Origin of the sequence: Streptomyces sp. UW30, assembly GCF_008042075.1 — a bacterium.
GTDB lineage: Bacteria > Actinomycetota > Actinomycetes > Streptomycetales > Streptomycetaceae > Streptomyces.
On the sequence record NZ_RDBN01000037.1, the window covers coordinates 1,561,398 to 1,609,113 of the forward strand.

At 71.5% G+C, this 47,716-nt stretch carries 40 protein-coding genes; 16 read left to right on the forward strand and 24 right to left on the reverse strand.

What is annotated here, in order from left to right:
• The first annotated feature begins 177 nt into the window (after positions 1-177).
• Positions 178-855, forward strand: coding sequence for an urease accessory protein UreG (gene ureG, locus EAO75_RS25885; RefSeq protein WP_147998075.1), 678 nt, complete (start codon positions 178-180; stop codon positions 853-855).
• Positions 852-1,616, forward strand: coding sequence for an urease accessory protein UreD (locus EAO75_RS25890; RefSeq protein WP_147997416.1), 765 nt, complete (start codon positions 852-854; stop codon positions 1,614-1,616). Before ureG ends, EAO75_RS25890 begins: the two co-directional genes overlap by 4 nt.
• Before the next feature lie 25 nt (positions 1,617-1,641).
• On the opposite strand, the gene EAO75_RS25895 is transcribed toward EAO75_RS25890, so the two are convergent.
• From EAO75_RS25895 to EAO75_RS25920, 6 genes are all read right to left on the reverse strand, one after another.
• Positions 1,642-2,379 (reverse strand): lysophospholipid acyltransferase family protein, encoded by a 738-nt coding sequence (locus EAO75_RS25895; RefSeq protein ID WP_147997417.1) that lies wholly within the window; start codon positions 2,377-2,379, stop codon positions 1,642-1,644.
• 320 nt (positions 2,380-2,699) lie between these two features.
• A complete protein-coding gene (locus tag EAO75_RS25900) occupies positions 2,700-3,932 on the reverse strand; it encodes a PP2C family protein-serine/threonine phosphatase (RefSeq protein ID WP_147997418.1) in 1,233 nt (410 codons plus the stop codon).
• A 70-nt stretch (positions 3,933-4,002) separates the two neighbouring features.
• On the reverse strand, positions 4,003-6,483 hold the full coding sequence (locus EAO75_RS25905; protein ID WP_147997419.1) for a SpoIIE family protein phosphatase: 2,481 nt from the start codon (positions 6,481-6,483) through the stop codon (positions 4,003-4,005).
• Positions 6,484-6,754: 271 nt separating this feature from the next.
• Positions 6,755-7,972: an ornithine--oxo-acid transaminase gene (rocD, locus tag EAO75_RS25910; RefSeq protein ID WP_147997420.1), complete on the reverse strand. Its 1,218-nt coding sequence runs from the start codon at positions 7,970-7,972 to the stop codon at positions 6,755-6,757.
• Entirely contained in the window at positions 7,969-8,781 is an 813-nt protein-coding gene (gene ddaH, locus EAO75_RS25915; RefSeq protein WP_147997421.1) for a dimethylargininase, read from the reverse strand. Before ddaH ends, rocD begins: the two co-directional genes overlap by 4 nt.
• 142 nt (positions 8,782-8,923) lie before the next feature.
• Positions 8,924-9,433 carry an Lrp/AsnC family transcriptional regulator gene (locus EAO75_RS25920; protein WP_147997422.1) on the reverse strand — a complete coding sequence of 170 codons (510 nt, stop codon included), beginning with the start codon at positions 9,431-9,433 and terminating at the stop codon, positions 8,924-8,926.
• 88 nt (positions 9,434-9,521) lie between these two features.
• Between EAO75_RS25920 and EAO75_RS25925 the strand changes: the two genes are divergently transcribed.
• The 4 genes from EAO75_RS25925 to EAO75_RS25940 are packed head-to-tail and all read left to right on the forward strand — an operon-like array spanning position 9,522 to position 13,612.
• Positions 9,522-10,271, forward strand: a complete 750-nt coding sequence (locus EAO75_RS25925) for a LytR/AlgR family response regulator transcription factor (protein ID WP_147997423.1) — start codon at positions 9,522-9,524, stop codon at positions 10,269-10,271.
• A 2-nt stretch (positions 10,272-10,273) separates the two neighbouring features.
• Positions 10,274-10,636 (forward strand): hypothetical protein, encoded by a 363-nt coding sequence (locus EAO75_RS25930; RefSeq protein WP_147997424.1) that lies wholly within the window; start codon positions 10,274-10,276, stop codon positions 10,634-10,636.
• 20 nt (positions 10,637-10,656) lie between these two features.
• Positions 10,657-12,369, forward strand: coding sequence for a cation acetate symporter (locus tag EAO75_RS25935; RefSeq protein ID WP_147997425.1), 1,713 nt, complete (start codon positions 10,657-10,659; stop codon positions 12,367-12,369).
• Between the two features lie 37 nt (positions 12,370-12,406).
• Positions 12,407-13,612, forward strand: a complete 1,206-nt coding sequence (locus EAO75_RS25940) for a sensor histidine kinase (RefSeq protein ID WP_147997426.1) — start codon at positions 12,407-12,409, stop codon at positions 13,610-13,612.
• Positions 13,613-13,615: 3 nt separating this feature from the next.
• Here EAO75_RS25940 and EAO75_RS25945 read toward each other — a convergent pair whose 3' ends face one another.
• The 7 genes from EAO75_RS25945 to EAO75_RS25975 all read right to left on the reverse strand — a co-directional run bounded on the left by EAO75_RS25945 (position 13,616) and on the right by EAO75_RS25975 (position 21,660).
• The gene (locus EAO75_RS25945; RefSeq protein WP_187284623.1) at positions 13,616-13,753 is read right to left on the reverse strand and encodes a hypothetical protein; all 138 of its coding nucleotides are present in this window, start codon (positions 13,751-13,753) and stop codon (positions 13,616-13,618) included.
• A gap of 45 nt (positions 13,754-13,798) precedes the next feature.
• The gene (locus EAO75_RS25950) at positions 13,799-15,757 is read right to left on the reverse strand and encodes a serine/threonine-protein kinase (RefSeq protein ID WP_147997428.1); all 1,959 of its coding nucleotides are present in this window, start codon (positions 15,755-15,757) and stop codon (positions 13,799-13,801) included.
• Positions 15,758-15,960: 203 nt separating this feature from the next.
• Entirely contained in the window at positions 15,961-17,247 is a 1,287-nt protein-coding gene (locus EAO75_RS25955) for a PASTA domain-containing protein (protein WP_261989404.1), read from the reverse strand.
• 130 nt (positions 17,248-17,377) lie between these two features.
• A complete protein-coding gene (locus EAO75_RS25960) occupies positions 17,378-18,328 on the reverse strand; it encodes a cytochrome c oxidase assembly protein (protein ID WP_147997430.1) in 951 nt (316 codons plus the stop codon).
• A gap of 116 nt (positions 18,329-18,444) precedes the next feature.
• Entirely contained in the window at positions 18,445-19,470 is a 1,026-nt protein-coding gene (locus tag EAO75_RS25965; protein WP_147997431.1) for a 6-phosphofructokinase, read from the reverse strand.
• A 188-nt stretch (positions 19,471-19,658) separates the two neighbouring features.
• Complete coding sequence (locus EAO75_RS25970; RefSeq protein WP_147997432.1) at positions 19,659-20,387, reverse strand: type 1 glutamine amidotransferase; 729 nt, start codon at positions 20,385-20,387, stop codon at positions 19,659-19,661.
• 34 nt (positions 20,388-20,421) lie between these two features.
• Complete coding sequence (locus tag EAO75_RS25975; RefSeq protein WP_147997433.1) at positions 20,422-21,660, reverse strand: MurT ligase domain-containing protein; 1,239 nt, start codon at positions 21,658-21,660, stop codon at positions 20,422-20,424.
• 112 nt (positions 21,661-21,772) lie between these two features.
• Here EAO75_RS25975 and def point away from each other — a divergent pair, with 112 nt between their 5' ends.
• Positions 21,773-22,318: a peptide deformylase gene (def, locus tag EAO75_RS25980; RefSeq protein ID WP_147997434.1), complete on the forward strand. Its 546-nt coding sequence runs from the start codon at positions 21,773-21,775 to the stop codon at positions 22,316-22,318.
• A 12-nt stretch (positions 22,319-22,330) separates the two neighbouring features.
• On the opposite strand, the gene EAO75_RS25985 is transcribed toward def, so the two are convergent.
• The gene (locus tag EAO75_RS25985; protein ID WP_147997435.1) at positions 22,331-22,975 is read right to left on the reverse strand and encodes a TetR family transcriptional regulator; all 645 of its coding nucleotides are present in this window, start codon (positions 22,973-22,975) and stop codon (positions 22,331-22,333) included.
• A 170-nt stretch (positions 22,976-23,145) separates the two neighbouring features.
• Here EAO75_RS25985 and EAO75_RS25990 point away from each other — a divergent pair, with 170 nt between their 5' ends.
• Positions 23,146-24,375 carry an acyl-CoA dehydrogenase family protein gene (locus tag EAO75_RS25990; RefSeq protein ID WP_147997436.1) on the forward strand — a complete coding sequence of 410 codons (1,230 nt, stop codon included), beginning with the start codon at positions 23,146-23,148 and terminating at the stop codon, positions 24,373-24,375.
• Between the two features lie 35 nt (positions 24,376-24,410).
• The gene (locus EAO75_RS25995; RefSeq protein ID WP_147997437.1) at positions 24,411-25,025 is read left to right on the forward strand and encodes a transcriptional regulator; all 615 of its coding nucleotides are present in this window, start codon (positions 24,411-24,413) and stop codon (positions 25,023-25,025) included.
• A gap of 6 nt (positions 25,026-25,031) precedes the next feature.
• Here the strand turns inward: EAO75_RS25995 and EAO75_RS26000 are convergent, their stop codons facing one another.
• The 5 genes from EAO75_RS26000 to EAO75_RS26020 all read right to left on the reverse strand — a co-directional run bounded on the left by EAO75_RS26000 (position 25,032) and on the right by EAO75_RS26020 (position 29,818).
• Positions 25,032-25,268: a DUF6213 family protein gene (locus EAO75_RS26000; protein ID WP_126389501.1), complete on the reverse strand. Its 237-nt coding sequence runs from the start codon at positions 25,266-25,268 to the stop codon at positions 25,032-25,034.
• A gap of 25 nt (positions 25,269-25,293) precedes the next feature.
• Entirely contained in the window at positions 25,294-26,688 is a 1,395-nt protein-coding gene (locus tag EAO75_RS26005) for an NADP-dependent succinic semialdehyde dehydrogenase (protein WP_147997438.1), read from the reverse strand.
• Positions 26,689-26,764: 76 nt separating this feature from the next.
• Positions 26,765-27,247 (reverse strand): NUDIX domain-containing protein, encoded by a 483-nt coding sequence (locus EAO75_RS26010; protein WP_147997439.1) that lies wholly within the window; start codon positions 27,245-27,247, stop codon positions 26,765-26,767.
• Positions 27,244-28,782 (reverse strand): ATP-dependent DNA ligase, encoded by a 1,539-nt coding sequence (locus EAO75_RS26015; RefSeq protein ID WP_147997440.1) that lies wholly within the window; start codon positions 28,780-28,782, stop codon positions 27,244-27,246. Before EAO75_RS26015 ends, EAO75_RS26010 begins: the two co-directional genes overlap by 4 nt.
• A 100-nt stretch (positions 28,783-28,882) precedes the next feature.
• The gene (locus EAO75_RS26020; RefSeq protein ID WP_147997441.1) at positions 28,883-29,818 is read right to left on the reverse strand and encodes an NAD(P)/FAD-dependent oxidoreductase; all 936 of its coding nucleotides are present in this window, start codon (positions 29,816-29,818) and stop codon (positions 28,883-28,885) included.
• 78 nt (positions 29,819-29,896) lie between these two features.
• On the opposite strand from EAO75_RS26020, the gene EAO75_RS26025 reads away from it, so the two are divergent.
• The 6 genes from EAO75_RS26025 to EAO75_RS26050 all read left to right on the forward strand — a co-directional run bounded on the left by EAO75_RS26025 (position 29,897) and on the right by EAO75_RS26050 (position 35,170).
• The gene (locus tag EAO75_RS26025; protein ID WP_147997442.1) at positions 29,897-30,478 is read left to right on the forward strand and encodes a helix-turn-helix domain-containing protein; all 582 of its coding nucleotides are present in this window, start codon (positions 29,897-29,899) and stop codon (positions 30,476-30,478) included.
• Between the two features lie 89 nt (positions 30,479-30,567).
• The gene (locus tag EAO75_RS26030) at positions 30,568-31,545 is read left to right on the forward strand and encodes an NADPH:quinone oxidoreductase family protein (protein ID WP_147997443.1); all 978 of its coding nucleotides are present in this window, start codon (positions 30,568-30,570) and stop codon (positions 31,543-31,545) included.
• Positions 31,542-32,726 carry an acyl-CoA dehydrogenase family protein gene (locus tag EAO75_RS26035; RefSeq protein WP_147997444.1) on the forward strand — a complete coding sequence of 395 codons (1,185 nt, stop codon included), beginning with the start codon at positions 31,542-31,544 and terminating at the stop codon, positions 32,724-32,726. Before EAO75_RS26030 ends, EAO75_RS26035 begins: the two co-directional genes overlap by 4 nt.
• The gene (locus EAO75_RS26040; RefSeq protein ID WP_147997445.1) at positions 32,723-33,799 is read left to right on the forward strand and encodes an acyl-CoA dehydrogenase family protein; all 1,077 of its coding nucleotides are present in this window, start codon (positions 32,723-32,725) and stop codon (positions 33,797-33,799) included. Before EAO75_RS26035 ends, EAO75_RS26040 begins: the two co-directional genes overlap by 4 nt.
• A gap of 186 nt (positions 33,800-33,985) precedes the next feature.
• Entirely contained in the window at positions 33,986-34,849 is an 864-nt protein-coding gene (locus EAO75_RS26045) for a phosphatidylinositol-specific phospholipase C/glycerophosphodiester phosphodiesterase family protein (protein WP_147997446.1), read from the forward strand.
• Positions 34,850-34,975: 126 nt separating this feature from the next.
• The gene (locus tag EAO75_RS26050) at positions 34,976-35,170 is read left to right on the forward strand and encodes a hypothetical protein (RefSeq protein WP_147997447.1); all 195 of its coding nucleotides are present in this window, start codon (positions 34,976-34,978) and stop codon (positions 35,168-35,170) included.
• Positions 35,171-35,173: 3 nt separating this feature from the next.
• Here EAO75_RS26050 and EAO75_RS26055 read toward each other — a convergent pair whose 3' ends face one another.
• Together EAO75_RS26055 and EAO75_RS26060 are read right to left on the reverse strand one after the other, a co-directional pair.
• On the reverse strand, positions 35,174-36,409 hold the full coding sequence (locus tag EAO75_RS26055; protein WP_147997448.1) for a phosphodiester glycosidase family protein: 1,236 nt from the start codon (positions 36,407-36,409) through the stop codon (positions 35,174-35,176).
• A 75-nt stretch (positions 36,410-36,484) separates the two neighbouring features.
• Entirely contained in the window at positions 36,485-36,844 is a 360-nt protein-coding gene (locus tag EAO75_RS26060) for a DUF779 domain-containing protein (RefSeq protein WP_147997449.1), read from the reverse strand.
• Between the two features lie 88 nt (positions 36,845-36,932).
• Between EAO75_RS26060 and EAO75_RS26065 the strand changes: the two genes are divergently transcribed.
• Complete coding sequence (locus EAO75_RS26065) at positions 36,933-40,127, forward strand: ATP-binding protein (RefSeq protein ID WP_147997450.1); 3,195 nt, start codon at positions 36,933-36,935, stop codon at positions 40,125-40,127.
• Positions 40,128-40,155: 28 nt separating this feature from the next.
• On the opposite strand, the gene EAO75_RS26070 is transcribed toward EAO75_RS26065, so the two are convergent.
• The 3 genes from EAO75_RS26070 to EAO75_RS26080 form a co-directional block, all read right to left on the reverse strand.
• Positions 40,156-41,382: a cytochrome P450 gene (locus EAO75_RS26070; RefSeq protein WP_147997451.1), complete on the reverse strand. Its 1,227-nt coding sequence runs from the start codon at positions 41,380-41,382 to the stop codon at positions 40,156-40,158.
• Positions 41,383-41,503: 121 nt separating this feature from the next.
• Entirely contained in the window at positions 41,504-46,723 is a 5,220-nt protein-coding gene (locus tag EAO75_RS26075; RefSeq protein WP_147997452.1) for a family 43 glycosylhydrolase, read from the reverse strand.
• 255 nt (positions 46,724-46,978) lie between these two features.
• Positions 46,979-47,620 carry a DedA family protein gene (locus tag EAO75_RS26080; RefSeq protein ID WP_147998076.1) on the reverse strand — a complete coding sequence of 214 codons (642 nt, stop codon included), beginning with the start codon at positions 47,618-47,620 and terminating at the stop codon, positions 46,979-46,981.
• Positions 47,621-47,716: the final 96 nt, after the last annotated feature.

A 47,716-nucleotide genomic window follows, 5' to 3' on the forward strand; every position in this document is an offset into this window, starting at 1 on the left:
ACCCGTCCCTCCCCCAAGCTCTCGGCTTCGCTCGAGCAGGGGGGACCCCCATCCAGGGGCTCCGCCCCTTCGACCCCGCTGGGGCTGCCGCCCCAGACCCCGCTTCGGCCTGGACGGCCTCGTCCTCAAACGCCGGACGGGCTGACTTCACACCCCCCGCACCAAAAGGAGCCGACCATGCACCTCGACCACTCCCACGACGGCCCCTCCGCCATCAGTGCCGACGCTCGCCGTGCCGATGGGTCCCGTCGGGCGCTGCGGATCGGGCTCGGGGGGCCCGTCGGGTCCGGGAAGACCGCCACCGTTGCCGCGCTGTGCCGGGCGCTGCGTGAGGAGTTGTCTCTCGCCGTCGTCACCAACGACATCTACACGCGTGAGGACGCCGAGTTCCTGCTGCGGGAGGCCGTGTTGCCGCCCGAGCGGATCACCGCCGTGGAGACGGGGGCGTGTCCGCACACCGCGATCCGGGACGACATCTCCGCGAACCTGGAAGCCGTCGAGGACCTGGAGGACGAGGTCGGGCCGCTCGACCTCATCCTCGTCGAGTCCGGCGGGGACAACCTCACTGCCACCTTCTCCAAGGGGCTCGTCGACGCGCAGATCTTCGTGATCGACGTGGCCGGGGGTGACGACATTCCACGTAAGGGCGGTCCGGGGGTGACCACCGCCGACCTGCTCGTCGTCAACAAGACCGACCTCGCGCCGTACGTCGGCTCCGACCTGGCGCGCATGGCGGCCGACGCCAAGGCACAGCGGGCCGAACTGCCGGTTGTCTTCCAGTCGTTGAGGAGCGAGCCCGGGGTTGCGGACGTCGCCGCGTGGGTGCGGGCGCGGCTCGTGGCGTGGACGGCATGACGACCGTGGTCGGTGGGGTGCGGGCGCATGCGCGGATCGGCGCCCGGGACGACGGGCGGGGCGGTACGTCGCTGCCCGTGCTCGACGGCGACGGGCCGCTGGCGCTGCGCCGGACGCGGGGCAGCGGAGCCGAGGCGCGGGTCGTGCTCGTCGGTGCGATGAGCGGGCCGCTCGGCGGTGACCACTTCACCGTCGAGGCGGACGTGGCCGACGGCGCCCGGCTGCGTGTCGGATCTGCGGCCGCCACGATCGCGCTGCCGGGACAGAGCAAGGGCGAGGCTCGCTACGACGTACGGTTGTCCGTGGCGGACGGGGGTGAACTGCACTGGCTGCCCGAGCAGTTGATCTCGGCGCGAGGAAGCGATCTGCAGGTCACGACCCACGTCGACGTCGGTGCGGCGGGGCGGCTCGTGCTGCGTGAGGAGCAGGTGCTCGGGCGGGTGGGGGAGGAGCCCGGGCGACTCGCGAGCCGGATCCGCTTGCGGGTCGCGGGGCGCGTGGTGCTGGACCAGGAGCTGGCCTGCGGGCCCGGTGCGCCGGGTGGCTGGGACGGACCCGCCGGGCTCAGCGGGTTTCGGGCCGTCGGGCAACTAGTCGTCGTGCGGCCCGAGTTCGGTGAGGCTCCGGTGGCGGCCCGGGTGCTGGGGGAGAACTCCGCTGTGCTGCCCCTCGCCGGGCCCGCCGTCCTGGTGAGCGCGGTGGCGGCGGACGCGCTGCGCCTGCGTCGGCTGCTCGACGAGGCGCTCGACCTCCTCGGCTGAGCGCCGGCGCCGCGGTCGGCCGACGTCAACTGATGGGCAGCCTGGGGAACTTGCGCTGCTTGTCCACCTTGGCCGCCTTGGCTGCCTCGGCCTCCTCGGCCTTGACGACAGCGGCGTACTGGTCGACGTACTCCTGCTCGGACAGCGTCAGGATCGCGTACATGATCTCGTCGGTGATGGCGCGCAGGATCGCTTTCTCGTTCTCCATGCCGGCGTAGCGGGAGAAGTCGAGGGGCTTGCCGAAGCGGATCTTCACCGGGTGGAGGTTGGGGATGACCTTGCCGGGCGGCTGGGCCTCGAACGTGCCGATCATCGCGCAGGGGATGACCGGGACCTCGGCCTTGAGGGCCATCACGGCGACACCGACCTTGCCCTTGTAGAGGCGGCCGTCGTGCGAGCGGGTGCCCTCGGGGTAGATGCCGAGGAGTTCGTCCTTGCTCAGCACCCCGAGCCCCTCGCGGATCGCGGCCTGGCCCGCCTCCTTGCCGGTGCGGTCGACCGGGATCTGGCCGGCGCTGCGGAAGAACGCCGCGGTGAGGCGGCCCCTGATGCCCGGGCCGGTGAAGTACTCCTTCTTGGCCAGGAAGGTGATGCGCCGCTTGAGGATGGCCGGCATCAGGAAGTGGTCGGAGAACGAGAGGTGGTTGCCGGCGACGATGGCCGCGCCCGTGGCCGGTACGTGCTCAAGACCTTCGATCCGGGGCCGGAAGACCAGTCTCAGCAGCGGTCCCAACAACACGTATTTGAGGACGTAGTAGAACAAAGGGGCGCTCCTCACTCGGGGGGATCAGCTCGGGCCGCCGCGTTCTGGCAGGTCAACCAGCGTGCCGTGGGGGTGCCAGTGTAGGCGCAGGGGTGAGCCGCCGGAACCGGGCAGGGCCGGACCGGTGCCGGCTCATGCCGGCCTCCTGACTGGGTGTCAGGCACATGGTGGGCGGCGTCGTTTGCGGGTGGGGAGGACCGCCTGACCAGCCTGGTCTCCGGGACGGGTGCCCGGCAAGCCGATGGCCGGGTTTGGCGTGATCACGATCGCGGGTGGCAGGTGACCCGTCCTTGCCGGGCGCCGTCGGCTCTGCTGGTCCGTCACAGACGGACGATGATCAGCGCCGTGTCGTCGGTCGCGCCGCCCGGCGGCAGCAGCTCCAGCAGGACGGCGTCGGCGAGGGTCTCCGGGTCGTCGGTGCGATGGCGGACGAGGGAGTCGGCGAGGCGGGCCAGTCCGGTGTCGATGTCCTCGCGACGGCGTTCGACCAGGCCGTCCGTATACAGAGCGAGGGTGGCGCCGTCGGTGTAGGTGGTGCCCGCCTGCGGTCTCGGGACCGGGTCGGGGCGTGCGTCCAGCGGCGGGTCCGTGGCCTGGTCGAGGAACTCCACCCGGCCGTCGGGATGGACCAGTGCGGGCGGCGGATGGCCCGCGCTGCTGTAGGTGACGGTGCGGGCGTCGAAGTCGATGAACGTCGTGACCGCGGTGGCCGATTCGGCGCCGTCGACGACATGGGCGTAGCGGCCCAGGATGTCCAGCGCCTGGGCGGGGCCGTCGGCGACTCGGGAGGCGGCGCTGAGCGCGCTGCGCAGCTGGCCCATCACGCCGGCCGCTTCCAGGCCGTGCCCGACCACGTCGCCCACGGAGACGCCGATGCGGTTGCCGCCGACCAGGTCGACGAGGTCGTACCAGTCACCGCACACGTTCAGCGCGCCGAGCGCGGGCCGGTAGCGCACGGCGGCCCGGCGGGTGCGCACCTGGCGGCGCGGCGGCAGCATCGCCTCCTGCAGGGCGAGGGCCACCTGGCGCTCGCGCGCGTGGGACTGCCGCAGCCGTTCGTTGACCTCCTGGAGCTCCCGCGCCCGCGTGTACAGCTCGGCCTCCAGAACGCGTGCCTGGCTGTTGCCGGCCGTGGCGCCGCGCAGGCGGATGAGTTCGGTGACCTCCTCCACCCGGTGCACCAAGAGCGCCACCTTTCCGTCGGGGCCGAGGACCGGCGCGTTGACCGGGCTCCAGTAGCGCTCCTCCCACTCGCCGGGGCGCATCGGATCCTCGACGTCGTAGCGCTGCAGCGCCATGGCGTCGCGCTCGCCGGTGGCCACCACGCGCAGCAGCGACGCCTCGAGGTTGCGCATGCCGGTGGCGGTGTCGTCGTTGGGGTTGTCGGGGAAGACGTCGAAGAGGTACCGGCCCACCAGCTCCGCGCGGGTGCGTCCCGACAGGCGCTGGAAGTCCGCGTTGGCATCGACGTAGACCAGCTCCGGGGTCAGCAGCGCCACCATCCCGGGAAGGCCCTGGAAGATCGCCTCGTAGTCGACCGCCGTCTCTTTCATGGCTCCCGCCTCACCACCGGGATCTGACCCGTTTTCCACGCCATACGGCGTATCTATCGATGTACTACATCTATGCCGATTCGTCAGGTTGGAGTGAGGGATCCGTGAGGGGCTGCTCGGCCCAGATGATCTTCCCCTCGGGGACGAAGCGGGTGCCCCAGCGCTGGGTGAACTGGGACACCAGGAGCAGCCCGCGGCCGCCCTCGTCCGTGGTGCGCGGATGGCGCAGGTGCGGGGCGGTCGCGCCGCCGTCGAAGACCTCGCAGACCAGCGCGCGCTCCCTGATCAGGCGCACCCGGATGGGGCCGATGGCGTACCGGATCGCGTTGGTGACCAGCTCGCTGACCACCAGTTCCGTCGTGAACGCCAGCTCGTCCAGGCCCCACTCCGCCAGCATCCGGGCGGCCGTCTTACGGGCGTCGGCGACGGCCGCCGGGTCCGCGGGCAGGTCCCAGTCGGCGACCTGCTCGGTGCCGAGCACCCGGGTGCGGGCCATCAGCAGGGCCACGTCGTCGTGCGGGCGGGCCGGCACCAGGGCGTCCACCACGGCCCGGCACTGCACGTCGAGCGTGTCCGTAGGCCGCTCCAGGGCCCGCCGCAAACGGTCCCGGTCGGTGTCCACGGACCAGTCGTCCTCGCCCCGAGCCAGCAGCCCGTCGGTGTGCAGGGCGAGCGTGCTGCCGGGCGCCAGGGCCAGCTCGACCGCCTCGAACGGGGGGCCGCCCACCCCGAGCGGCGCTCCCTGCGGAAGATCCACGAACGAGACCTCGCCGTCGGGCATCACGACAGCGGGCGCCGGATGCCCCGCGGCCGCCATGGTGCACTGCCCGTCGACCGGGTCGTAGACGACGTACAGGCAACCCGACCCCACCGACTGGGCGATCGCATCCTCCTCCGTGCCCGACTCGACGCCCTCCTCGCGGGCCGACCGCGCGACCAGGTCGTCGAGGTGGGCGAGCACCTCCTCGGGCGGCAGATCCAGCGCGGCGAGGGTCCGTACGGCGGTCCGCAGCCGTCCCATCGCCGCGGCGGCGTCGATGCCGTGCCCGGGCACCTCGCCCACCACCAGCGCGACGCGCCCGCCGGACAGCGTGATCAGGTCGTACCAGTCGCCGCCGAGGCCGGTCAGCTCGTCGGCCGGGCGGTAGCAGGCGGCGACCTCCACCGCGTCCTGCTCGGGCAGCCGGTGCGGGAGCAGGCTGCGCTGCAGGACCAGCGCGGCGTCGCGCTCGCGGGTGTAGCGGCGCGCGTTGTCGACGCAGACGGCCGCGCGTGAGACCAGGTCCTCGGCCAGGGTCAGGTCGTCCTCGTCGAAGGCGTCCTGGCGGCGGTGCCGGAAGAACGTGGTGACGCCGAGAATGACACCCCGCGCGCGGATCGGCACGATCATCACGCTGTGCAGGCCCAGCTCCAGGAAGGTCGCCGCCCGGCCGCCGGATATCTCGGTGGCCCAGTCCTTGGCGAGCGGGTCGAGACGCGCCTCACGCCAGGGCAGGCCCGTCGTCAGCACCCGGATCGGCGGGGATCCGGCGACATAGGTGGCCACGTCACCGACGGCGAAGGTCGCCTCCGGCGCGTTCTCGTGCACCGACTGCTGCCCGGCGCGGCGCAGCGGCACGTCGGTCGGGTCGACCGGCGGCCCGGCGCTGAGCTCGGCGCCCGCCAGCACCGGTTCCAGCAGGTCCACGGAGACGAAGTCGGCGAACGTCGGGACCACCACGTCGGACAGCTCCTGCGCGGTCTGCATGATGTCCAGGCTGCGGCCGATGTGCTCGCCGGCCCGGTCGAGCAGGTCGAGGCGCTGCCGGGCGCGATGCCGCTCGCTGACGTCGACGACGGTGTAGTAGACGCCCATCGGGTGGCCGTGCTCGTCCTCGAGCCGGGTGAACGACATCATGTGCGCCGTCTCCCGGTGCGGTGCGGACCGCACCAGACCCACGTGCTCGTAGCCCACCACCGGCTCACCGGTCTCCAGTACGCGACGCATCTGCGCCTCGATCGACCGGGAGTTCAGACCCGGCTGCACGTCCGCCAGCCGCCTCCCCAGCCGCGTCATCGCCGCGCCGCCGCCGAACTGCTCCAAGGCGGCGTTCGACCACACGTACCGCAGATCCGTGTCCACGATCGCTATCCCGACGGGGGACCCGCTGACCATCTGCTCCAGCACGGGCCGGCTCATAGCCCAGCCCGGGGCGTCGGCCATCTCTGACAGCAGCACCAGCCAGCGTGACGGCCCGGGCGCCTCCTCGGCCGAGGTGACCCGCACCATGACCCTGACCTGCTCACCGCCCCTGCGCGCCGCCGTCAGCAGTCCCGACCAGCCGCCGTCCCTGCGGCACCGCTGCCCGAGATCGGGCACCCGCAGGGCGTCCTCGGGCGCCAACAGGTTCCCGGCCTTCCCGCCCACCACCTCGGCGGCGGAGTACTTCAGCAGCCGCTGCGCGTCCCTGGTCCAGCCGGTCACCCGCCCCTGCGCGTCGAGCAGCAGAGCCGCGGCGTCCGCCACGTCGAACCACTGCCGGGCAACGCCCTGCTCCTCGTATGTGCCCACGGCCGACCTCTCTGTCGCTGAGAGCGGTCTACCACCTCTTGTCCCCATCTTCACCCTTCCGCTCACGCCTGCCTCTTTGTGGAGGGCCGCGCGTGTGCGGGGCCCTCCACAAAGAGGCAGGCGTGAGCGGAAGGGTGAAGATGGGGACAAGAGGTGGTAGACCGCTCTCAGCGACAGAGAGGTCGGGCAGGGGGTGAGCGGGGGCGGTCGCACGGGACGCCGACAGCCCGGACCCCACGCTCGGGGAACCGGGCTGCCGGGCGTCGGGCCCTTACCCCAGAACCTTCTCCAGTGCCCCCAGCGCCTCCGTCAGCTCCTCCGCGGTGATCGTCAGCGGGGGAGCGAGCCGGATCGTGGAGCCGTGGGTGTCCTTCACCAGGACTCCCTCGCGCATCAGGCGCTCGCTGATCTCGCGGCCCGTGCCGACCGCCGGGTCGATGTCGACGCCCGCCCACAGCCCCCGCGCGCGGAAGCCGAGGACGCCCTTGCCGAGCAGCGCCGACAGACCGCCGCGCAGGACCACGCCCAGCTCGGCGGCCCGGCGCTGGAACTCGCCCGTCTCCAGCAGCTCGACCACCGCCATGCCGACCGCGGCGGCCAGCGGATTGCCGCCGAACGTCGAGCCGTGCTCGCCCGGCCGCAGCACACCGAGCACCTCCCGGCGGGCCACCACCGCCGACACCGGGACGATGCCGCCGCCCAGCGCCTTGCCCAGCAGCAGCAGGTCCGGCACCACTGACTCGTGCTCGACGGCGAGCGTACGGCCCGTGCGGCCGAGGCCCGACTGGATCTCGTCCGCGATGAACAGGCAGCCCTTGCGGCTGGTCAGCTCGCGCACCCCGGCCAGATATCCCTGGTCCGGGATGAGCACGCCCGCCTCGCCCTGGATGGGCTCAAGCAGCACCGCCGCCGTCGTCTCGTCGATCGCGGCCTCCAGCGCCGCCAGGTCGTTGTACGGCACGATCCGGAAGCCCGGCGTGAAGGGGCCGAAGCCCTGCCGCGCGGTCTCGTCCGTGGAGAAGGACACGATCGTCGTCGTACGGCCGTGGAAGTTGTCCGCCGCGACCACGATCGTCGCCTGATCGGCCGGGACGCCCTTCACCTCGTACGCCCACTTGCGGGCCACCTTGATGCCGCTCTCCACGGCCTCGGCGCCCGTGTTCATCGGCAGCACCATGTCCAGGCCGGTCAACGCGGCGAGCCGCTCGGCGAACCCGGCCAGCTTGTCGTTGTGGAAGGCGCGGGACGTCAGCGTCAGCCGGTCGAGCTGGGCGTGCGCCGCCTCGATCAGCGCCGGGTGGCGGTGCCCGAAGTTCAGGGCCGAGTAGCCGGCCAGCATGTCGAGGTAGCGGCGGCCCTCCACGTCCTCCACCCAGGCGCCCTCGGCACGGGAGACGACCACGGGCAGCGGGTGGTAGTTGTGCGCCAGGACGGGTTCCTCGGCGCGGATCAGATCGGCGGACGAACGGGTCTGCGCGGGCGCTGTCATGAGCGGATCTCCTGGGTGCAGCACTTGATGCCGCCGCCGGCCTTGCGGAACTCCGACAGGTCGACGGGGACGGGGACATAGCCGCGCTCGTCCAGCCGGGCGGCGAGGGCCTCGGCCTGGGGCGCGATGAAGACATGACGGCCGTCGGAGACGGAGTTCAGGCCGAAGGCCGCCGCGTCGTCGCGGGTCGCGTGCACCGCGTCCGGATACAGCCGCGCGAGCACCTCACGGCTGCCCGGCGAGAACGCCTCCGGGTAGTAGGCGATGTTGTCGTCGTCGAGCACGAACAGCGCCGTGTCCAGGTGGTAGAAGTACGGGTCCACCAGCGTCAGGCTGATCACCGGGTGACCGAAGAACTCCTGCACCTCCCGGTGCGCCTCACGCGTGGTGCGAAAGCCGGTGCCGGCGAGCACATAGCGGCCCGTCCACACCAGGTCGCCCTCGCCCTCGCACACGGACTCGGGCCGGTACACGTCGAAGCCCGCCGTCTTGAACCACGTCTCGTAGTGCGTGGACTCGGGGCGGCGCTCGGGCGCGTGGAAGAGGGAGCCGAAGACACGGCCGCCGACGACGACCGCGGAGTTGGCGGCGAACACCATGTCGGGGAGACCGGCGACCGGCTCCATCGTGTCGACCGCGTGGCCATGGGTGCGGTAGGCGCGGATCAGCGACTGCCACTGGTCCCGGGCCAGGTCGACGTCGACCTGGACGTCGGGCTGCATCCAGGGGTTGATCGCGTACTGCACGGCGAAGTGTCTGGGTTCGCAGACCAGGAAGCGCCGCCGGCGCGGCACACGGGTTTCGGGCACAGAGGGGTTCCTCCGCTTCCTACGGTGTCGATGAGGATTGATTCAAAGGTAGGAAGCGACGCCCACGAGCGACAAGAAACAAGAATTGCGTGTCCACGCAGGAACGCTGCGTCTTCGGCCGCGCAGGCGCACGACTGCTGCGTCACCACCCCCAGGACCCGGAGTCCTCCTCCTGAATGGCCTGGGTGGCACCCGCTTCCGGACTCTCCGGGATCAGATGGGACAGCACCATCACGCTGATCGTCTTGCGGATGAACGGCTCGACGCGAATGCGCTCCAGCACCTCCTCGAAGTGCTCCACGTCCCGCGCCCGCACATGCAGCAGCGCGTCCGCGCCCCCGGTCACCGTCATCGCCGCGGTGATCTCCGGATGGTTGCGGACCACCTCCGCCAGCCGCCTCGGCGGTGCCGCGCCCTCGCAGTACACCTCGACGTACGCCTCCGTACGCCAGCCCAGCGCGTACGGCTTGACCGTGGCCGTGAACCCGGTGATCACGCCCGTGTCGCGCAGCCGGTCCACGCGCCGCTTCACCGCAGTGGCCGACAGTCCGACGCTCGTGCCGATCTCGGCGAAACTCGTCCTGGCGTTCGCCATCAGAGCCGTGATGATCTTCCGGTCGAGGTCGTCGAAGGGGGCCGCGCCGCTGTTCATGAGGGCACTGTAAGCGGCACGGCACCCAGCGGAGACGTCCACGACGAGCACATGTCCAGGCGTGCCCATTGCTCTTACACTCCCGTTCATGCTGCGCGCCCTGGCTGTCGACGACGAACGCCCCTCGCTGGAGGAACTGCTCTACCTCCTGAACGCCGACCCGCGCGTCGGCAGCGCGGAGGGCGCCGGCGACGCGACCGAGGCGCTGCGCCGCATCAACCGCGCCCTGGAGTCGGGACCCCACGGCCCGGAGTCGATCGACGTCGTCTTCCTCGACATCAACATGCCCGGTCTGGACGGCCTCGACCTGGCCCGCCTGCTCACCGGCCTCGCCAAGCCGCCGCTCGTCGTGTTCGTCACCGCCCACGAGGACTTCGCCGTCCAGGCCTTCGACCTCAAGGCCGTCGACTACGTCCTCAAGCCCGTGCGCAAGGAGCGCCTCGCGGAAGCCGTCCGCCGCGCCGCCGAGCTCCGCGACGCCGCCCCCCGAATACCCGTGAGCGAACCCGACCCCGACCACATCCCGGTCGAGCTGGGCGGCGTGACCCGCTTCGTCTCCGTCGAGGACATCACCCACGTCGAGGCCCAGGGCGACTACGCCCGCCTGCACACCGACAAGGGCAGCCACCTCGTCCGCATCCCCCTGTCGACCCTGGAGGAGCGCTGGCGCTCCCGCGGCTTCGTCCGCATCCACCGCCGCCATCTCGTCGCCCTGCGCCACATCGGCGAACTCCGCCTGGACGCGGGCACCGTCAGCGTCATGGTCGGCGCCGAGGAACTCCAGGTCAGCCGCCGCCACGCACGCGAGCTGCGCGATCTGCTGATGAGGAGGCCGTAGCCGTGCCGCACCAGGACCCCACCGAGCGCCGTGTCGTCGTCACCGGCCCGCCGCGCCGCAGCCGCCCCGCCTCCGGCTACTACCGCCCCCGCACCGAGATCGACGAGCAGACGACCCTCGGCCACACCTACGTACGGTCGCTGATGCGCACCCAACTGCGGGCCGCACTCGCCGTGTTCGCGGTCCTCGGCCTSCTCATCGGCCCGCTGCCGCTGCTGTTCGCGGCCATGCCGGACGCCCGCGGCCTGGAGTGGCTGGTCCTCGGCTTCTGCCTCTACGCCCCCCTGGTCCTCCTCGCCCGCTGGTACGTGCGGCGCGCCGAACGCAACGAGCGGGACTTCGTCCGTCTCGTCGAAGACCGCTGAGCCGAGGAACCGATGCGCACGTGAACTACAGCTACGCCGTCCCCGCCGTCGCCCTAGTCGTCCTCGCGACCGTCCTAGTCGGCGCCTTCGGCCTGCGCATATCCCGCACCACCTCCGACTTCTACGTCGCCTCCCGCACCGTCGGCCCCCGCCTCAACGCGGCCGCGATCAGCGGCGAGTACCTCTCCGCCGCCTCTTTCCTCGGCATCGCCGGCCTGGTCCTCGTGCAGGGCCCCGACATGCTCTGGTACCCGGTCGGCTACACCGCCGGATATCTCGTCCTGCTGCTGTTCGTCGCGGCCCCGCTGCGCCGCTCCGGCGCCTACACCCTCCCCGACTTCGCCGAGGCCCGCCTGTCCTCCCAGGCCGTGCGACGCCTGGCGGGCGCGTTCGTCGTCGGCACCGGCTGGCTGTACCTGCTGCCCCAACTCCAGGGCGCCGGACTGACACTCACCGTCCTGACGGGCGCCCCCGACTCGCTCGGCGGACTGATCGTGGCGGTCGTCGTGGTCGCCATCGTCGCCGCGGGCGGCATGCGCTCCATCACCTTCGTGCAGGCCTTCCAGTACTGGCTCAAGCTGACCGCCCTGCTCGTGCCCGCCCTCTTCCTGATCCTCGCCTGGCAGGGCGACGGCGCCCCCCGCCGGGCCTTCGACGAACCGGCGACCTTCCGCGAACAGAGCGTCGTCCGCGTCGACGACAGCATCAAGCTGAAGCTCGACCGGCCCCTCGCCGTCACCGCGACCGGCACCATCGACGGCCGCAGCCACGAGGACGACAAGCTCGAACTCCCCGCCGGCACCCATCACATCGAGGCCGGCACCCGTCTGACCTTCGCCAAGGGCGCCGAGGTCCCCGAACGAGACCGCAGCGCGAGCGGCGGCCTGTCCCCCTCGCAGGCCGAGAGCCGCGGCGAACGCCCGCTGTACGCCACGTACGGACTGATCCTCGCCACCTTCCTCGGCACCATGGGCCTGCCGCACGTCGTCGTCCGCTTCTACACCAGCCCGCACGGCGTCGCCGCCCGCCGCACCACCGTCGCCGTGCTCGGCCTGATCGGCGCCTTCTACCTCCTGCCCCCGGTCTACGGCGCCCTCGGCCGCCTCTACGCCCCCGAACTCACCCTCACCGGCGACGCCGACGCGGCCGCACTCCTGCTGCCCGACCGCATGATCGGCGGCCTCGGCGGCGACCTGCTCGGCGCGCTGGTCGCCGGCGGCGCCTTCGCCGCGTTCCTGTCCACGGCATCGGGCCTGACCATGGCCGTCGCGGGCGTGCTCACCCAGGACGTCCTCCCGTCCCGCGGCGTACGGCACTTCCGGCTCGGTACCGTCCTCGCCATGGCCGTCCCGCTCGCCGCGAGCGTCCTGGTCGGCGGACTGCCGGTGGCCGACGCGGTCGGCCTCGCCTTCGCCGTGTCGGCGTCGTCCTTCTGCCCGCTGCTCGTCCTCGGCATCTGGTGGCGCCGGCTCACCCCGCCCGGCGCCGCCGCCGGGATGCTGGTGGGCGGCGGCTCCGCGCTGCTCGCCGTCGCGGCGACGATGGCCGGCTTCCCGGGCTCCGGCGCCCTGCACGCGCTGCTCGCCTGGCCCGCGCTCTGGTCGGTGCCGCTGGCCTTCCTCACCATGATCGTGGTGTCCCTGGCCACCCCGAGCCGGGTGCCGCCCGGAACGGCGGCGATCCTGGCCCGGTTCCATCTCCCGGAGGAACTGCGGACGGAGGCGAAGGCATGAGGCGTCACATCGCCGGACGGCGTGCGGCGGTGACGGCATGAGCGGATTCCTCGCCGGCCTGTGCGTGGCGATCCTGCCGCTGCTCGCCGCCGGCTTCTGGCTCGGCCGACGCACCGCCCGCCCCCAGAACCTCGGCGACCTCGGCACCCCCGTCGAGCACGCCACCTTCGAGACCCTGCACACCGCCTCCCTCGCCGCGCCCCCGCTGCGCGCCGGACTCACCGAGGAGACCGCCCGCAAGTCGGCCCGCCGGCTGCGCTCGCTCCTCGGCACCGACGCGCTGTGCCTGACGGACGAGAAGGACGTCCTCGTCTGGGACGGGGTGGGCGGCCATCACCGCACGGAGATCATGCAACTCCTCGCAGGCCCCCTGGAGTCGGGCCGCGGCGAGGCCTTCCCGCTCACGTGCAGCGCCCCCGACTGCCCGGTGCGCTGGGCCGTCGTCGCCCCGCTCACCGTCGACGACCGTGTCCACGGCGCCCTCGTCGCCTGCGCGCCCCGCGAGTCGGCGGTACTGGTACGGGCGGCCGGCGAGGTGGCCCGCTGGGTTTCCGTGCAGCTGGAGCTGGCCGACCTCGACCGGTCCCGCACCCGTCTGATCGAGGCCGAGATCAAGGCACTGCGGGCCCAGATCTCCCCGCACTTCATCTTCAACTCGCTCGCGGTGATAGCCAGCTTCGTCCGCACCGACCCCGAGCGGGCCCGCGAACTGCTCCTGGAGTTCGCCGACTTCACCCGCTACTCCTTCCGCAGGCACGGCGACTTCACCACCCTCGCCGACGAACTCCACGCCATCGACCACTACTTGGCGCTGGTGCGGGCCCGCTTCGGCGACCGTCTCTCGGTGACCCTCCAGATCGCCCCCGAGGTGCTGCCGGTCGCCCTGCCCTTCCTGTGCCTGCAGCCACTCGTCGAGAACGCGGTCAAGCACGGCCTGGAGGGCAAGGCCGACAAGTGCCAGATCCAGATCACCGCACAGGACGCGGGCGCCGAGGCCCTCGTCGTCATCGAGGACGACGGCGCCGGCATGGACCCCGTCCTGCTGCGCCGCATCCTCGCGGGCGAGGACAGCCCGTCGGGCGGTATCGGACTGTCGAACGTCGACGACCGGCTCCGCCAGGTCTACGGCGACAACTACGGCCTCGTCATCGAGACCGCCCTGGGCGCGGGCATGAAGGTGACCGCCCGGCTGCCGAAGTACCAGCCGGGCGTGCACTCCGCCGGGCGGCTCACCCGGGAGTGAGGCTCAGCTGCCGCGACTGGCCACCATCCCCAGCGTGATCAGACCCAGCACCACCCACCCGAACCACAGCCAGCCATTGCTCCCGAGCGCCACCGTGTAGGCCGTCACCACGACGAGGCCGCCCAGGGTGAGCACTCCCATCGCCTTCGTAGAACCGTCCGTAGAACCGGGCATCGCAACACCCTCCTAGGGTTCGTCCCCCTCCATGGTGCCCCCGTTCTGCTTCCGGACGGTGCACACGACGAAATGGGTGCCGTTCTTCCAGGCCCCCTCGCTCGTCCAGGAGCCCGCCGTGTACACGGAAGGATCGAATCCGTAGTCGCGCGGCGGCACCTGACGGGCACACGCGGCGTCGGACTCGGTGCGCGCCTCGCTCATCGTGACGTCGGCGCCCAACCGGGTGAACCCGAGCACCTGCTCGTCGTGCCGCCCCGCACAGGACACCAGACGGGCGTCCCGGTGGGAGCGCACGTCCAGACAGTCCCGCCGCTGCATGGTCGCCGTGTCCGCGAAGGCCACCCCCGGCTTGCGATGCCCGCCCAAGGGCCCGTATACCGGCCCGTGCGCGCCCAGCACCAGACAGGCCGTACGCCGCCCGGCCGCCTCGAACCCCTCCTCGGTCGGTACGACGGCGAAGCTGCGGACGTCCGCGAGCCGCCCGCGAAGCTCCTCGGTCCGCTCCTCGCACGCCGCAGGCCCGTCCTGCCGCGCCTCGGCGGCGGACGCGGACGCGACGAACGCGACCACCTGCCCGTCGGGTGCCTTCTGTCCGCAACTGGCGTCCAGACCCAGCCGCGGCGTGCCCTTGAAGGCGGCCGTGCCGGACCAGTCGGCGAGCACACAGTCCCCGTCCTCCAGCGGATCACCGAGTCCTACGGCGTTGCCGTACGGCCGCTCCGTCCCGCCGGTGTCCGACTGCCGGGACATGGCGTACCAGACGCCGGTGCCCGCGAGTGCCAGCCCGAGCAGCCCGGCGAGAACCGCGTGGAGGACGCGGGGGCGGGTCCGCTGCCCTTCACCCGGCCCGGATCCGAAGCCCACCGGTCCACCGGGAGGCGGCGGCAGCGAACCGTAGGGCGGTCCGCTCGCCGGGCCCGGGCCCGGCGGCGGTACGTCCGGGCGTCCGGACGGGGGACTGAAGCCTTGGGCGCCGCCCGGCCGACCGGACACGGGCAGCGAGCCGAACCCCGCCACGTCGGGCACGGGTCCCGGAGGCGGCGCACCACCCCAGTGCGGCTGCGAACCGACGTCGGTCTGCGTCCGTGCGTACGCGTCGGCCTCCGGAGTCACGATCCGTGACAGTGCCGCCTCCGCCTGCGCGGCCGGCATCCGCCGCGCCGGGTCCTTCTCCAGCAGCGCCCACAGGACGGGACCCAGCGCACCGGCCCGCCCGGCCGCCCGGGGCTCCTCCATGACCACCGCGGTCAGCTCCGCCAGATGCGACTCGCGGTCGAAGGGCCCCCGGCCCTCGACGCCGTGGTACAGCGTGCAGCCCAGCGAGAACAGATCGGTGGCCGGCGTGGGAGTCCCGCCCGTGACCCGCTCCGGCGCCAGATAGCCCGACGTGCCCACGAGCACCGACGCCAGCGTGTACCGCGTCTCACCGGTGTCCGGCTGCACGGAGATGCCGTAGTCGGTGAGCAGCACCCGTCCGTACGGCGCCCCGGTGCGGTCCGGCGCCAGCAGGATGTTCGCCGGTTTCACGTCCCGGTGCATGACGCCCCGGTCGTGCCCCGCGGTCAGCGCGTCCAGCACGGCGAGCCCGATGCGGGCGCACTCGGCGGGCGCCAGCGGGCCGCGCCGGTCGACCAGATCGCGCAGGTTGACGGCGCCCTCCACGTACTCCATGACGATCCACGGCAGCCCGTCGTGCTCCAGCACGTCGTGCACGGTCACCACATGCGGATGCCCGCGCAGCCCCGCCGCGTGCCGGGCCTCGGCCCGGGCACGGGCCACCCGCGCCTCGCGCTCGTCGGCCTCGGCCGGGTCCCGGAACACGATCTCCTTGAGCGCGACCTCGCAGGCGAGTCTCTGGTCGTGGGCGAGCCAGACATGGCCCATACCGCCGCTGCCGAGCCGGTTCAGCAGCAGATAACGGCCGGCGATGACCCGGCCCACTCCCGACGTCGGTGATCCTGAAGGCATCCGGTGACTCCCGGTTCTGCGGGTGCGCGGTTGCTAGGCGGGGGCGGTTGCGGTGGAGGGGCCGTCGGTCTCCGGCGTGCCGGTGGCGGGCCCGCTGCTCGCGGGCGGCGGCGCGCTGCTGGTGACCGGGGCGCTCGTCGGGGGCGAGCTGGTGGTCTGCGGTGCTGAGCTGGACGCGCTGACCGCGGGGCACGACCGGGGCGTCATGCACCGGGACGTGAAACCGGCGAACATCGGCGCATGGCGATCGATGAGCGCGGTGCGCAGAGCCCGATACCCCGTTTCCCGGCCGGTTTCCTGTGGGACGTCGTCGACGGGGGCGGCGGTGAGCTGGGCGGCTTGGCGCTGGTGGGACCGGCGCTGCTTGGGCCGGAACTGGTGGGACCGGAGCTGCTTGGGCCAGGGCTGCTGGGGCCGGAGCTGCCCGGCCCGGGGCCCCCGGATCCGGAGGACGAGGTCGGCGCAGTCGGGCCGGACGGCGACGAGGCCGAGGGCGACGTCGGCGTCGTGGCCGACGGATCCGTCGGCGGGGAAGACCCCGAGCCCGGGGGAGCGGGCGTCGTCCCGTCGGACGGCGACCCGCCGGAGCTCCCCCCGGCCACGCTCAACGTCACGTACTCCCCGAACCGCAGCTCGCTCCCGGCCGGCGGATCCGACGCCGTCACCCGGGCGTCGTCCGGCGGCAGCCCCCCGCCGGCGAAGGCGACCGCCAGCCCGTTGTCGGCCAGCCGTCGGCTCGCCTGCCCGAACGTCGCCCCGGCGAGGTTCGGCACCGCATGCCGCTCGCGTGTGTCGAAGGCGGTGTCGTCCTCGCCGGTGGTGCCGACGGGACGGGTGATGCCCCGGTCCGGTTCATGGACGTCGACGAGGGCGAGCCGCTCCACTTTCCGCGTCGCGGGCCGCACGGCCACCACGGAGGACTTCTCGTAGCCCTTCCACTCGTCGTTGCGGTCGTCGAACTCGACCTTTATCCGGGTCGTGTCACCCTCGAAGGGCCGCAGTGGATTTCCGCACGAACACTTCACCGCGGGAAGACCCTGCTGGTCGACGAGAATCGCGATTCCCGTCTGGAGCAGCGCGTTGAAGGGGGCCGCTTTTCCCTTTTTGTAGTCGTGGTTCTTCACGAGAGTGTCGTGACGCAGGAGAACCGGTGTGAGGCGATCGAGATATCCCGGAATCTCGTCCGTGGTAATGGAGAGCGCGGCTGCCCACGCCTGTGCCTTGCGGTCATTGGCGGGATCGGTGAGGAACTCCTTGAGCCGTGCGACATCACAGACCGTCGGCTGCTTGGACCCCCCGTACAGCCCCGGAGTGTCCCCCTGTTGAAGACCGCCGTGCGCCGTCTGCGCCGTGACCTGCGCGTCGTCCCGTCCGAGCCCCTGGTTCTCGTCGAAGAAGGGCGCCAGCGAGGGAACTCCCGCGGCGACGGCCTTCACCAGGAACAACGGTGTGTCCCGATTGCACGCACTGAGCGCCAGAACGAGGACCAACAGGACGGCGATCCTCCGAATCACCGATTTCCCGGACCTGTGTACGAAAACACGAAACGCCATTACCGCTCCCCCCGGCGGTTCCCCCGACGCGCTTCATGCTACTGAAAGGCGAAGCCTTTCGGTGTCCTCAGTTCCCGCGTGCGTTCAATGAGGCCAAATAGGCGTTGTACGCCTCGAGTTCCTTGTCACCGTCGCGGTCCGCGGCCCGGTCCTTGCGCTTGGCCTGCCGCTGCTCGGAGCCGTACCACTGGAACAGCAGCGCGATCAGCACCAGCACGGACGGAATCTCACTGAACGCCCAGGCGATACCGCCGGCCGCGTTCTGGTCGGAGAGGGCGTCGATACCGAGTGAGGCGGGCGGGTTCTTGAACGTCTCGACCATGGGCTCCGACGCCATCATCAACGCGATGCCGAAGAAGGCGTGGAACGGCATACCGGCGAACAGTTCCAGCATCCGCATCAGATACCCCGGCCGATGCGGACCGGGATCCACGCCGATGATCGGCCAGAAGAACACCACGCCCACGGCGAGGAAGTGCACCATCATCGCGATGTGCCCCGTCTTGGAGCCCATCAGGAAGTCGAAGGCAGGCGTGAAGTACAGCGCGTAAAGGCTGGCGATGAACAGCGGAATGGTGAACGCCGGATGCGTGATGATCCGCATGTACCGGCTGTGCAGCAGAGCCAGCAGCAATTCCCGCGGTCCCTTGCGCCCCCGCCCGGCCGGCGGCAGCGCGCGCAGCGCCAGCGTGGCGGGCGCCCCCAGCAGAATCAGGATCGGCGACAGCATGCTGATCACCATGTGCTGCACCATGTGCACGCTGAACATGACCATTCCGTAGTCATTCAGCCCGGTGCACATGACGAGCATCACGCTCAGCACACCCACGACATAAGAGACCGTGCGCCCCACAGGCCACTTGTCCCCACGCCGCCGCAGCCGAACGACGCCCCACGCATAAAGCGCGAGTCCCGCAAGACAGGCGACGAGAAAGAACGGGTCAGCGGACCAGGAAAGCCCCCGCCCCAGCGTGAACGGCGGCAGATCCATCATCATGCCGTGCCCGCTGTGCTCCATCCGTCGGCTCCTGTTTCGTGGGGGTTGTGCGCTGTCTGTCCCCCACAGACTAGAACCGCCCCCGGCCGAGCCTTCGACCGGGGGCAACTACCGCGCGGACCTCCTGCAGCGAGGCCCTAGAGCACGCACTCCGCCTCGTCGTAGCGATCCGCCGGAACCGTCTTCAACGTCTCCACGGCCTCCGCCAGCGGCACCATCACGATGTCCGTCCCCTGGAGAGCCGTCATATGACCGAACTCCCCACGGTGCACGGCCTCCACCGCATGCCACCCGAACCGCGTGGCCAGCACCCGGTCGTACGCGGTAGGCGTCCCACCGCGCTGCACGTGTCCGAGAATCACCGGCCGCGCTTCCTTGCCGAGCCGCTCCTCCAGCTCGATCGACAGCTGACGGGCGATCCCGGCGAACCGCTCGTGCCCGTAGATGTCCTTGCCGCCCTCGTCGAACGCCATGGAACCGGGCCGCGGCTTGGCCCCCTCGGCGGCGACGACGATCGCGAAGCGCTTGCCCGCCTCGAACCGCTGCCCGACGACCCGGGTCAACTCCTCGATGTCGAAGGGCCGTTCCGGTACGACGACGGCGTGCGCGCCGGCCGCCATGCCCGAGTGCAGCGCGATCCAGCCGGTGTGCCGGCCCATGACCTCGACCACCAGGACACGCTGGTGGGACTCGGCGGTGGTCTTGAGCCGGTCCAGAGCCTCGGTCGCCACGGTCACCGCCGTGTCGAAGCCGAAGGTGACGTCGGTGACCGCGATGTCGTTGTCGATGGTCTTCGGCACACCCACCACGGGCAGGCCACTGTCCGACATCAGCCGGGCCGCCTTCAGCGTGCCTTCGCCGCCGATCGGGATGATCGCGTCGAGGCCGAGCTCCTCGACATGGCCCTTGGCCCGTTCCACACCGTCCCGCAGATGGGAGGGCTGGACCCGGGAGGAGCCGAGGATCGTGCCGCCGCGGGCGAGGATGCCGCCCACCGCGTCGAGGTCGAGCTTGAGGTAGTCGCACTCCAGGAGGCCCTTCCAGCCGTCCCGGAAGCCGATGACCTCGTCGCCGTGGTCGACGACGGCGCGGTGCACGACGGACCGGATGACGGCGTTCAGGCCGGGGCAGTCGCCGCCGGACGTGAGGACACCAATGCGCATAGCCCGAAAAACCTTCTCCACGTGGGCCGGGACCGGACCACGCTGTCCGGCTCGAATCCCCGCCACCCTAGCGGCACAGGGGGGCGGGGCCGAACCATGCGTCCGCCTGCTGGACGACCCCGCTCACCTGTGCGGACGCGCCGTCAGACGGGCTGGTGACGGCAGACTGGAAACCAGGTGTACGGGCGTCAGGCGGGCTGCTGCGCGGACGTGATGCGCTCGTTGCGCAGCGCCTCGTACCAGCGGTCGTCGGTCGGCGGCAGGGCGTTCACGTCCAGCGCCAGCTTCAGCAGCAGGTCCGCGATCAGGGGGTTGCGGGCAAGCACCGGGCCGTGCATGTACGTACCGAAGACGGTGTCGTTGTACGCGCCCTCCGTGCCGTCACCCGTGCCGTTGCCGTTGCCGAGGCGGACCTGGGCGAGGGGGCGGGCGGTCGGGCCGAGGTGGGTGACGCCCTGGTGGTTCTCGAAGCCGGTCAGCGGCGGCAGCCCGAGGCGCGGGTCGATGTCGGCGAGCACGTCACCGACGCACCGCTCGCCCTCGCCGCGCACGGACACCACGTCGATCAGCCCGAGACCGGGCTCGCGCTGACCGAGGTCGTTGATGAACTCGTGCCCGAGGATCTGGTACCCGGCACAGACCGAGAACACGATGGCGCCGTTCTCCACGGCCCGCTGCAGACCGCCGTCCCGCCGCAGCCGCTCGGCCGCGAGCCGCTGCGGGCGGTCCTCGCCGCCGCCGATCAGGTAGATGTCGCCGGAGGTCGGGATCGGCTGGTCGCTGCGGACGTCGAGACGGGCCACGTCGAGGCCGCGCTGCCGGGCCCGGCGCTCCACGACGAGAACGTTGCCCTGGTCGCCGTAGGTGCTGAGCAGGTCGGGGTAGATCCAGACGACCCGCAGACTGTTGTCGCTCATGAAGTCACTGTCCTTGTGAGTACGTCGGGGCACGTCAGTTGCCGACGCGGCGGCGCAGGTCCTGGAACGCGGTGTAGTTGGCGATGACCTCGATCCGGCCCGGCGGGCACGCCTGCACGGCCTGGTCGAGGTTGTCGCAGACCTGGAACTGCTGGTTCGCGACCTCCAGCCGCACCGCGAGGTCGAGCTTGCGGTCACCGATGACACAGATCGGGTGCCCGGACAGCCGCGTGTAGTCGACGTCCCACAGCCACGAGGTGTCGGTGCCGTCGGCGCCACGGGCGTTGACGGAGAGGATCACCGGGGTCGGCGGCGGGTCGATCAGGGAGAACGTCTCCAGCCAGCCGGCCGGGTTCTTGGCCAGCAGCAGCCGCAGATCCCGCCCCTCGAACTGCACGATGTCGTAGCGCCCGGCGACGGCCTGCACCTGGTACATGCGCTCCAGGGCGACCTGCGGCGGCACCCCGAACACGGCCGCGACGGCCGCCGAGGACGTGGCGTTGGCCTTGTTGGCGCGGCCCGGCAGCTGAAGATGAATCGGCCAGGCGGAGCCGTGCGGGTCGAGGACATGGTCCCCGGACAGCGCCCAGCTCGGCGTCGGCCGCCGGAACCCGCACTCACCGCAGAACCAGTCGTCGCCCGGCCGCTGCATCACGCCACCGCACGACGGGCACGACCAGGCGTCGTCCTTCCACATCTGCCCGGCGGCGACCCAGATCACGTTGGGCGACGACGAGGCGGCCCACACGACCAGCGGGTCGTCCGCGTTGGCCACGATCACGGCCTTCGAACCCGTCAGCCCCTCGCGCCAGTTCTCGGCGAGCATGCGGGTCTCGGCGGCCCGGTCCAGCTGGTCGCGCGAGAGGTTGAGCAGCGCGATGCACTTCGGGTCGGTGTCCCGGGCGACCCCGGCGAGGTACTTCTCGTCGACCTCGATGACGCCGTAGCGCGCTTCCGAGCCGCCGGCCAGCGCCGAGGTGATGCCCGCGGGCATGTTGGCGCCGAGGGCGTTGGAGACGACCGGCCCGGCGGCCCGCAGGGCCTCCGCGATCAGCCGGGTCGTCGTGGTCTTGCCGTTCGTCGCCGAGACCAGTACGACATCCAGGTTCTGGGCGAGTCGGGCGAGGAGGTCGGGGTCGAGTTTCAGCGCCACCCGGCCACCGATCACCGAACCGCTGCCGCGCCCTGCGGCGCGCGATGCCGCCGCGACCGCCTTGCCCGCGGTCACGGCGATCTTGGCCCGCGGCGTGAGCGGGTCCGAGTTGCCTGCCATCAGTTCTCGATCCTCCTTGCGTACGCGCCGTGCCTGAAGCCCTACGGCAACGTGGTGGTGGTCAGCCTATCGAGATCCATTCGCACTCCCGAATCGCCGTACCCTTGCCGCCATGCGCAATGTCTCCATTCCGGGCACTCATGGACGTGTTCGGCCCCTCACCCTGCTCGGAAACCCGGTACTCCACGCCCCCTGCGAGCAGGTCACCGACTTCGGTCCGGAACTGGCGACGCTCGTGGACGACTTGTTCGCGACGATGTACGCCGCGCAGGGCGTTGGCCTCGCCGCCAACCAGGTGGGGGAGTCGCTGCGGGTCTTCGTGTACGACTGCCCCGACGACGAGGAGGTCCGACACCTCGGCCATGTGGTGAACCCTCGCTTGGTGGAGGCGGACGGGATCGTGCTCCGCGGCCCGGAGGGCTGCCTGTCCCTGCCGGGCCTGGAGGCGGGGACGGAGCGCTACGACCACGCGGTGGTCGAGGGCTTCACGATGACGGGGGAGCCGGTCACGATCCACGGCACGGGTTTCTTCGCCCGCTGCCTCCAGCACGAGTGCGACCACTTGGACGGCGGCGTGTACGCGGACCGCGTGTCGGGCTGGCGCCACAGACGCCTGATGCGCCAGGTGACCCGAGCCTCTTGGCACCGGCCGGGGTGACCCGCCCAGGGGTCAGAACCCCGGACCCCCGATCTTGTCGCCCGCTGCCGCAAGGCGACCCCACAACAGGTCGGCCAGACTCCGCACCAACTCGGCCCGCGAACAAGGCCGTTCCCCCAGCCACCAGTCCCCGGCCGCGTGCATCATCCCGACGATCCCATGCCCCCACACCCGAGCCAGCTGCTGACCACCGGGCCCGAGATCCAACCGCTCCTCGATGACCGTGGCCAGCTCTTCGCCCATCCTGCGGAGCAGCGGCACGGAATGCTTGCCGACGTCGAACCCCTGGTCCGCCGTCTGCCCGCCCTCCGCCGGATGCATCAGGAACCGGTACACCTGAGGCCGTGCCTCGATCGCCGCGAGATACGTGTCCAACGTGGCCTCGACCCGCTCACGCCGGTCCGCAGGGGCATCCAACGCCGCCCTGAGCGAGTCCAGCAGAGCGTCGGTGTGCCGCTTGGCCAACGCCGCGTAAAGTCCGCCCTTGTCGCCGAAGTGCCGGTACAGGATCGGCTTCGTAATGCCCGCTTCCGCCGCGATGGCGTTCATCGAGGCCTGTGGTCCGTCGCGCAGCACCACCCGGTCGGCGGCCTCCAGCAGCTCGCGCCGACGGCGGTCGGCGGATCGTTGCTGATCGGTCCGCTGTGTGGTGTCCATTCGCTCTCCCCACCCGTGCTCTCTCGATGACGCCTGCGCAAAGTAACACTCACCATGCTCCCTCCATCGAATGGGCTGTCGATGAGTCATCGGGAGTTGACTTTATCTACTAGCGAGTAACAAACTAAGGTTACCGCTAGTAACACGCACGTACCGCCGCTGGAGGGGACATGGCCGAGTTCACCATGGAGCTCAACGACGAACAGAAGGAGGTCCGGGACTGGCTGCACGGCTTCGCCGCCGATGTGATCCGCCCCGCGGCCGCCGAATGGGACGAGCGTGAGGAGACTCCCTGGCCGGTCATCCAGGAGGCCGCCAAGGTCGGCATCTACTCACTCGACTTCTACGCCCAGCAGTACTTCGACCAGACCGGCCTCGGCATCCCCATGGCGATGGAGGAGCTGTTCTGGGGCGACGCGGGCATCGCCCTGTCGATCGTCGGCACCGGTCTCGCCGCCGTCGGCGTCCTCGCCAACGGCACCGAGGAGCAGATCGGCACCTGGGTGCCGCAGATGTACGGCGACGCCAATGACGTCAAGCTCGCCGCGTTCTGTTCGTCCGAGCCCGACGCCGGGTCCGACGTGGCCTCGATGCGCACGCGTGCCGTGTACGACGAGGCCAAGGACGAGTGGGTGATCAACGGCACGAAGACCTGGGCGACCAATGGCGGCATTGCCAACGTCCACGTGGTCGTCGCGGTCGTGGACCCGGATCTCGGCTCCAAGGGCCACGCGTCCTTCATCATCCCGCCGAGCACGCCGGGCCTGTCCCAGGGCCAGAAGTTCAAGAAGCACGGCATCCGCGCCTCGCACACCGCCGAGGTCGTCCTGGACAACGTGCGCGTGCCGGGCTCCTGCCTGCTGGGCGGCAAGGAGAAGCTGGACGAGCGGCTGGCGCGGGCCCGCGAGCGGGCCAGGGCGGKCGGCGGCGAGCGCGTGAAGAACGCGGCGATGGCCACGTTCGAGGCTTCGCGGCCGGCCGTCGGTGCGATGGCCGTCGGTACGGCCCGTGCCGCGTACGAAGTCGCTCTGGACTACGCCATGACGCGTGAGCAGTTCGGGCGGCCGATCATCGACAACCAGGGCGTGGCGTTCCAGCTGGCCGAGATGGCGACGCAGGTCGACGCGGCACGGCTGCTGGTGTGGCGGGCCTCCTGGATGGCGGTCAACGGCAAGCCGTTCAAGGCCGCCGAGGGGTCGATGTCGAAGCTGTTCGCGAGCGAGACGGCGAAGAAGGTCACGGCTCAGGCGATACAGATCCTGGGCGGCAACGGCTACACGCGGGAGTACCCCGTGGAACGGATGCACCGGGACAGCGCGATCTACACGATCTTCGAGGGGACGAGCGAGATCCAGCGGCTGGTGATCGCCCGTACGTTGTCGGGTATGCCCATTCGGTAGCGCCGTGGGGCTTGCCGAGGTGATGGAGGACGTCGATGACGGACAACCCACTTGTACCGCTGATCGCTCGCGGCGAGGCCAACCGCACCACCACGCTGGCCGCCCTCGCCCTCGAACAGAGCTGGGTGATCCCCGCCGACCGCCGTGCCTTCCTCCATCTGGCCCAACGCGCGGCATCGGACGCCCCCGAATCCGCCGCCTTCTTCACCCTGCTGGCCGAGGGTGAGGTGCTGGCGGGGGAGCGGCTGGGTGCCTTCGCGAAGGCATGCGATGTGGACGAGGCCCGCATCCGGGCGTACGAACCCCTGCCCGGCTGCCAGGCCTACCCCGCGTACGTGGCCTGGCTGGCCCTGAACGCGACACCGGCCGAGGCCGTACTCGCCCTCACGGCCAACTTCGCGGCCTGGGGCGGCTATTGCGCCACGATCGCCGAGGCCCTGCGCCGCCACTACGGCTTCACGGACGAGGCCTGCGCCTTCTTCGACTTCTTCGCGGAACCTTCCGCGGAGCTGGACGAGAAGGCGACGGCCGCGGTCCGGGCGGGACGGGATGCCGGCCGGCTGGATGAGGAACGCGCACGCCGGTACGCCCGATTGCTCCAGTCCTACGAGGACCAGTTCTGGTCAACGCTCCGCAGGTCAACCCCGTAGGGGCCCCTACGGCGCGGTCCCGCTGCTGTGCGCGATGCAGGCCACATCAATACGATCCGCAAGCTTCGCCAGCTCGATGGTCAACGCGGCCACCGTGTCCTCATCAAGCCCGTCCTCCCCGGCCTCGACAAGGTGCAGCCACCGACCACCCACCGTACGCAGCAGCTTGCTCACATCGGCGGCAGCCACCTGCAGGGTCCCGCGGTCATCGACGATCAGCGGCAGAGTAACTTCGCGGTTCACACCCGGGATCGTAACCGCGCAGCGCTCACGCACCCTGCCAAACCGTAGTGATGTTGCAGAACTCGCGGATTCCGTGCCCCGACAGCTCACGGCCGAATCCGGACCGCTTCACTCCGCCGAACGGGAACGCCGGATGCGACGCCGTCATCCCGTTGACATACACGCTTCCGGCCTCCAGGTCGTGTACGAACCGGTCGACCTCGGCCTCGTCGCGCGTCCATACGTTCGAACTCAGTCCGAAGGGTGAGTCGTTGGCGATCAGTACCGCCTCGTCCAGATCCGCCGCCCGGTACAGCGTGGCGACCGGGCCGAACGCCTCCTCCCGGTGGATCCGCATTTCGCGGGTGATGCCGGCGAGGACCGTGGGCGGGTAGTACCAGCCGGGCAGCTCGGGCCGGCGCAGCCGGTGGCCGCCGCACAGCGCCGTCGCGCCGCTGCGGGTGGCGTCGTCGACCAGTTCCTCCAGGTCCGCCCGGCCCTGCTCGCTCGACAGCGGGCCGACCTCCGTCTCCTCCTGCATCGGGTCGCCGACCACCAGCGCCTTCATGCCCTCGACGAAGCGTTCGGCGAAGGCGTCGTAGACGTCCGTGTGCACGATGAACCGTTTGGCGGCGATGCAGGACTGCCCGTTGTTCTGCACCCGCGCGGTCACCGCGATCCGCGCGGCGCGGTCGATGTCGGCCGACGGCATGACGACGTACGGGTCGCTGCCGCCCAGCTCCAGCACCGTCTTCTTGATCATCTCCCCGGAGGTGGAGGCGACCGCGCGGCCCGCGGGTTCGCTGCCGGTCAGGGTCGCCGCCCTGACACGTTCGTCGCGCAGGACCTCGTCGACCTGCCCGGCGCCGATCAGCAGCGTCTGGAAGCAGCCCTCGGTGTAGCCCGCGCGGTGGAACAGGTCCTCGATGTAGAGGGCGGTCTGGGGGACGTTCGAGGCGTGCTTCAGCAGGCCGACATTGCCCGCCATCAGCGCCGGCGCCGCGAAGCGCATCACCTGCCAGAGCGGGAAGTTCCACGGCATCACCGCGAGGACCGGGCCGAGCGGGCGATAGCGCACCCGTACGCGCGAGGCCCCCGAGTCCTTCACGTCGGAGTCTGCGGGCTCCTCGTCGGCGAGCAGCCCCTCGGCGCGTTCGGCGTACCAGCGCATGGCCTTGGCGCACTTGGCGGCCTCCGCCCGGGCCTGCTTGATGGGCTTGCCCATCTCGGTGGTCATCACCCGTGCGATGTCCTCCTGATCGGCGTCCAGGAGGTTCGCGGCCTGGATCAGCAGGCGCCCGCGGTCGACGAAGCTCGTCGTCCGGTAGGTGCGGAAGGTGGCCTCGGCGAGCTGGAGCCTGCGCTCGATCTCCTCGGCGCCCATGGCCTCGTACGTCTTGAGCGTCTCGCCGTTCGCAGGGTTGACCGTCGCGATGGGCATGACCGACCTCCTGGAAGCGGACTGATGCTTCGAGATTCCCGCGCGGCGGTGGGTACCGCAACGCGTGCACGGCTGCTCAGGCCGAGTGCTCCGCCAGCCGGTCGAGAAACGCGGCCTGGGCCTTGACGATGACCTGGCGCGCCCGGTCGACGGCCAGCCAGCGCACCCGGTCCAGTTCCGGGAACTCCTGGGTGCGGCCCGAGCGCGGCGGCCACTCCATCCGGAAGGTGCCGGGGACGACCGTCGCCGGGTCGAGGTCGGCCTCGATCGCCCACACCGTGACGATCTTGCCGCCGCTCTGCTTGACCTCGCCGAGCGGTACGGCCTCCCCGTCGGGCGGAGGCAGCCCCAGCTCCTCCTGGAACTCGCGGCGAGCGGCGTCCCAGGCGGTCTCGTCGGGGTCGTACTCGCCCTTGGGGACCGTCCACGCCCCGGCGTCGCGCTTGGCGAAGAACGGTCCGCCCATATGGCCGAGCAACACTTCCAGGCCGTCGTCGGTGTGGCGGAAGAGCAGCAGGCCCGCGCTGCGCTTCTCGCGCTTGTCGGCGGCCGGGGTCACGGCTTCACCTCCGGGTGGGCGGCGAGCAGGGTCTCGACCGTGTCGGCCTCCTCCGGCTGCTTGTCCTCGCGGTAGCGGACCACGCGGGCGAAGCGCAGGGTTACGCCGGCCGGGTAACGGGTGGAGCGCTGCAGGCCGTCGTAGGCGACCTCGACGACCAGCTCGGGGCGTACGGTCACCACCCAGTCGTCGCTCTGAACGGCGAGCTCCTGGAGGCGCTCGGTCTGCCAGGTCAGCATCGCGTCCGTCATGCCCTTGAACGTCTTGCCGAGCATCGCGAAACCGCCGTCCGCCGTGCGCGCCCCGAGGTGCAGGTTGGACAGCTTGCCGGTCCGGCGGCCGTGGCCCCATTCGGCGGCCAGCACCACCAGGTCGAGGGTGTGGACGGGCTTGACCTTCAGCCAGGAGGCGCCGCGCCGGCCCGCGCTGTAGGGGGCGTCGAGGGCCTTGACGACCACGCCCTCGTGGCCGCGCTCCAGGGTCTCGGCGAGGAAGGCCTCCGCCCGCGGGAGGTCCCCGGGGCCGGACACCAGCGCGCGGCGCACCCGCATCGGCTCGGGGACCAGCCGGGCCAGCTCCGCGTGGCGTTCGGTGAACGGCAGGTCGAGCAGGTCCCGGCCGTCGACGGACAGGGCGTCGAAGAAGACCGGCGAGACGGGGACCTCCTTGGCCGCGGTCGCCACGTCCGCGCGGGAGCCGACGCGGCCCGCCGTCTCCTGGAACGAGCGGGGGCGGCCCGCGGCGTCGAAGGCGATGACCTCGCCGTCCAGGATGAAGCGCTCCCCTCTCAGTTCCAGGGCGGCGGCGGTCAGTTCGGGCAGTCGGTCGGTGATGTCGTCGAGGGTGCGGGTGTACAGCCGTACCGTGTCGCCCTCGCGGTGGACCTGGACGCGGATGCCGTCAAGCTTCTCCTCGACCGCGCACGCGCCCAGCTTGTCGACCGCCTCGGACACCGAGGTGGCGGTGTGCGCCAGCATCGGCAGGACCGGGCGGCCCACGGTGAGCCGGAAGCGGGCCAGCGACTCCGGTCCGTCCGCGAGGAGCGCCCGGGCGACGTCCTGGAGGGAGCCCGCGAGCATCACCGCCCGCCGTACGTCCGCCGGCGGCGCCCCGGTCGCCTGGGCCAGGCCCTCCACCGCCACGGCGTCCAGCGCGCCCTGCCTGACCTCGCCGGTGATCAACCCGAACAGGAAGCGCTGCTCGTCCTCGGTGGCCGCACCCATCAACTCGCCCACCAGGCGCGCCCGTTCGGACTGCGAGCCGGTTCCGGACACCTTGCCGAGTTCGGTGAGCCGGGCGTCCACCTCGCGCACGGTGAGGGTCGGCTCGGCGGCCGGCGGGACCGGCCGGCTCAGCACCTTCCAGCCGATGCCGAGCCGGCCCTGGGGCAGGCGGCCCGCCAGATAGGGGATGACGATCGGGGCGTCGTCCGCCTCGGCGTCCCGGAAGAGCTCCGCCAGCAGAGCGGTCTTCCGGGACCGCGCCGAGGTCGCGGCGACCTCCTGGGACACCTGGGCCAGCCGGGTCAGCAGCATGCAAGCCATGGTGCGACGCGCTCCGCCGGTTTACACTCCGACGAATGGGTTGTGTTTCATCTGCGGGTGCTTCGCCGCACATCGATACAGCCCCGCGCCCCTAGGGGGTCGCGTCGAGGTCCGCCATGAGCAGCTCTCCGTTGATGAAGGCTCCTGCTCGGTAGCCGCCTGCCGCCGCGTTGATGACCTGCTCCGAGAAGCCCATCGCGTTGCCGACCGCCCAGACGCCCGGTACGGAGGTGAGTCCGGTCGGGTCAACCACGGGGTACGCGCCGAAGGGGGTCTCCTGGAAGTCGGCGTCGAGCTTCTGCAGGAGGCCGATCTGCGGTACCGCGCGGGGTGCGGTGAACACGACCTCGCGTGCGTGCACCGTCCCGTCCGCCAGGCGTACGCCAGTGAGCCGGTCGTCCTCGATGACCAGCCCGGCCACCGCACCCGGAACCACCTTCACCCCGGCCGCCGCGAGCCTGCGCAGGTCGTCGTCGGAGAGGTCCGGCTCGGCGACCTCGTGCAGGAAGAAGGTCACGTCCTTCGACCACTGCGACACCATGAGCGCCTGGTGCACGCTCAGCGCGGTGGTCGCCAGCACGCCGAAGGCCTGGTCGCGGACCTCCCAGCCGTGGCAGTACGGGCAGTGCAGCACATCCCTGCCGAAGCGCTCGGCGACGCCGGGGACCTCCGGCAGCTCGTCCTTGAGGCCGGTGGCGATGACGAGCCGCCGGGCGTGCACGTGCCGTCCACTCGCCAGCGCGACGGCAAAGTCCGTACCCCGCGAGACGTCCACCGCGCGGTCCCTGACCAGCTCGACGCCGTAGCGCGCGATCTCCTCCCGTCCGACGGCCAGCAGCTCGGCGGGCGGCATGCCGTCCCGGGACAGATAGCCCTGCATATGGGCGGCGGGCGCATTGCGCGGCTCGCCGGCGTCTACGACCAGCGTGCGGCGTCGGGCGCGGCCCAGGACGAGGGCGGCGGACAGGCCTGCCGGGCCGCCGCCGATGACGATCACTTCGTACGAGCCGGTGTTCTTCTCGGTCATGGTGACCACCTCCACCGCGACAGTCGCGCGGCCACTACCGCATTGACAAACGTGTTTGCCGAAACTGCAATGGACTTCATGAGTGACGACGACATGGACTCCGTGCTCGCGGAGGTCGGTCCACGGCTGCGACGGATCCGCAAGGAGCGGGGTGCGACGCTGGCCGGTCTGTCCGAGGCGACCGGCATCTCGGTGAGCACGCTCTCCAGACTGGAGTCGGGGCTGCGCAAGCCCAGTCTCGAACTGCTGCTGCCGATCGCGCGAGCGCACGAGGTGGCGCTGGACGAACTGGTGGCCGCGCCCGCGGTGCGCGATCCCCGGGTGCGGTCGGAGCCGATCAGGCGGCACGGGCGTACGTACTGGCCCCTGACCCGGCAGCCCGGTGGTCTTCAGGCCTTCAAGGTCCTGGTGCCGCAGGAGAGTGTCGAGCCGGAGCCGCGGACCCATGAGGGCTATGAGTGGCTGTACGTGATGGCGGGGAGGCTGAGGATGGTCCTGGGCGATCACGACATCGTGCTGACCGCGGGGGAGGCCGTCGAGTTCGACACGCGGGTGCCGCACTGGTTCGGGTCGACGGGGGAGGGGCCGGTGGAGTTCCTCAGTCTGTTCGGGCCGCAGGGGGAGCGGATGCATGTGCGGGCGCGACCCAAGAAGTCGTGACGCATCTGACTGTTCCCTGATCGGCAAGCGACCGCTTAGTATGCGAACCGACCCCGGTCAGACGAAGCAGTCCCCCGTGGAGGCCCCGCATGCAGGCATGGCAAGTGCACGAGAACGGCGAGCCGGGCGAGGTGATGCGCCTCGAGGACGTCGAGACGCCCACGCCCGGTGACGGCCAGGTCCTGCTGAAGGTGCGCGCCGCGAACATCAACTTCCCGGACGCGCTGATGTGCCGGGGCCACTACCAGGTCCGGCCGCCGCTGCCGTTCACGCCGGGCGTGGAGATCTGCGGCGAGACCGAGGACGGGCGCCGTGTCCTCGCCAACCCCGCGCTGCCGCACGGCGGCTTCGCCGAGTACGCCGTCGCGGACGCCGCCGCTCTCCTGCCCGCGCCCGAGGCGCTGGACGACGCCGAGGCGGCCGCCCTGCACATCGGCTACCAGACGGGCTGGTTCGGGCTGCACCGCCGGGCCGGTCTTGAAGCCGGGGAGACGCTGCTGGTCCACGCTGCCGCAGGAGGGGTCGGCAGCGCGGCCGTGCAGCTCGGGAAGGCGGCCGGGGCGCGGGTCATCGGTGTCGTGGGCGGCGCCGACAAGGCGGCCGTGGCCAGGGACCTGGGCTGCGACGTCGTCATCGACCGGCGCGCCGAGGACGTGATCGGCGCCGTGAAGGAGGCCACCGGCGGCCGGGGCGCCGACGTCATCTACGACCCCGTCGGCGGTGAGGCCTACGCCCAGTCCGCGAAGGTCGTCGCCTTCGAGGGCCGGATCGTGGTCGTCGGCTTCGCCAGCGGCACCATCCCCAGCCCGGCGCTCAACCACGCCCTGGTGAAGAACTACTCGATCCTGGGCCTGCACTGGGGCCTGTACAACACCAAGAACCCGAAGCTGATCCAGCACTGCCACGAGCAGCTCACCGAGCTGGCCGCCCGGGGCGCGATCAAGCCGCTGGTGAGCGAGCGGGTGCCGCTGGGCGGGGCCGCGGCCGCCGTCCAGAAGGTCGCCGACGGCGTCACCACCGGCCGTATCGCCGTGGTCCCGTCGCTGGAGAACGGAGCCGCCGTATGACGATCGACGCAGCCGAACTCCGGCGCCGCACAGGCGAGTTGCTGACCGCTCACCCGCCGGCCGGCACCGACCGCCTGGACTTCCTGCGCGCCCGCTTCGACGCCGGCCTCGCGTGGGTGCACTACCCCGAGGGCCTCGGCGGACTCGGCGTGCCGCGCTCGCTCCAGGCCGTCGTCGACGCCGAGCTGGAGGTCGCGGGCGCCCCCGACAACGAGCCGCGGCGCATCGGCATCGGCCTGGGCATGGCCGCGCCGACGATCCTCAAGTACGGCACCGAGGAGCAGAAGCAGCGCTACCTGCGGCCCCTGTGGACCGGCGAGGAGGTCTGGTGCCAGCTCTTCAGCGAGCCCGGTGCCGGATCCGACCTCGCCGCGCTCGGCACGCGTGCCGTCAGGGAGGGCGACGACTGGGTCGTCAACGGGCAGAAGGTGTGGACGTCCAGCGCCCACATCGCCCGCTGGGCCATCCTCATCGCCCGCACCGACCCGGACGTGCCCAAGCACGCCGGCATCACCTACTTCCTGTGCGACATGACCGACCCCGGCGTCGAGGTGCGGCCGCTGCGCCAGATCACCGGTGAGGCCGAGTTCAACGAGGTCTTCCTGACCGACGTCCGCATCCCGGACTCCCGGCGCCTCGGCGAGATCGGCGACGGCTGGAAGGTCGCGCAGACCACCCTGAACAACGAACGCGTCGCCATCGGCGGCATGCGGCTGCCCCGCGAGGGCGGCATGATCGGCCCGGTCGCCAAGACCTGGCGCGAGCGCCCCGAGCTGCGCACCCACGATCTGCACCAGCGGCTGCTGAAGCTGTGGGTGGAGTCCGAGGTCTCCCGTCTCACCGCCGAGCGGCTGCGCCAGCAGCTCGTCGCCGGCCAGCCGGGCCCCGAGGGCGCCGGCATGAAGCTCGCCTTCGCCCGGCTCAACCAGGAGATCAGCGGCCTGGAGGTCGAACTGCGCGGCGAGGAGGGCCTGTTGTACGACGACTGGACCATGCGCCGCCCGGAGCTCGTGGACTTCACCGGCCGCGACGCCGGCTACCGCTACCTGCGCTCCAAGGGCAACAGCATCGAGGGCGGGACCAGCGAGGTCCTGCTGAACATCGTCGCCGAGCGCGTCCTGGGCCTGCCCGCCGAGCCGCGCACCGACAAGGACGTCGCATGGAAGGACCTGGCCCGATGAGCGACTTGTTGTACACGGAGGAGGAAGAGGCGCTGCGGGCCGCCGTACGGGACCTGCTCACCGACCACTGCGACGCGCCCGGAGTCATCGCGCGCACCGAGTCGGACACCCCGCACGACCTGGAGGCGTGGAAGGCGCTCGCCGACGGCATGGGCCTGGCCGGGCTCCTGGTCCCCGAGGACAAGGGCGGCCAGGGCGCCACACACCGCGAAGTCGCCGTGGTGCTGGAGGAGTTGGGCCGCGCGGTCGCTCCTCTGCCGTATCTGACGAGTGCCGTGGTCGCCACGGAGGCGCTGCTGGCCTGCGAGGCCGAAGACGGCCTGCTGTCCGAGCTGGCGTCCGGCCGGCGCATCGGCGCCCTCGCCGTCGCGCTGAACGTTGTTCCCGGCGGCGCCTACAAGGTCGTACGGCATCAGGACGGCGCCCTGCACGGGGAGTTGACCGGCATCGCGGACGCGGTCGTCGCCGATGTGCTGCTCGTGCCCGCGGACGACGGCGGGTTGTACGCCGTGGAGGCCGACGCCGTGACCGTCACCGCGCAGGCGTCCCTGGACCTGACGCGGCCCGTCGCGAAGGTCGCCCTGGACGGTGCGCCCGGCCGGCTGCTGGGGGACGCCGAGCCCGCCGTGCTGCGCGCCCTGCGCGCGGGGGCCGGACTGCTCGCCTCCGAGCAATTCGGGCTCGCCGAGTGGACGTTGACCGAGACGGTCCGCTATCTGAAGGAACGCAAGCAGTTCAACCGGCCCGTCGGCGGCTTCCAGGCGCTCAAGCACCGGCTCGCCCAGCTCTGGCTGGAGGTCGTCAACCTGCGTGCGGCCGCCCGGGGCGCCGCCGACGCGCTCGCGACCGGCGAGGACGTCGAGGTGGCGGTCGCGGTCGCCCAGGCCTACGCGGCGCAGGTCGCCGTGCACGCCGCCGAGGAGGCCGTCCAGCTGCACGGCGGTCTCGGGATGACCTGGGAGCACCCGGCGCATCTGTATCTGAAGCGGGCCAAGGCCGATTCGATCGCCTACGGCACCGCGGGCGCACACCGCGAGGCACTGGCCGAACTCGTCGACCTCGCCGCTCCCTGACGTACACCTGAGCGAAGCCCGCGAAAAGCCCGCCCCACCTGGGGCGGGCTTTTTCGTGTGCGCTCAACGGAGGAAGTGAACGAGGGACGGCGGTCCAGCCAACTCCCTGCCCAGGCACTGCTGTTCGGGCCGTTCGGAATCGCATACTCGCAGCGGTTCCATCCGGCCCTATCAGGGAGGCAGAGCATGGCCCTCACCACCCGTCGCAGAGCCCTCACCACCCTCGGCGCCGCCCTCGCGGGCGCGGTCGCCCTGCCCGCCACCCAGGCGCTGGCAGGCCAGAGCAAGCACGGCAAGCGCCCGTTGTGGCGGGCGCACGCGCACAACGACTACGAGCACCCGCGTCCGCTCCTCGACGCCCTCGACCACCGCTTCGGCAGCCTCGAAGCCGACATCTACCTGGTCGGCGACCAACTCCTGGTCGCCCACGACCCCGAGGACCTCGACCCCCGCCGCACCCTGGAGTCGCTCTACCTCGACCCGCTGGCCGCACGCGTGAAGGCCAACCACGGTTCCGTCCACCGCGGCTACCGCAAGCCGGTCCAGCTGCTCATCGACATCAAGACCGAGGGCTCCTCGACCTACCTCGAACTCGACAAGCACCTGGGGCGCTACAAGCACCTGTTCACGACGTACGCCCACGGCCGGGTGCACGCGGGCCCGGTGACCGCCGTGATCTCCGGCGACCGTGCCGCCCGTGCGCCGATGGAGGCCCAGAAGGTCCGCCGCGCCTTCTACGACGGCCGCCTCGCCGACCTCGGCACCTCCGCGCCCGCCTCCTTCGTCCCGCTGATCAGCGACAACTGGACGCTCAACTTCACCTGGCTCGGCGTGGGCGCCTTCCCGGACGCCGAGCGGCAGAAGCTGCGGACCATCGTCCAGGCGGCGCACTCCCGTGGGCAGAAGGTGCGGTTCTGGGCCACCCCGGACGTGGCGGGCCCCGCGCGGGACGCACTGTGGGGCGAGCTGCTCGCCGCCGACGTCGACTTCCTCAACACCGATGATCTCGCCGGTCTGGAGGCGTTCCTCGACGCCCACCGGACGGTCTAGCCGCGCCCAGCGGACACACCACTCGTTCGGAGTACAGGTCAGCCGCCCGGACGAACCCTCCGCTACGCCACACTTGCGGCCGAACGCCCTGAACCGGGCAAGGCGGCGTGGCGGAGGAGCTAGACGATGGCCATTTCCATCTCTGTGGTGTTGCTGCTGTTCGTCCTGGCGGTGATCTTCGTACGCAACGGCGGGCTGAAGGTCACCCACGCGCTGGTGTGTCTGCTGCTCGGCTTCTACCTGGCCAGCACGAGCATGGCGCCCACCATCAGCAGCGGTCTGACGGCCACGGCGGAGATCGTGAGCAGCCTCAGACCGTGACCGTCAGGGGGTCGAGAAGACTCCGATGCCGTTGGGTACTTGGCGTTCCCTGCCGTCGGACGGGTGGTTGCGCACGGACACCGTCGCCGCTCCCGGCTCCCGCGCGACCAGCGTCGAGGAGCCGCCGCCGTCCAGGCTGAAGGCGTCGACCGAACCCAGGTCCCGCATCACGGAGGCGACCTCCGCGATGGTCAGGCCGGTGCGGTACTCGGGCGCGCCGTCCAGCGCGAGCAGCACCAGGCGCCGGCCGCGGTCCGCGACGCCCACGGCGGTCCGCACCGCCGAGGCCCGGTTGTCCAGGCCGGGCAGCGGCTGCCCCTCGTCGAGGACCGGATAGCCGCCGAGGGCGAAGCGGTACGGGATCCGGGACGACGACGCCACCAGCCGGTGCCGCACCGTCACCGGCTCGCCCGCGAAGAACTTCCGCAGCTGCTGTGCGCCCGCCTCCCGGCCCACCAGGACGGTGGTGCCCGCGGCGATCGGGCCACTGCCGGGGGTGTCGGCGCTCGACACGACCTTCCCGCCCCGGACCGTCACCTCATAGGTGTCCGTGCTGCACGGAGCCGCCCGGTCCGTGTCCGTGCCGCAGGTCGCGCGCACCCGGGAGACGCTGCCCCACTTGGAGGTGAACGCGCCGATGGTGCCCACCGGCAGCGCGTACTGGTTGAGCCCGCCGAGCGGAAGGCGGCCCTCGGGAGTGCGGATCGAGCCGTCGAGGCTCAGGTCGTCCAGCCGGGCCCGGCGGTCCACGCCCACGCCGAACACGTCCTCGGTACTCGTGCCGGGCGGCAGTGCGGGGCCGAAGCGCTGGCCGTTCGGGACCGCCGCCTTCAATGCCCGGCTGCGCGCGATCACCGGTCCCACGCTCGCGCCGGTCGCCTCGACGCCGGGGTGCTGGGTCTCGCTGATGTTGAAGAAGTCGCCGTTCACGCCCGCCACCGCGCCCTGTGCGGTGGCCTGCTGGGAGACGGTGGCCCGCGCCGCCGCCGTTCCCGGGTACAGCAGATCGAGACGTACGCGCGGATCGCGCAGGTCGACGGTGAGCACATGGGCGTGTGCCGTGCCCTTCGCCGCCGCGATGTCGAACTCGTCGTAGGTGACACCCGGCGCGATCGGAGTGCCCTGCGCGGCGCCGGCCGGTGCCGCCCCCGACAGGGCCACACCGGCCAGCGCGCCGAGTGCCGTGAGCAGCGTGAGGGCCGCTCTCGCTGATACGAATCGTCTCTGACGGAGCGTCACGATTCCCCCTGAGGTCTCGTCAAATGTCCCAGGACTCGGGGGAAGTGCACCAGACGGCGATGACCAATGGGGTTGCTAGGTGCCGACGACGCGAGAACGGGTGAGGAAACGCACCCCCTCGGGTGCCTCCAGAGAGAAGCCGCTGCCCCGCCCCTCGACCACGTCGACGATCAGCCGGGTGTGGCTCCACGCCTCGTACTGACTGCGCGACATCCAGAACGTCACGGGCTCCGTCACCCCCTCGACGTGCAGCTCCGCCAGCAGGATGTCCGAGTTGCCCGTGCGGAACTCGCCCTCCGGGTAGCACATCGGCGCGCTGCCGTCGCAGCAGCCGCCGGACTGGTGGAACATCAGCGGGCCGTGCGTCGCGCGCAGACGGCGCAACAGGTCGGCGGCCGCGGGGGTGAGTTCGACGCGCGGGGTCTCCTCATACATGGCAGCAAGGGCAGCACGAGGAACGTTGCGAGAGGGTTGCAGCCCTGCGGCCACCCCTCTCACCACCCGTTCTGATTAACCTGCACGGGTGACGATCGAGTTGACGCTGCTGACCTCCGTCTCCCACCGGGGAAGGGAGATCACCGCGCCCCGGCTGCGCGGCCTGCTCGCGCTGCTGGCCGGGGAGCCGCGGGCGGGATGCGGCACGGGACGGCTGGTGGCCGGGCTGTGGCCGGACGAGCAGCCGGAGAACCCGACGAAGGCCCTGCAGATCCTGGTCTCCCGGGCCAGGTCCCTGCTGGGCGGCGAGACCATCGCGAGTACCCCCACCGGCTATCGCATCGCCCTGCGCGAGGACCAGGTCGACGCCTGGGCCGTCCAGCTGCACGTCACCGAGACCATCGAGAAGGCGCGGGCCGGCGACCACCACGGCGCGGTCGCCGAGGCCGAGGCGGGGCTCGCCCTGTGGGACGCCGGGGAAGCGCACGAGGGCCACCTCGACGACCCCGTGGCCGCGCTGCGCCTCGAACTCGCCGCCGCGCACCGCGCGTTGACCCGGCAGCGGGCGCTCTCGCTGGCCCGCTCCGGGCGGCGGGAGGATGCGGTGGGGCCGCTCGGCGAGCTGGTGGCCGCCCACCCGCTGGACGAGGAGCCGCTGCTTGAGCTGATGCGCTGTCAGGCGGCCACAGCCGGTGCGGCCGCCGCGCTGGCGGCGTACGACACCTATCGGCGCCGCCTGCGTGACGAGCTCGGCACGGACCCCGGTCCCGCCCTCCAGGAACTGCACCAGGAACTGCTGCGCGGGCAGGCGCCCGTCGTGCGGCGCGGGGTGCCGCACGAGCCGAACCCGCTGCTCGGGCGGGAGGCCGACATCGCCGCCGTGACCCGGCTGATCCACAGCTCCCGGGTCACCTCGATCGTCGGGCCCGGCGGGCTCGGCAAGACGCGCCTCGCCGGCGCCGTCGCGCGGGAGGCCGAGCACCGGGTCGTGCACCTGGTGCCGCTCGCGGGGGTCGGCCGGGACGCCGACGTGGCGGCCGAGGTCGCCTCCGCGCTCGGCGCCGGGGAGAGCCCGCGCGGCGCGGCGGGCGACGCCGGGCCGCTCGCCGGCATCGTCGGCGCCCTAGGCCCCGGGCCGGCGCTGCTCGTCCTGGACAACTGCGAGCAGGTCGTCCCCGGCGTCGCCGACCTGGTGCGGGCGCTGGTGTCCATGACCAGGAACGTCAGCGTCCTCACCACCAGCCGCGCCCCGCTCGGACTGTCCTCCGAGGCCGTCCACCCGCTGCCCGAGCTGGACCCGCGCACCACCGTCGAGCTGTTCGAGCAGCGCGCCCGTGCCGCCCGCCCCGACGTCGAACTGCCCGCCGACGCCGTGGCCGACCTGTGCCGCCGACTCGACGGGCTGCCGCTCGCGACCGAGCTCGCCGCCGCCCGGGTGCGCGTGATGTCGGTCGCCGAGATCGCGCGCCGCCTCCAGGACCGGTTCGCCCTGCTGCGCGGCGGACCGCGGGACGCGCCACGCAGGCACCGCACCCTGCACGCCGTCGTCGACTGGAGCTGGAACCTGCTCGAACCCGAGGGCCGGGCGGCCCTGCGCGCCCTGTCGGTCTTTCCCGGCGGCTTCACGGCCGAGGCCGCCGGACACCTCGTCGCCGGTCGGGAAGTCCCGGACGCACCGGACGCACCGAATGTTCTGGATGTGCCGGACGTTCTGGATGTGCTGGAAGACCTCGTCGACCAGTCCCTGATCAAGGTCACCGACACCGCGCACGGCACCCGCTTCCGGATGCTGGAGACCGTACGGGAGTTCGCCGCAGCGCATCGGGAGCAGGCCGGGGAGCAGGGCGTCGTCGCGGACCGGTTCATCGGGTGGGCGCGGGAGTTCGGGGCCACCCACCACGACGCGCCGTTCGGACCCGACCCGGTCGCGTCCTGGCAGCTGATCCGCGCCGAGCAGGACAACCTGGTCCAGGCGCTGCGGCTCGCGCTCGCCCGCGACGACGCCGACACGGTCGCCGCCGTGGCCGCCGTACTGTGCGCCCTGTGGACCACCGAGGCCAACTACGCCCGGCTGATGGTCCTGGCCGACGACACCGCCCCGCTGCTCGCCCGCCACCGGCCCGCCCCCGCATACGTCGAGCCGACCCGCACGGCCCTCGCCCTGATGACCGCCACCCTCTTCCTCGGTCTCGGAGCCGGTGCCATGCGCCCGCTGGCCGGCCTGCGCCGGCTGCCTGCCGCGCCGCCCGACAGCCTGGTGCGGGCCGCGTCGACGGTGCTGTGCGCGCTGCCGGAGGTGCTCGCGTCCGGTGACCGGGGGACCCTGGAGGCGCTCTGTGACAGCGACGCGCCCCTGCTCGCGGGCGTCGCCAACTGCGTGGCGAGCTACGTGTGGGAGGGCGAGCACGACCCGGACCGGGCCCTCGACGCCGCCCGCCGGATGCTCGACGCCTTCGCGGACCGGGACATTCCGCTGCTGCGGTACTGGCCGCAGTCCCGGATCGGTGAGCTGTGCCTGGGCATGGAGCGCGGCGCCGAGGCGATCGGCCCCATGACGAGCGCGATGCGGGAGCTGGAGCGCTTCGGCGAGGGGCAGGACCCGGTCGGACTGAGCTGGGGGCTGATGCTCGCCCACCTCCAGACCGGCGACCTCGACGCGGCCGAGCACTGGCTGGAACACGCCCTGAGGCACCAGCCCGAGGGCATGACACCGGACGCCTTCGCCCCCGACCTGGGCGCCCGCGCCGAGATCGCGCTCGCCAGGGGCGACACCGAGACCGGCCTCGGCCTGTGGCGCCGGGCGATCGCACGGATGGAACGGGCAGCGAGCCCCGTCGTCGGAGGCGAACCCCTGCTGGAGGGCTGGCGGTTGGAGCTGCAGGCCGTCGCCGTCACGGCCCACGCCCGGCACGGCCGCACCGACCTCGTGGCACCCATCGTCGCCGCGCTCCCCGAGCGCCTGACGACCCTGCTGACCCGGTCCCCGACCGCCGCGCACCCCACGACGGCGGACCTCCCCGTCCAGGGCGCTCTGCTGCTCGCGCTCGGCACCGCCCGCCTCGCGAACGGAGATCCCGCTCACGGAGTGCGGCTGATCGCGCTGGCCGAGCGCTTCCTGTGTCTGCGCAACTTCCAGCCGACGATGTCCTCCGTCCGCGCCCGGGAGGACGCCGAGAACGCCGATCGGGCGGCATACGCGGACGCGGTTTCCGAGTACGCCGCCCTGGACCCGGGCGCTCTGCGCGAGGCCGCGTTCGGGCTGCTGCGGGAGCGGACCGGCTGAGTGACGTCCCGGCTCCCCGCAGGCACGGTCAGAACCGCACCGGCAGGCTCAGCAGGTGGAAGCCGTCGCCGGGCCAGTGCCCGAACGCGACGTCGGCCCGGTCCACCGCCAGGGCCGGCGCCGTTCGCCGCACGAACAGCTCGTCGAACACGACGCCCGTCACGACCCGGCCAAGCGCCGCGCCGATGCAGTAGTGCGGGCCGTGCCCGAAGGCGAGATGACCGTCCCCGCGCCCGAACTCCCTTGTGATGTCGAGTCGTTCGGGCGCCTCGAACGCGGCCGGGTCGTGGTTGGCGCCGAACAGCGCGACCGTCACGGCCTCGCCCTTCTTCAGCGGTGAACCGGCGAACTCGAAGTCCTCGGCGGCGTACAGGGTGGCGCCGATGCGTACCAGCGTGACGTACCGCAGGAGTTCGGGCACCGCGCGGGCGAGCAGCTCCGGCTCGTCGTGCAGCCGCTGAAGCTGCTCGGGGTGGTCGAGCAGGGCGAGCACGCCGTGGGCGAGGAACAGGGCGGGCGGGGTGATGCCGGTGTTGATGAGCAGGAAGAAGACGGTGACGATCTCGTCGTCGCTCATCCCTCCGTCGGCCAGCAGTGCCGAGACCAGGTCGTCGGTGGGCTCGGCGCGGCGGCGGGCCACCAGGTCCTTGCTGTACTCCACGATGCCGGCCAGCCCTTCGGCGATCCGGCTGCCGTCGCCGTACGCGAAGTCCCGGATCCACTCGCAGACCCGGTCCTGGTCGGCGGCGTCGACACCGACCAGCTCACAGATCACGGCCGTGCTCAGCGGGTAGGCGAAGTCGCCCAGCAGATCGGTCCGTTCACGACCGGCGAGGCCGGCGACGAGCTCACGGGCGGTCTTCTCCACGAAGGGGCGCAGCGCGGACACGCGGCGGGCGGTGAAGGCGCGGGTGAGGGGGCCCCGGCGCCGGGTGTGCTCGTCGCCGTCGAACAGCGCCAGGTGCCCGGACAGATACGGGACGTACTCCTCCGGGAAGCCCTCGAAGCCCTGGGCCAGCAGCTCGGCCTGCGGGTCCGGCATCCCGGAGCCGCCGGGGACGGCGGAGCGGTCCCGGATCAGGCGCGGCTCGGTGAGTGCGGCCCGCGCGTCCTCGTAGCGGGTGACCAGCCGCACAGGCGTGTCCAGACCCGGCAGGACCGCGTGCCCGAGGTCGGTGCGCGAGCGCAGGTCGGCGTAACCGCGAACGGGGTCCCCGACGAGCTCGGGGGTCAGGTGGAGGGGGGTGGCGTTCATGGCGTGTGCCTCTCTGGCTCCGGGAGTTCGTGTCACCAGGAGCGTGCGGGAGGCCGCCTTCGGTGCGGTTTCAGGACGGTTTCAGAGGGGGCGGCCGACTGGAACCCCCCCAGGAACGCTCCTAGCGCCGGCTGCCGCCCACGGTGACGAAGCCCGTGGCCCGTGCGCCGGTGAGGTTGTCGTAGACGACGTCACCGGTGGACTTCTGCCAGATCCGGATACGGAAGGTGTCCGGGGCGTCGGTCGCGGTGACCCGGAAGCCGTACCCACCGTTGCCGTTCACCTTGCCGGTGCCCTGGTAGACGGCCCGGGATCCGCTGACCACGAGCCAGTCGGAGCCGGTGGAGCGGAACGTCAACCCGGCCCGGCCGAAGTCGAGTTCGGCCCTTCCGGTGGGGACCGTGGCCCCCTTCGCATAGGTGGCGGCGAAGGAGAACGCGGCCCTGCCGGTCAGGTCCGGCCCGGCCGGGTAGGCGCCGGCCGGGGAAGCGATGACGCCGGTGCCGAGCGCCGGGCCCGCCGCGCGGTCGTAGACGACCAGCTCGGGGAGGGTGGTGCTGTCCGAGGCGCCGTCGTCGTCCTCGACCGTGACCACCGGGCGGTGGATCCCGGCCCCGGTGTAGGTGTGCCCGGCCCGGCAGGTGGTGCCGCTCACCGTGCCGTCCGTCGGCGCGGTGCCGTCCTTCCAGTCGACCCGGCAGGTCTGGGTGTCGCCGCTGCCGGGGTCGGTGAACTCGGCCGTGACCATCACGCGCTTGCCGACCGGCACCGGGGATGCGGGCCCGGTCGCGGACGTGATCGCCGGAGCCGCGTTGGTGACTTCGACGGTGGCCGAGTCACTGCCGCGGCCCCCGGACAGGGTGACCGTGTAGGTGCCGTCGTCCGTGCAGGTCAGGGTGGTCCTTGCCGCCCCGGCGTCGGCGACGGAGCAGGGTGCGCCCTCCTCGGCGGCCCACTGGGGGCTCCCCGCACCGGACAGGGTGCCGTTCAGCGCGATCCGGTCGCCTTCGCGGCCTTCGGAGTCCGGCCCGGCGTGGACGACGGTGACCGGATCGATGCTCGTGAGGGTGGGTACGACCTTCTCGATGAGCCCGTCGGAGTCGAACTCCAGCTTGTCGACGGTCGTTTCGCGGTGGGTGCCGTCGCCGCCGGGGAGCGCGAACCGGTGGTAGGCGATGTACCAGTCGTCGGTGTTCGGGACATGGACCACCGAGTGGTGGCCGGGGCCTTTGATGCCGAGCGAGAGGTCCTTCTCCAGGATCACGCCGTGCTTGGTCCAGGGGCCGGTCGGCGAGGGACCGGTGGCGTAGGCGACGCGGTAGTTCTCGTCGCGGGTGTCGTTCTCCGACCACATGAAGTAGTAGGTGCCGTCACGCTTGATGACGAAGGTGCCCTCGTTGTAGCCGCCGGGGGTGATGTCCTCGACCTTGGAGGTGTCGATGGACGTCATGTCGGCGTTCAGGGGCGCGACGTAGGCGTGGCCGTTGCCCCAGTAGAGATACGACTGTCCGTCGTCGTCCGTGAACACCGCCGGGTCGATCATCTGGCCGCTGAAGTCGCCGGCCTTGAGCAGCGGCTTGTCCAGCGCGTCCTGGAACGGGCCGGTCGGCGAGTCGGACACCGCGACGCCGATGTTGGCGTCGGCACAGAAGTAGAAGTAGTACTTCCCGTCCTTCTCGGCGATCGTCGGGGCCCAGGCCCTGCTGTCCGCCCAGGAGACGTCCGGGCCCAGGTCGAGGATGACGCCGTGGTCCGTCCAGTGGACGAGGTCGGTGGAGGAGTACGCCTTGAACCGCGTGCCGCTCCAGCCCTCGAAGCCGTCGGTCGTCGGGTACAGGTAGAAGGTGTCGCCGAAGCGGACGATGTTCGGGTCGGCGTTGAGCCCCGGCAGCACCGGGCTCTTCATGACCAGCGCCGAGACCGTCCAGGTCCGCTTCGCTCCGTCGGAGCCCGTCACCTCGTACGTCACCGGCTTGCTGAAGTCCTCCATGCTGCCGGAGGCCGGGGTGATCGCCGCGCCGTGGGCGAGGGTGAACTCCGGGGCGAGGGCCGTGAGATCGGTGCCCTCCTTCATCGGCAGCGTGATCCGGCTGCCCGCGTTGTCGACGAGCGCGTCGACCTTCAGCGCCGGGTGCGTCGCCCTGGCGATGCCCGCGGTGTTGCCGCTGAGCTCCATGATCTCGGCAGCGGTGAGGGCCCGGTCGTAGACGCGGAAGTCGTCGACCTCGCCGCCGAAGTACGGGTCGGCGGCGTACAGGGACCTGCCGATGTAGCCGCTGTAGTCCTTGTTCGCGTCGTACAGTTCGGACGGTTCGACGGCGGTGGTCGTACGGGCCGCCTCGATGCCGTCGACGTAGAGGATCATGGCCCCGGTCGAGCCGTCGAGGGTGACGGTGACGTGCCGCCACTCGCCGGGCGTGAGCTGCGAGCCGGCCGTCAGCTTCGACTCCGCCGACCAACTCGCCTTCGTGATCGCGGAGTACAGGCTGGAACCGCCGTTGGAGGGGGTCGCGAACAGGTACTTGTCGCTGTCGGGCCCGAGCCCGAACAGCCACTGGAAGTTGCTGCCGCCCTTCCACTTGGCGTACGTCGAGACGGTCACGCTGTCGGCGTTCTTCAGCACGCCGTTCGGGATCTTCACGTACGGGGACGATGCGGAGTCGCCGGACATCCTGAACGAGCCGCCCTCCACACCGGTGCCGAAGTCGGGCGTACGGACGTAGGTGCCGTGGTGGCCGTGGCCGCTGGCGTCGCGGGCGACGCTGCCGCCCGTCTCGTCGAAGTCGTAGTGCAGAAGCAGATCGGCGGGGACGTCCGGGCCGTCCTGCGACACGGTGACCTCGGCCCGGACCGGCAGCGCGGCGCCGTCGGGCAGGCTGCCGGTCACGGTGAAGGTGCCGGCCTGCGCGTACTGCGACTCCGGGACGTCCTCCCAGGTCACGGCGACCGGACGCGTCACGCCGTCGGCGTACGTGGCGATCACGGTGGCCGGCAGGACGGGGGTCTGCCCGATGCCGGTCGTCACGGAGACGTCCTCGACGCCCTCCACCAGCTGGTCCGGCTGGTAGGCGCGCAGCAGGCGGTCGTACTCGGCCCGGGTGACCGGGAGCACCGTGCCGTGGCGGGGCTTGGCCGGGAGGTCGTAGCCGGTGGACGGGGTCCAGGTGCCGGAGGCGAGGTCGGTCGTCTCGAAGGGGATGTAGCCGCGGCCGCCGAACTCGTCCAGGAACGCGTACCACTTGTCCTCGGTGTTCGACTTGAACACCAACGGTCCCTCGGCCGCGTTCATCGCACCCTTGCCGATGCCCTCGGCGATGGCGTCCCAGGACGGGCTGAGGAGCGAGTCGCTCTTCTCCTCGAAGATGAACTTGCTGTTGGGGGTGGAGGAGGAGTTGTTGCGCTCGTCCTTGGAGAGGCGGAAGTACGTGCCGTCGTGCTGGATCACCGTGGAGTCGATGACCGAGTAGCCGCGGTCGATCCAGACCTTGGGCTCGCTGAAGGTGTGGAAGTCGCGGGTCGTCGCGTACATCATGCGGTTGTACGTGTCGCCGGAGTGCGCCTCGTTGTCGTACAGCTTCGACGCCCAGAAGACGACGTACTCACCGCGCCGGGCGTCGTAGAACGCCTCCGGCGCCCAGGTGTTGCCCGCGCTGTCCGGGGAGACCTCGACCAGCCGCTGGTCCGTCCAGTGGACGAGGTCGGTGGATTCCCACACCATGATCGACCTGCTGCCGGTGCGCTGGGCGGCGTCCCAGTCGCCGTTGCCGTAGATCCTGAGGTCGGTGGCGATCTGGTAGAACTTGTCGCCCTCGGGGGAGCGGATGATGAACGGGTCTCGCAGGCCCTTCTCGCCGAGCGTGGAGGTCAGGACCGGCTTGCCGTCGTTCAACTCCCGCCAGTGCAGCGGGTCGTTGCCCTTGCTGAGGGCGGCGTAGAGCTGCTCGCCGTCGGCGGTGCCCTCACCGGTGAAGTAGCTGAACATGTAGCCCTTGAGGGCCTCGGTCTTCGGCAGTTCGGGCACCTTGGCGGTGAAGGCGCGAGTCGTGCTCGCCGTGCCCTTGGTGACGGTGGCGGTCAGTTCGACGGTGGTCGCGCCGTCGCCGTGCGCGGGGCGGTGGACGAGGCCGTCGGAGCTGAGGACGTCCGGCTTCGCGGAGGACCAGGTGACGTCGGTGCCGTACGCGCCGCTCGCGGGGAGCGTGAGGTTGCCGCGGACGTCGTCCAGGTTGTGCACGGTGAGATCCTGGGCGGCCTGTTCGGTCGCCGTTCGGTCGTCGAAGTCCGGGAGCACCGTGATGTCGAAGGTCAAGGCGTCGGTCACGGTGCCCTTCTTCATGGTCGCTGTGAGCGTGGCGTGGGCGGCTGGTTCACCGGCGGCGGGGCGGGTCACCTTGCCGGAGTCGGAGACCACCGCGGGGTTGCCGGCGGCCCAGGTGATCGCGGAGCCGCCGGCCGTGCCGGTCCTCGGCAGGTCCAGGTCGGCGACGACCGCGCTGGTGTCGCCGAGGCTCAGCGCGGCCTTGTCGTCGGCGACGCCCTGCGTGGCGACGGGGAGGGCGAGTTGCTCGACCTCGGAGGCGGCGAGCGCGCGGTCGTAGACCCGGAAGTCGCGGATGCGGCCCTTGAAGAGCTTGTCGCCGGAGTAGACGGACTTGCCTATGTAGTTGGCGGTGGTCGTGCCGGACCCGATGGAGCCGGGGGTGATCGTCACGGCCGAGTTGCGCCCGACCTCGACGCCGTCCTCGTAGAGCACGCCCGTCGCGGCGGTCTGGGTGTAGGTGAGGTGCTTCCAGACCGAGCGGGTCAGGTTGTGGGAGTCGGCGGGCCTGGTGGTCTGCTCGGTCGACCAGTTGCCGCTCGCGATGGACGTCCGCAGGGAGTTTCCGGTGGTGAAGAGGTAGCCGTTGCCGTTGCCGCCGCTGGAGTTGCCGAAGCCGTAGATGAAGTACGGCGTGCTCTGGGCGGAGTCGACCTTCACGTCCAGCGAGACGGAGATCGAGTCCATGCCCTTCATCACGTCGTTCGGCACCTTGAGGTAGGTGTCGGAGCCGTTGAAGGCGAGCCCCTGCCCGGCGCCCGACCAGTCGGCGGTGCCGCTCACGGTCGTGTCGCGGCCGTGGCCCGAGGCGTCGGGGACGGTGCTGCCGGAGGCGGCGTCGAGTTTGTACCAGAGGGCGAGACCGTCGGTGACCTGCGCCGCGTCGGCGGCTTCGGTGACATCGGCGGCCTGCGCGGGAAGGGCGGGTGCGGCGAGTCCCAGCAACAGCGACGCGACGGTCAGTCCGGCGAGTCGGCCCGCCGGACGTCTGGCTCGGACACGGACGCGTGCGATGTACGGCATGTCGAGTTCCCTGCTGAGGCATGGCGGGGCCTCGGCCATGGGCACCCTGCCGTTTCGGCTGTGTGACGTCGTGTTGCGAGAGTGTCAAACGGGGTGTGGCACAGCGTCAAGGGTTTTCGAACGATGTCCGACAGGTCGAACGAGAAGATTTCGGATCCTCAACTTCCTTGGGTGCGGGGGGCTGACGCCGGATCCGCGCCATCTGCACGAAGATCAGCGGCGAGGTCCTCGACGCGTTGTTCTCGTGAGTCTCCGTCACGGGCTTCCGCGGTCCCGCCTCGACCGGCGGGCCTCGGTCAGCACGGGGAGCAGCGGCAGCAGGGACAGTACGACGACCAGGGCCACCAGCGGCAGCAGATAGTCGTCGATGCCGGGGACGTACGCCCCGAGCGTGTACCCGGCCAGCACCAGAGTCTGCGACCAGAGCAGACCGCCCACGATCTGCCAGACGGTGAAGGTCCGCGTGGGCACGCCGAGCGCGCCGGCCGCCGGGTGCAGCACGGTGCGGACCATCGGGACGAAGCGGCCGATCACCAGGGCCTTTCCGTAGCCGTAGTGAGCCAGCAGCTTCTCCGCGCGGGTCGCTGCCTCCCGCACGCGTCGTTTGGAGGTGCGGGCCAGCAGCGCCCGCCCGCCGTGTCTGCCCAGGAGGAACCCGACCTGGGCTCCCACCACCGCGCCGACGGCAGCGCACAGCAGCACCTGCCACAGCACGAGCCGTGCAGCCTGGTCGGCGGTCGCCGCGCACAGCACGCCCGCCGGGAAGAGCAGCGTGTCGCCGGGCAGGAAGAAGCCGACCACGAGCAGGCCCGACTCCGCGAAGATCACCACGAGGACACCGAGGGCGCCGAAGGTCGCCAGCACCGCGTCGCTGTCCATCGGGTTGACGGCGATCACCGCCCTCACCTCCCGGCCGTCCTCGTCCCGCGCCCTCCCCTCCAGCATCCCGTGCGGGTGGCGCGGGCGCCTGTCCCGCCGGGCGCGGCGACGCGG

What these genes read in the sequence shown, in the direction of transcription:
- ureG (WP_147998075.1), top strand. Translation starts at nt 178, where the DNA reads ATGCACCTCGACCACTCCCACGACGGCCCCTCCGCCATCAGTGCCGAC.
- EAO75_RS25890 (WP_147997416.1), top strand. Translation starts at nt 852, where the DNA reads ATGACGACCGTGGTCGGTGGGGTGCGGGCGCATGCGCGGATCGGCGCC.
- EAO75_RS25900 (WP_147997418.1), bottom strand. Translation starts at nt 3,932, where the DNA reads ATGAAAGAGACGGCGGTCGACTACGAGGCGATCTTCCAGGGCCTTCCC.
- rocD (WP_147997420.1), bottom strand. Translation starts at nt 7,972, where the DNA reads ATGACAGCGCCCGCGCAGACCCGTTCGTCCGCCGATCTGATCCGCGCC.
- EAO75_RS25920 (WP_147997422.1), bottom strand. Translation starts at nt 9,433, where the DNA reads ATGAACAGCGGCGCGGCCCCCTTCGACGACCTCGACCGGAAGATCATC.
- EAO75_RS25925 (WP_147997423.1), top strand. Translation starts at nt 9,522, where the DNA reads ATGCTGCGCGCCCTGGCTGTCGACGACGAACGCCCCTCGCTGGAGGAA.
- EAO75_RS25940 (WP_147997426.1), top strand. Translation starts at nt 12,407, where the DNA reads ATGAGCGGATTCCTCGCCGGCCTGTGCGTGGCGATCCTGCCGCTGCTC.
- EAO75_RS25945 (WP_187284623.1), bottom strand. Translation starts at nt 13,753, where the DNA reads ATGGGAGTGCTCACCCTGGGCGGCCTCGTCGTGGTGACGGCCTACACG.
- EAO75_RS25950 (WP_147997428.1), bottom strand. Translation starts at nt 15,757, where the DNA reads ATGCCTTCAGGATCACCGACGTCGGGAGTGGGCCGGGTCATCGCCGGC.
- EAO75_RS25960 (WP_147997430.1), bottom strand. Translation starts at nt 18,328, where the DNA reads ATGGAGCACAGCGGGCACGGCATGATGATGGATCTGCCGCCGTTCACG.
- EAO75_RS25965 (WP_147997431.1), bottom strand. Translation starts at nt 19,470, where the DNA reads ATGCGCATTGGTGTCCTCACGTCCGGCGGCGACTGCCCCGGCCTGAAC.
- EAO75_RS25970 (WP_147997432.1), bottom strand. Translation starts at nt 20,387, where the DNA reads ATGAGCGACAACAGTCTGCGGGTCGTCTGGATCTACCCCGACCTGCTC.
- EAO75_RS25975 (WP_147997433.1), bottom strand. Translation starts at nt 21,660, where the DNA reads ATGGCAGGCAACTCGGACCCGCTCACGCCGCGGGCCAAGATCGCCGTG.
- def (WP_147997434.1), top strand. Translation starts at nt 21,773, where the DNA reads ATGCGCAATGTCTCCATTCCGGGCACTCATGGACGTGTTCGGCCCCTC.
- EAO75_RS25985 (WP_147997435.1), bottom strand. Translation starts at nt 22,975, where the DNA reads ATGGACACCACACAGCGGACCGATCAGCAACGATCCGCCGACCGCCGT.
- EAO75_RS25995 (WP_147997437.1), top strand. Translation starts at nt 24,411, where the DNA reads ATGACGGACAACCCACTTGTACCGCTGATCGCTCGCGGCGAGGCCAAC.
- EAO75_RS26005 (WP_147997438.1), bottom strand. Translation starts at nt 26,688, where the DNA reads ATGCCCATCGCGACGGTCAACCCTGCGAACGGCGAGACGCTCAAGACG.
- EAO75_RS26015 (WP_147997440.1), bottom strand. Translation starts at nt 28,782, where the DNA reads ATGCTGCTGACCCGGCTGGCCCAGGTGTCCCAGGAGGTCGCCGCGACC.
- EAO75_RS26020 (WP_147997441.1), bottom strand. Translation starts at nt 29,818, where the DNA reads ATGACCGAGAAGAACACCGGCTCGTACGAAGTGATCGTCATCGGCGGC.
- EAO75_RS26025 (WP_147997442.1), top strand. Translation starts at nt 29,897, where the DNA reads ATGAGTGACGACGACATGGACTCCGTGCTCGCGGAGGTCGGTCCACGG.
- EAO75_RS26030 (WP_147997443.1), top strand. Translation starts at nt 30,568, where the DNA reads ATGCAGGCATGGCAAGTGCACGAGAACGGCGAGCCGGGCGAGGTGATG.
- EAO75_RS26035 (WP_147997444.1), top strand. Translation starts at nt 31,542, where the DNA reads ATGACGATCGACGCAGCCGAACTCCGGCGCCGCACAGGCGAGTTGCTG.
- EAO75_RS26040 (WP_147997445.1), top strand. Translation starts at nt 32,723, where the DNA reads ATGAGCGACTTGTTGTACACGGAGGAGGAAGAGGCGCTGCGGGCCGCC.
- EAO75_RS26045 (WP_147997446.1), top strand. Translation starts at nt 33,986, where the DNA reads ATGGCCCTCACCACCCGTCGCAGAGCCCTCACCACCCTCGGCGCCGCC.
- EAO75_RS26050 (WP_147997447.1), top strand. Translation starts at nt 34,976, where the DNA reads ATGGCCATTTCCATCTCTGTGGTGTTGCTGCTGTTCGTCCTGGCGGTG.
- EAO75_RS26060 (WP_147997449.1), bottom strand. Translation starts at nt 36,844, where the DNA reads ATGTATGAGGAGACCCCGCGCGTCGAACTCACCCCCGCGGCCGCCGAC.
- EAO75_RS26070 (WP_147997451.1), bottom strand. Translation starts at nt 41,382, where the DNA reads ATGAACGCCACCCCCCTCCACCTGACCCCCGAGCTCGTCGGGGACCCC.
- EAO75_RS26075 (WP_147997452.1), bottom strand. Translation starts at nt 46,723, where the DNA reads ATGCCGTACATCGCACGCGTCCGTGTCCGAGCCAGACGTCCGGCGGGC.